Origin of the sequence: Nocardia cerradoensis NBRC 101014, from assembly GCF_000308535.1 — a bacterium.
Classification (GTDB): Bacteria; Actinomycetota; Actinomycetes; order Mycobacteriales; family Mycobacteriaceae; genus Nocardia; species Nocardia cerradoensis.
Window position 1 is genome coordinate 1 of the sequence record NZ_BAFW01000068.1, and the last position, 54,505, is coordinate 54,505.

The window sequence follows — 54,505 nt, forward strand, 5'->3', positions numbered from 1 at the left end:
GTGCATCGCGAGGTCGCGGACGCGTTCGTGTCCGCGCTGTGTGAACAGGCGCAGCGATGGAATCTCGATCCGCAACCGCTGGTGGACGAGCGGCTGCGCACACAGGTGCACGCCCAGGTGCGCGACGCGATCTCGGCCGGTGCGAAAGCGCTGGTGGGCGGGCGGATTCCGGAGGGCCCCGGCACGACGTATCCGGCCACGGTGCTCACCGACTGCCGGCCCGGGATGCGCGTCATCCGCGAGGAGACCTTCGGGCCGATCGCCCCGGTCCAGGTGGTCTCGGATTTCGCGACCGGACTCGATGCCGCGTGCCGCGACGACTACGGGCTGGCGGCGACGGTACTCACCGGCTCGATGGACCATATGCAGCAGGCGTGGCGCACACTCCCGGTGGGCACGGTCAAGATCAACTCCGTCTTCGGCGGCGCGCCCGGCGGGGCGGCCCAGCCGCGCGGCACATCGGGTACCGGATTCGGTTACGGCCCCGAACTTCTCGACGAGATGACCACCACCAAGGTGGTGCACATGGAACCCGCGCCACCGCGGCGCTGATCGTTTCCCCGCACCCGCGGGGTCAGGATCCGACCTCGTCGAGCACCTCGCGCAAGCGGTTCAAGGTGCCCCGCCATCCCCGCTCCATCGCATTGCGGGCCATCTTCTGCCGCCGATCGCCGATATCGAAACCGGTCTGGGTCAACAACACTCGTGTCCCACGCCCCTGCGCCTCGAGCATCCAGTCGACCACCCACCGGGCCGGGAACTTCGCCCGCAGGTCGATCCACGTATACGTCAGTTGTTCACCCGTGCGGGCCGCCACCACCTCACATGCGATCTCCGCGCTCGGTTCGGTCGGAACGGCGAAGATGAAATGCGTGCCCACCACGGGTTCGAGCCCGATCGACCGCATCAGCCAGCGTTCGACCAGATCCGGTTCGGTCAACGCCCGCCACAGCAGCGCCGGCGGATGCGGGAAGAATCCGCCGATCTCCACCGCGGCAGGATCCAATTCCGATTCGTAGGTCACCGGCACACCCCCGGCCCGCTTACATCCATGCCGACGAGCATTCCACGTCGGTGGGCGGCGGAGGCGGAACCGGCCGGTCGGCGATGTCGGTCGCCGGTCGGATATCGCGGTGGCCGAGGCGAATCCGGCCTCCGCGGTCAGCTGGACGGCCGGACGGTGACCGTCAGATTCTTCATGATCGGCTGATCGCTCTGCGTGCTGTAGTCACCGATCGCGCACAGCACGTTCAGTTCGGGCATGTACCCCGCCGCGCAGCCGGGCGGGATGTCGTAGGGGACGACCTTGTAGTTGCGGACCATCCGGGTACTGCCGTCGCGCGCGATACTGGTGATGTCGACCTCGTCGAACAACGCGAGTCCGCGTTCGCGCATATCGTCGGCGTTCATGAAGATCAGGGTGCGGAGATTGCGCACCCCGCGGTAGCGGTCGTTGTCGGAGTAGATGGTGGTGTTCCACTGATCGTGCGACCGCATGGTCGCCAGGGTGAGGGTGCCGGGTGCGCGGTCGAGGTCGGGCAGCGCGGCGGCCGAGAATTCCGCGCGTCCGGTCGGAGTCCGGAACACCAATTCCCGTGCCGGCTGGCGGATCCGGAACCCGAGCGGCAACCGGACGCGTCGATTGAAATCCTCGAATCCGTCGAGCACCTCGGCCATGGTGTCCCGAATCCGGTCGTAGTCCTCGACATAGAACTCCCACGGTGTGGCGCTGTGGGGCAATGCGGCGCGGGCGATGCCGGCGATGATCGCGGGCTCCGACCGCAGATGCGGAGAGGCCGGCTTCTTCATCCCCTTCGACAGGTGCACCATGCTCATCGAATCCTCCACCGAGGTCTCCTGCAGCCCGCCGCGTTGTTCGTCGCGTTCGGTGCGGCCCAGGCACGGCAGGATCAGCGCGCGAGCTCCGTGCACCAGATGGCTGCGATTGAGCTTCGTGCTGACCTGCACCGTCAGGTCGCAGCGCCGCAAGCCGGCGAACGTGTAGGCGGTGTCGGGGGCCGCCAGCGCGAAATTTCCGCCCATTCCGACGAAGACGCGCACCCGGCCCGCATTCATCGCGTCGATGGTCGCGACCGTATCCAGACCGTGTCGGCGCGGGGGATCGATGCGGCACACCCGCGCGAGCCGGTCGAGGAACTCCGCGGTGGGCCGGTGGTCGATACCGCAGGTGCGGTTGCCCTGCACATTGCTGTGACCGCGCACCGGCGAGGGGCCGGCGCCCTCGCGGCCCAGATTGCCGCGCAGCAGAAGCAGATTCACGATTTCGCGGACAGTGTCGACGCCGTGTTCGTGCTGGGTGACTCCCAGGCACCAGCTGACGATGCTGCGATCGGCGTCGGTGTATATGCGCGCGGCGGCGCGAATATCGCCCACCGCCACACCGGATTGCCGTTCGATATCGCTCCACGAGGTGCTCTCGCACACGGCGCGATAGTCGTCGAATCCCGCGGTGTAGCGTTGAATGAATTCCGCGTCGACCGCCTTCGGATTCGAATGAGATTCCTCCAGAACGGCTTTCGCGATACCACGGATCAGCGCCATATCGCCACCGATACGCGGCTGCAGATTCAGTGAACTCGTCGGCGTGGCGCGGAAGGTCGCCATCTGCGCGAAATCGTGGGGAATGATCGCGCGCCGCGCGGCGGCTTCGACCAGAGGATTGACATGCACGATGCGCGCGCCTCGTTTATGTGCCTCGACCAGTGAGGTCAGCATGCGGGGGGCGTTGGACGCGGCATTGACCCCGAGGATGAACAACGCGTCGGTGGTTTCCCAATCCGCGAGATCCACGGTGCCCTTCCCGGTGCCCAATGCGGCCTGCAGGGCACGCCCGCTCGCCTCGTGACACATGTTCGAGCAGTCCGGCAGATTGTTGGTGCCCAGCTCTCGTGCCATCAGCTGATACAGAAAGGTCGCCTCGTTGCCGAGGCGCCCCGAGGTGTAGAAGGCGGCGGCATTCGGGTCGGTCTCGCGCAGTGTCCGGCCGACCAGCTCGAAGGCGTCGGGCCAGCTGATGGGCACGTACCGGTCGGTGTCCGGGTCGTAGGTCATCGGCTCGGTCAGCCGGCCCTGGTCCTCGAGCTCGAATTCGCTCCACTCCGACAATTCACTCACGGTGTGCGCGGCGAAGAATTCACGGCCGACCCGCTTGTGCGTCATTTCCCACGCGACGTGCTTGATCCCGTTCTCGCAGATGTCCAGATGCAGACCCTTCATATCGTCGGGCCAGGCGCAGCCGGGACAGTCGAATCCGCCGTTCTCGTGATTCATCTTCAGAATCGCGCGCGGGCCGTCGATGCCCTCCCGTTCCCGGGCGAGAAATCGCGTGACGCTCTTCGCGGCGCCCCACCCCGCCGCGGGATGGTCGTACGGATGGAATTCGGGTTCTGGAGACCGGCGCGCACTCGCATTGTCGACCACGATTCATCCCTTCGACGATTCCGCAATCCGGACGGTGAAAGAAATGTGAAGCTTCGGCACCTACGTCAGGAATTCTGCCGCCGCGAGTCCCCGGTGTCCAAGACGAACTTCCGACTCGGCGATAGGCCGCGGTTATCACCGCGGCCCTGGCCCCCGATGAGCCCGGAACCGCGCGAATGAGCAGGTTGACGGGGTGCGCGCGCGTCGGGCACGGTGGTCCACCGCCCGGTATGACGTGTCGCGACCGGGCAGCCGTCACACACCCGCGACCGAGACTCGGAGGTACCGGTGCGCACCTGCCGGTTGCGGATACGCCCGGCGCTTCGCCGGTTCGCCGCGGAAGTCGACCACGTGCCGGCGGCCCGCGTTTTCGCCGGGCTGGCGATTCCCGGCGCGTTGCTGGTCGCGGCCGGGCGCTGGGATCTGCTCGTCTACGCGGTATTCGGTTCCTTCACCGGCATGTACGGCTTCGCCGAATCGGCGCGGCAACGTGCGGCGCACCAGGTGCAGGCGGCGGCGCTGCTGATCACCGGCGTCGGCGCGGGGCTCGCGTGCGCCCACGCCCACGCACCGCAATGGGTTCTCGTACCCGCGGTGGCCACCTTCGCCGCGGTTGTCTCGCCGATCACCGACCGCGCCGGTCTGCGGCCGGAAGGGCCGTTCTTCGCACTGTTCGCCTTCGGCGCGGTCGCGACGGTTGCCGGGACCCACACCGATCCGCTTGTGGCACTGTCGATTTGCGTGGCCACTGCCGCGCTGTGCGTCGCGGTCGGATATCTCGACGCGGTCCGGCGACCGGGCGTCGCGGCCGTACCGGTGGTCCGCACGGGGATCGATGCGTTCCGGCACGCCGCTCGGTACGCCGTGGCGATTTCGGTTGCCGGTGGGATCGGTCTGCTCCTCGGCTTCGGTCACGCGAACTGGGCGATGGCGGGTGCCGCGGTGCCCTTGGCGGCCGACAGCGCCCGCGGCGGAGTCCGGCGTGGCGCGCACCGCGTGGTGGGTACCTTCGCCGGTCTCGCGATCACCGCGCCGTTGCTGCTGCCGCATCTGCCTCCGGCGCTGCCCGCGGTGGCGATCATCGCGCTGCTCTATCCGACCGAACTGTTCATGGCCCGCCACTATGCGCTGGCACTGGGGTTCTTCACACCGTTGATCATGTCGATGACCGAGTTGGCCGCCCCGGGCGATCCGGCCGCACTGCTGCGCGATCGCGCCGTCGACACGCTCGTCGGCGTGGGCGTCGGAGTGGCGGTGGTCGTGCTGCTCCGCAATCCGGCACCCCGGTCGGCAGCCGGCCTTGCCTCGCCGGCTCCCGCGGCCGTGGTCGAATGATTCATGCTGTTTCGCCAGCTCGAATACTTCGTCGCACTCGCTCGGGAGCGTCACTTCGCCCGTGCCGCGCGGGTCTGCTACGTCTCCCAGCCCGCGCTGTCGGAAGCGATCCGAAAGCTCGAACGCGAACTGGGCGTGCCGCTGGTCCGGCGGGGGCGTACGTTCGAGGGTCTGACGCCCGAAGGGGAGCGGCTGGTGCTCTGGGCACGCCGGATCCTCGCCGACCGCGACGCGCTCGAACAGGAGGTCTCGGCGCTGCAGACCGGTCTCACCGGGGAACTTCGCCTCGGCGTGATTCCGGCCGCGTCGAGCACCGTCTGCCTGCTGACCGACCCGTTCTGCACCGAACACCCGCTCGTGCGGGTCCGGCTGGAAACCAGCCTGCGCTCACAGGAAATCGTGGACCGCGTGCGCAGCTTCGAGCTCGACGCCGGCATCGGCTACCCCGACGGCGTCGATTGCGCCGGGCTCACCGTGACACCGCTCTACGAAGAGCGGCACGTCCTCGTCGCCGGTACCGAACTGCTGGCGGGACGTTCGGACGCCATCGGCTGGGCGGATGCGGTGGAGATGCCGATGTGCTTGTTGCACAAGGGAATGCGCGGACGCACCTTGATCGACGAGGCTCTGGTCGCGCGCGGGCTCACCGTCAACCCGCAACTGGAAAGCGACTCCGTGGCCGCCCTGCTGGCACACGCGAATACCGGCCGTTGGGCATGTGTCGTGCCCGAGCCGTGGTTGCGGACACTGCACCCGGCGCCCGGAGTGCGCGTCCTCGCGCTGCTCGATCCGTGCGTCACCGCCCGGATCGCCGTGATAACCCCCGCCGCCGAACCCGGCTCGGTACTGACCCGCGCGGTGCTCGACACCGTCCGTCGGACGCCCATCGACGACACGCTCCGTCGCGCATCGGCTTTCGCGGCGCGGTGATGGGCGCGGCGTTACCGTAGCGACCGTGAAGGTACAGCCGGGTCTGTCGGCGGAATTCAGGGTCGAGGTCGGTGCCGCCGATACCGCGGTCGCCGTCGGTAGCGGTGACGTGGCGGTCCTCGCCACGCCGCGGGTGGTGGCGCTGGCCGAGCACGCGACCGTGCTGGCGTTGCGGGGCAGGTTGTCATCGGCGCAGACATCGGTGGGGATCGAGGTTTCGGTGCGGCACAGGCGGCCGAGCCCGCCGGGAACGGTGCTGACCGTCGCGGCACGGCTGGCCGAGGTCGACGGTCCGCGGCTGGCGTTCCGTGTCGTCGTGCACGACGGCGATCTGCTCGTGGCCGACGGCACCATCCGGCGCACGATCGTCGACCGCGCCTCGTTCCTCGCCCGCGCCGGCGAGCGCTGACTCGCGGTATCTGCCACCGGATCGCCTATGCCAACTAGAACATGTTGCCCACACTGAATGGTGACAACGGGTCGATACCGCCGTCGGCGGGGGTGGCGTGTTACCCCCATCGACCGGCAATTTCGGCACTTCTCTCGCTTCCTGACCGATGAGTCACTAGTCTGAATATGAAACGTGTTCTAGTGTTGTGGCGAAGTTCCAGCGCCGGAAGACCAGAGGAGTCACCCCGCCATGCATACCGAGATCTGCGAACGACTGGGCATCGATGTCCCCATCTTCGCTTTCACCCATTGCCGCGACGTGGCCGCCGCGGTGAGCAACGCCGGCGGGCTCGGCGTCCTGGGTGCGGTCGGTTTCACCGCCGAGGAGCTGGAGGTCGAACTGGCCTGGCTCGATGAACATGTGCACGGCGTGTACGGCGTCGACCTCGTCATCCCGTCCAAGTACGAGGGCAAGGGCATCGACGGCCTGAGCCCCGCGCAGCTGGAAGCCGAACTGGCCAAACTGGTTCCGCAGGGCCACCGCGATTTCGCCGAGAAGATCCTCGCCGACCACGGCGTCCCGAAACTGCCCGAGGACGAACATCACGAGCAGCTGCTGGGCTGGACCGCCACCACGGCCGGTCCGCAGGTCGACGTCATCCTGAAGCACCCCAAGGCGAAGCTGGTCGCCAACGCGCTCGGCACCCCGCCCGACGACATCATCAAGAAGGTGCAGGATTCCGGTCGTCTGATCGGCGCGTTGTGCGGTTCGGTGAAGCATGCGCTCAATCACAAGCGCGCCGGCCTGGATTTCGTGGTCTGCCAGGGCACCGAGGGCGGCGGTCACTGCGGTGAGATCTCCTCGCTGGTGCTGTGGCCGCAGGTGATCGACGCGGTGGGCGACCTGCCGGTGCTCGCCGCCGGTGGTATCGGCAACGGCCGCCAGATCGCCGCCGCCATGTCGATGGGGGCTGCGGGCGCGTGGACCGGCTCGATCTGGCTGACCGTCGAGGAGGCCAATGTGCCGCCCGCGCAGATGCAGACCTACATCGACGCGACCAGCCACGACACCGTGCGGTCGCGGGCGTGGACGGGTAAGCCGGCCCGCATGCTGCGCAACGACTGGACCGAGGCGTGGGAGCGTCCGGACACCCCGGATCCGCTGGGGATGCCGCTGCAGATGATGGTCGCCCTCGACGGCGTCAAGCGCGGCCACCGCTATCCCGAGGCGGCCAAGGACGTCAACTTCAACCCGGTCGGCCAGGTCGTCGGCATGATGAACAAGGTCGAGCGGACCTCCGACGTCATGCAGCGTCTGATGGAGGAGTACCTCGAGGCCTGCGAGCGGCTGAACAAGCTCAACAGCTGACAACGCCTGTCCGGCAGGGCCGCCGCGCCCTGCCGGACAGTTCTGTCCAGGTATCGAAGCGGATACGGAAGCGGCTGGTGCACTTGCGGTTTGCCGGTGCCGGTTGACACTCTGTATTCGCGATGAGAAGTACATATGGTGAACGGCCCGAATGCGGCCGGCAAGTTGATCAGTACCCCACCGTCCGGATGTTTGCTCGGATTGCGCTCGAAGGCACCGGATTCCGGTCTCGGGCAGTCCGCGGTCCCCGGTGCGCGCCCGACGACACGATCGGGGCGCGGCGGTGAAGATATCCTCTCCCGGCATGCGCCGGTTGGTCGCGATCGTGGCGCCCGTCCTCCTCGCCGTCGTGCTCGCGGTGGTGTACAGCTTCATCGACGAAGGGGGCAAGAAGAACGATCCGAAACCCGATTCCGCTGCCGCCGCGACGTTTTCCGGTAAGGAAGTCGACGCGCTGCTGGGGAAACTGGTGGTCGCACCGGAAGCGCCGATGACCGGGTACAGCCGCGAACAATTCCCGCACTGGGATCAGAACACTCCCGAACACGGATTCGGCGACAAATACGCCCAGTACGCGAAATGCACCACCCGCGATGTGATGATGCTGCGCGACGCCACCGGATCGGTGACCCTCGATGCCGCGACCTGCAAACTGAGTCTCGGCAAGGACGGCGGCTGGCGCGACCGCTACGGGGTCCTCGACGCCAAGACCGGAAAACTCAAGCCCTACAAATGGATCACCGATCCCGCCGGAGTCGACGCCGAACATATCGTCCCGCTGGCCGAGGCCTGGCGTTCCGGCGCGCAATCCGTCGACACCGATACGCGCCGCAATATTGCCAACGACGCGATCAATCTGGTCGCCTCCGACCCGTCGGCCAACCGGTCCAAGGGTGATCAGGATGCGGCGAATTATCTGCCGCCCGGCGTGTTCCGCTGCGAGTACGTTCAGCGTTACATTCGCATCAAGGTAAAATACGGTTTGACCATCGACACGGCGGAACAGACCGCATTGCGCACCGCGGTCGACGACTGCCTCCACCGAGGAGAGTTCACATAGGCGACATCATCGAAATCACCGGTAAGGCCGCCGTCATGACCGACGAGGAAGGGACGGTGTCCGGCGAACTCGATGTCACCGTCGACGAGCAGGGCAGGGGACTGGTTCGCTATCGGGATACCGAAACCTGGTATCACATCGGCAATCTCGATGGCGAACCCGCCCGCACCTGGACCGACGTCGCCGAACTCGTCAGCGCGATCGACGCCGGTCGCGGCAACCGCGACGCCGCGGGCAATGTGATCCCGTTCGAGGCCTGAGCGCGCCCGGCGCGAGGTATTCGACCGCCCGCGATGCTCAGCGCAGCGATTCCGCGCGCTCCTTGACCGCCGCGGTCATGCCGCCGAAGCCGGACTGCAGTGCCTTGCCGAGCGCCAGCGTCACGACCGGCCGCAGCAGGCCACCCAGTTCGAAATGCGACCGGTACCGGGTGCGGCCGTTGTCGAGGGGCGTCACGGTGTGCGAGCGCAGGCTGTGCAGGATGCCCAGTGGCACCGGCTTCATGCTGTAGCTGAATTCGGTTCCGGGCGTGTGGGTCCGGATGTATTCGACCTGCTTGCGCGGCTTCGGTGAACCCAGCCGCACGTGCATCTCGATCGGGTCGCCGGGTTCGAGCGTGCTGCGGCATTCGGCGACGAACGGATTCCATTCACCGTAGCTGCCCAGGTCGGTCAGCACCTTCCACACCACCTCGGCGGGTGCGTCGATCTCTACGGTGTCATCGATCACGAAAGCCATGGCGGCAAGAATACTGAAACTTGTTCCATCAGCGATACCGCGGGCCCGCTCATCGGCCGGCGCCCGGTTCGGGCAGCGTGAGCGACTGGGTGATCAGCAACCGCGCGGCGCGCGAGACGCGGGCGGTGTCGCCGGTGACGAACCGATCCTGCAGTAAACCGCGCACACCCGAAACGAGCAGAGTGGCGGTCGATTCCGGATCGGCGACGGTGGGTTCGAAGCTCCTCAGCACATCGGTGAGGGCGGTGACCAGGACGTGCACGGCGTCCTCGCCGTAGGAACGGAACGGACTTCCGGGCACCGCCGCCACGCCCATCACCTGCAACAGCACACGCGTGCTCGACACCCACTCCGTCGTGATGTTGACGCTGAACGATTCGATGAGCCGCCGCCGCAGGGCCGGGAGGTCGGGAACGTCGGCGAACATGCCCGCGATGTCGGGGCGCTGGGTCTCGAGTGCCGCGATCAGCATCTGCTCCTTGGTGCCGAAATAGTGGATCAACATGCGCGAGCTGGTTCCGAGGTAGTCCGCCAGCGGGCGCAGCGACAGTTCGGTCAATCCGTATTCGCCGATGTAGGCGATCACCCCGGCGAGTAGTTCCGCGCGCCGGGCCTGGTCGAGTGGTCGAGGCACGTGTTGACTGTAGCGGTTGCTACAGGTATCCATATCCGCATGAGTGTAACGACTGCTACACAAACGTCGCGGAATGTCGTCGTCACCGCCATGGCGGCCACCACCTGCCTCGGTCCCGACCTCGACAGCACCTGGTCGGCGCTGCTGGCGGGCAGGAGCGGGATCGGGCCGCTCACCGACGAGTTCGTGACCCGTTACGACCTGCCCGTGCGGATCGGCGGCCGGCTGACCGAACATCCCGGCGCACATCTGACCCGTATCGAACAGCGCCGGCACTCCTATGTGCAGCAGCTTGCGCTGGTGCTGGGCCGCCACGTCTGGTCACAGGCGGGGACGCCGGAGATCGACGCCGAACGCCTCGCGGTCGCGATCGGCACCGGACTCGGCGGCGGTGACGCCTTCCTCACCGCGGTCGACGCGATGCGCGAGGGCGGGTATCGCAAGGTGCCGCCGCTGACGGTTCCGATGGTGATGCCGAACGGGCCTGCCGCCCGGGTCGGACTCGAATTCGGCGCGAAGGCAGGTGTTTACGCACCGACCTCGGCATGTTCCTCGGGCGCCGAGGCGATCGCGCACGCGTGGCGGATGATCCGCACGGGGGAGGCCGACGTGGTGATCGCCGGTGGCGTGGAGGGGTATATCGAAGCCATCCCGATCGCCAGCTTCGCCATGATGCGGGCGATGAGCACCCGCAACGACGAACCCGGCCTGGCCTCACGGCCTTTCGACCGCGATCGCGACGGGTTCGTCTTCGGCGAGGCGGGTGCGCTGCTGGTTCTGGAATCGGAGGAGTTCGCCCGGGCCCGGGGCGCCACCGTGCACGGCCGGATTCTCGGCGCGGGAATCACTTCCGACGGCTACCACATCACCGGCACGGACCCCGACGGCGCGGGCGCGGCCCGGGCGATGCGCAAGGCCATCGCCGCCGCGGATCTGACCGCCGCCGATATCGATCACATCGACGCGCACGCCACCTCGACCCCGATCGGTGACGCCTCGGAGGCCAATGCCATTGCGGCCGTGGCGAAGCACGCCTCGGTGTACGCGCCGAAATCCGCGCTCGGCCATTCCATCGGTGCGGTGGGCGCGCTCGAGGCCATCCTCACCCTGTGCACACTGCGCGACCAGACCGTGCCTCCCACACTGAATTTCGACAATCCGGACCCGGGTGTCGACCTCGACATCGTGCACGGGATCGCACGTCCACAGCGAATCTCACAGGCGCTGAGCAATTCCTTCGGCTTCGGAGGACACAACGTCACACTCGCATTCGGCCGGGCCTGAGGTCTTCTTCCCCCGCTGTCTCCGGAGATGTGGAACAGCCTCTGTTCACGCTTGTCCACCGGTTGCTGTGGATGACACGCCGCCTGTGGAAAAACATCCCGGAACTGCGGTAACGACAGGACATTTCACCCATACGGCGGCGGAAAACTCTGACCGGCAGTGTCTTCGAGCGCTTGCGTCCCTCGTCCGGCACCCGAGTGCGCGGCCGGCGAGCTCGCTGTACACGCCTGCCCGCTCGCAACGATGGGCGTCAGTGGAGCGCGAGCAGCCCGGTTCCCGGCCGGCGGTTCAGCGGCACCCCAGGCGTGGTGATCCGTTGGACCGCCGGCTGCCGTTGTGTGATCTACGTCCGCACCGCGCAGCGCCGGGCCACACGCGGTGCATCTGTGCACACACTGCCGTTTCAGGAGGTATCCACGAGTGTTGCCCGCAGGTGCGGGATCGGATCCGTGCGAGGGTAAACCTGGTGCGCGCCGGTGACCTCTGATTCGCTACCGTTTGAGATGAGGGGTCAGCCGGGTCGAGTGGTGAGGGTTGTGCGCGCAATGGGTGAAAGTTCGATCACGTGGGTCGACGGCGCCGTGGTGACGATCGATCAGCGCGCGCTGCCGCACGAGGTACGCACGCTGCGGCTGGCGACGGTCGATCAGGTGATCGACGCGATCGCCACCCTGGCGGTGCGCGGCGCCCCCGCGATCGGCGTGACCGGAGCCTTCGGCGTGGCGCTGGCCGCGCTCGCCCATCCCGGTGAACCCGCGCGAGTCGAGGCCGAGGCCGCCCGCATCGAAGCCGCCCGGCCCACCGCGGTGAATCTGTCCTGGGGTGTGCGGCGAGCCCTGGCGAGATTCGCCGACGGCGGTGCGGCGGGGGTGCTGGCCGAGGCGCAGGCACTGCTCGCCGAGGACGGCCGGGTCAACCGGGCCGCCGCCGAACACGCGGCCGACCTGGTTCAGCGGCTGTGTCCGGGGCGTCCGCTGCGGATGCTCACCCACTGCAATACCGGCCGCTTGGCCACCACCGCCTTCGGCACGGCGATCGGTGCACTGCGGGTCCTGCACGCGCGCGGTGTCATCGACAGCGTTCTGGTCGACGAAACCCGCCCACTGCTGCAGGGTGCGCGCCTGACGACGTGGGAACTGGCCGAGGCCGGCATTCCGCATCGGCTCACCGTCGACTCCGCCGCCGCCTGGGCGATGGCGACCGGGCAGGTGGACTGCGTGATCGTCGGCGCGGACCGCATCACCGCCGACGGTTCGGTGGCCAACAAGATCGGCACGTACGGACTGGCACTGGCTGCTCGCCACCACGGCATCCCGTTCATCGTGGTGGCGCCCGAGTCCACACGCGATGCGGCGACCGCGACCGGCGCCGAGATCGTCGTCGAACAGCGCGGGTCGGCCGAGATCACTCATTTCGGCGACTATGCGTCCGCCCCCAAAGGCACCGCGGTCTTCAACCCGGCCTTCGATGTCACACCGCCGGAACTGGTGACGGCCGTGGTGACCGAGAACGGGTTGGTCGACGAGGCGAATTCGCTCGCAGCGCAGGCGATCGCCGTCGCCGATCCACGGGCCGCCGATCCCGCGGCACAGCACCCCACCGACTCTCCGAACGCCGCCGCGATCGCCGGCCTGGCCCGAGACCTCTACGGTCGCGGCTGGATGCCGGGGACCGCCGGCAACATCTCCGTGCGTGACGGCGCCTTCCGGGCGGCATCGGACAACGGCTCGGATACCGAGGGGCGCACCGCAGTGGTCACCGGCAGCGGTCTGTCCAAGGGGGAGCTGACCGCCGCCGATATGGTCCGGGTGCGGATCGAGAACTCCGAACCCGTTGCCGGAGACCGGCGGCCCTCCGCGGAGACCGCGATCCACACCGCGATCTACCGCACCACCGAGGCCGCGGCGGTGGTGCACGTGCATTCGCCGCGGGCCACCGCGGCCTCCGTCGGCGCCCCGAATCCGCTGCGGTTCACCGGTTTCGAATTGATCAAAGGTCTGCGCTCCGGCGACACCATCGACATTCCGGTCTTTGCCAATCACGCCGATGTGTCGCTGATCGGCGCGGAGATCGAACAGTATCTGCGCGCGCATCCGGCGGCCCCGCCGGTGCTGTTCATCGCCGGGCACGGCATCACCGCCTGGGGCGCCGACCTGGCGCAGGCCCGCGACCGCGCGGAATGCCTGGAGGCCCTGTGCGAACTGGTGTCGCTCACCGGACGCCGCGACATCTCCACCGCCCACATTCTCGAGGAGCAACCGCAGTGACCCTGTTGCATATCGCGGCCGATACCGATCCGGCCGACGTGCGTCTGCACACCACCGATCCGGAGCGCATCGCGGCCGAACTGGCCACGCGCGGCATCGTATTCGACCGCTGGCCCGCCGAGGCCGTAACCGCGGACATCGCGTCCGAGGAGATCCTCGCCCGATACCGGGACCGGATCGGCGACCTCAACGCCGACGGCCGCTACCGCCATATCGATCTGGCCCGGCTGCATCCCGACGACAGCGATCCGCAGTGGCCCGAGCAGGCGAGCGCGGCGCGGCAGAAGTTCCTGTCCGAACACCGCCACGCCGAGGACGAGGTGCGTTTCTTCGTCTCCGGCCGCGGCTGCTTCTACCTGCACCTGGAACCGGAGGTGGTCGCGGTGGTGTGTGAGGGCGGCGATCTGGTGTCGGTGCCGGCGGGGACGCGGCACTGGTTCGATATGGGAACGCGCCCGGACTTCGTGGCGATCCGGTTCTTCGAAGAGGCCGACGGCTGGATCGGCGATTTCACCGGCGACCCCATCGCGCAGGGCTTTCCGACGCTGGACGAGCTCGTCGCCGCATGAGCGAGCGGCAGTCGGAGAGCGAGGCCCTGCCGGTCCGCGCGGTCGTCGTGGATATCGAGGGCACCACCAGCCCCACCAGCTCGGTCCGCGAAGATCTCTACGGCTACACCCGCCGACGGCTGCCGCAGTGGCTGGCCGACGAGCCCGAAGGCGCGGCGAAGACCGTGATCGAGCAGACGCGCGAACTGGCCGGGCGGCCCGACGCCGATCTCGCCGAGATCGCCGAGATCTTGCGTGGCTGGCTGGATTCCGACGTCAAGGCGGCACCGCTGAAGACCGCACAGGGAGTCATCTGCGCTCAGGGCTTCCGTGAGGGCGCCCTGTTCGGCGAATTCTTCCCCGACGCGCCCCCGGCGCTGCGTGCCTGGCATGCCGCCGGACTCACCCTGTGGGTGTATTCGTCGGGTTCGGTTCGCAATCAACAGGATTGGTTCGCCCACGCGCGCGGAGGCGAGCTGGCGTCGCTGATCGGGGGGTGGTTCGACCTGGTCAACGCCGGGCCCAAGCGCGAGGAGCAGTCGTATCGCCGCATCGCGGCGGAGATCGGCGTGCCGGCGGGAGAGATCCTCTTCCTGTCCGACCATCCCGATGAACTGGACGCCGCGGTGGCCGCGGGCTGGCAGGCCGTCGGCGTCACTCGCGCCGGTGAGCCGAATTCGCCCCGACCGCCACACCGCTGGATCGGCAGCTTCGCCGAACTGGATCCGGTCGCGGCCGCCCGCTGAGCGGCCGCGCCGGATCCTGCGCTCAGGACATCGACGGTCAGGCCACCGAGCTGGTGGCCCGGGCGATGAGATGTTCGACCAGCGTCATCAGCACCGTCTTGCAGGAGCTGCGGTCGCGCGCATCGCAGAGCACCACCGGGATGTGGGCGTCGAGATCGAGCGCGTCGCGCACCTCCTCGGTGGTGTAGACCGGAGCGTTGTCGAAGCAGTTCACCGCGACCGCGAACGAGAGTCCGCGCCGTTCGAAGAAGTCGATGGCGGCGAAGGAGTTCTCCAGCCGGCGGGTGTCGGCGATGACCACCGCGCCGAGGGCGCCGCGCGCCAATTCGTCCCACAGGAACCAGAATCTGTCCTGGCCGGGCGTGCCGAACAGGTACAGCACCAGGTTCTGGTCGATGGTGATGCGACCGAAGTCCAGCGCCACGGTGGTGGTGGTCTTGCCCTCCACGCCCGACAGATCGTCGATGCCGGTGGACAATTCGGTGATCAGTTCCTCGGTGCGCAGCGGCGTGATCTCGCTGATCGAGGACACCATCGTGGTCTTCCCGACGCCGAAACCGCCGGCTACGAGGATTTTGACCGAGGCAGCCAGGTCGGCCGAGGACGAAATATCAGGCACGGTGTTCTACAGCTTTCGGATTCCATCGAGTACTGCTCGCAAAATGTTCAGTTCGCCGGTCCCGCCGGTATCGGTGTCGGTCCGGGCGGGGGCCCGGAAGTTCAGCAGACCCTCGCCGATCAGGTCACCGACGAGGATCTTGGTCACCGCCAACGGTAGCTTGAGTCTCGCCGAGACCTCGGCTACCGATTGCGGGGTCCGGCACAGCCGAACGATTTCCGCGTATTCGGGTTCGACACGCCGCAGCGGCGGACCCGGTGACACGGTCACCACCAGGGTGAGCATGTCCAGATCGTGTCCCGCCCCCATCGTGCGGCCCCGAGTTACGGCGTACGGACGGACCAGGGGACCGGCCGCATCGTCGAACCACGGTTGACCGAAGCGCGTCATGACAATCTGTGCTCCACGTGCTCGGCCAGACCGTTACGCGGATCGGTGGACAGGTAACCGCCGACTCGCTGCACGGTCAGGTTCATTTCGTAGGCCACCATACCCAGATTCGCGTTCTCGTTGGCCTGCAATGCGATACATGCGTTGTCACCGGCCGCGGTGACGAACAATACCGCACGGTCGAGTTCGATGACCGCCTGGCGCACGCCACCACCGTCGAATCGGTTCCCGGCGCTGCGCGCCAGGCCGTAGAGGGTGGCCGACATGGCGCCGAAGTGTTCGGCGTCCTCGCGGCTCATCGACGTGGAGCGGCCCAGCAGCAGCCCGTCGGTGGAATGCACCACCGCGTAGCGCACCCCGGCCAGGCGATCGACCAGATCGTCGAGCAGCCAGTTCAGATCACCTGCGTTGGAAGAAGTCACCTTCGCGTTCCTGTTCGTCCGGGGTGTGGCCGGGCTGCGATCGCCGCCCCTGCCTGGTTCCGTTCTCGATGGCGGACATCAGGTCTCGTGCCTGTTCCGCCGAGCGCGGCCGCTGCGGGGACGCAGCGTCGGGTTGGGGGTCGTGCGCCAATTCCGGTGCCAGACTGGCCTGTCGGCGACGGCGGGGCAACGGTGGGCGAGCATCGCTGCCAGTGTAGGACGGACGCTGCGGGCTGCGACGCGCCGGTTGGTCGGTGGGTGTCGCGGGCAGCTCGGGGCGCGGCGGCGCCTCCCGCCGGGCCGGGGTGTCGGCCCAGCTCCGCTCGTCGGTGCTCGGCGCGCTGCCGGTGCGCGGGTAATCGGACCACGCCTGCGGTTGCGGCGAGGTCAGGGTCGCCAGCGACGTTGCCGCCGAAGTCGTCTCGGCCAACGGGATCGCCGGCATCTCACCGGTCATCGCGGGCTCGGGGCGGCGGCCGCCGAACCGTTCGGGCAGATGGTCGGCCAGCGGCGCATCGGCGGCGACGACGGCGGTAGGCACCAGCACGATGGCGCGGATACCGCCGTAGTCGGATTCCGAGAGCCGCACCGAGATGCCGTGGCGGGCGCCCAGCTGGGCGACCACGAACAGGCCCAGACGCGAATTGGCCGACAGCGTGGCGACACCGAAATCCGGTGGGTTGCGCAGCATCTCGTTGGCGCGTTCGAGTTCGTCGGCGGGCATGCCCATGCCCTGATCGCTGATCTCGATCGCCACACCCTTGCCGACCACGTTGCTGCTCACCTCGACCCGCGACTGCGGCGGGGAGAAGGAGGTGGCGTTGTCGACCAGTTCGGCGAGCAGATGGATGAGGTCGGCGACGACGTTGCCGACGATGAACACCTGCGGCATCCGATGCGCGCGCACCCGCGCGTAGTCGAGGGTCTCACCGATCGCGCTGCGCACCAGTTCGACCAGCGGCACCGGGCGCCGCCACTGCCGGCCGGGTTCGCCGCCACCGAGGATGATCAGGTTCTCGGCGTTGCGGCGTTCGCGGGTGGCCAGGTGGTCGAGCCGGAAGAAGGTCTCGAGCAGGGCCGGATCCTCTTGGCGCTGTTCGGCTTCGTCGAGAATCTCGAGCTGGCGGTGCACCACGATCTGGCTGCGGTGCGCGATGTTGAGGAATACCGCGCGCACACCCTCGCGGGTGCGTGCCTCGGTGACCGCGGCGGAGACGGCCGCGGTATGGGCACGGTTGAACGCGTTGGCCACCGAACCGATCTCGTCGTGACCGAAGTCCAGCCGGGCCGCTTCGGTCTCGGCGTCGATGTTCTCGCCCTCGCTCAGGCGGCGCATCGTCTCGGGCAGGCGAACCTCGGCCAGTGCGAGGGTTTCGGTGCGCAGCCGCTTGAGCCGCCCGATCAACCGGTTGGCCAGCCACAGCGACAGCAGGAAGGCGATGATCGCGATCGCCAGCACGCCGGCACCGGCCCACAGCGAATTGGTCGCGGTGCGGTCGCCGTCGTCGACGGCGGTCTGGTTCGCGTGGTCGTTCTGGTACTGCCAGGCGGCGAGCAACTGATCGCCGAGCTGCTCGGCCGAGGTGCGCCAGTCGGCGAAACTCATCGGGGGCGGCGGCAATTCGCCGTTCTTGCCCGGCGCGGGCGGATGGATGAGGTAGTCCTCCATCGCTGCCAGTTGCTGCCAGGCCGGAGAGGCGAGCACGGTCTTGATCTTGTCCGCCGGGGGACCGGTGAGATCGGCGGCTAGCTGGGGGAGTTCGGTGCGGTAGTAGCCGACCAGATTGCGGTAGTCGTCACGCATCTGCCCGGCGAGGATCTGGCCGTTGAGTTCGGCGGCGGTCAGGGCGGCGCTGCGCGACATGCCCTCCATCGCGTGCAGTGTGCGCAGACCGCCGGCCAGCTGCTGGGCGACCGCGGCGTCGGGCGCGGTCGGAATGGTGAGATTGGTGCCGACGACGACGGCATCCAGAATGCGGTTGTAGATGGCGTAGGTCTCGGGAATCGGCAGCGCGCCCGCATCGATTCCGCCGCGGATAGCCGGAAGTTGCTTCTTGAGGGTTTCGAATCCGCCGGTGTCGTCACCCATCGGATTCGAACCGCTGGTCATCAGTTTGTTCTCGGTGGCGGCCAGGGCCTGCAGGGCATTGTCCACTCGCGTACGCGCCGCGCCGAGAGCGGCCGGGTCGCCGTGCTCACCGGCCAGATGCCACAGCGACAGCATCCGCTCCTGTTCCACCGCGGCGATCATCTCGCGAGTGTGCACATTGGCGTTGCCCAGGATCGATGCCCAGTCCTTGGCGTGTTGCCCCTCCCGTACCAGATAACCCGCTGTGCCCACACCGATTCCGAGCAACGTCAAGCTCGGAATCACTGCGATGGCCAGGATGCGGGTCCGGATACCGAGCCTCGCTCTCAACATCGGCACAACATAACGGTCGATGTTTCAAACTTCAGGTCTGATACCACTGAGCGAGACCCGTGTTGACTTTCGTTGTCCGATATGAGTGTGCAGGTCACAGGTCTGTAGCTGGATGTGGTGAAGGTGACGTCCGCCGAACGATTGTGGCAAGTCACACGTTTGAACAGTGTTAGGTATAGCCGGGCTCGAATCCCGCTGTGAGGCAGCGAGTTCGGTCACCGGCCGGCCGGTGGGCGCCGGCGCGCGGCAAGCGCGAACAAAACGACCACGGCCGCGCATTCGACCGCGACCACCGTGGCGACCAGCGCCGAATGCGATGTGTCGGACAGGAATCCGGTGATCGCGCCGCCGGCGGCGGTCGCGGCGCCGAGAACGGCGGCGTAGATGCCGTAGGCGGTGGCGCGGCGATCGCCCGGCACCAGGTCGGCCACCACGGCACGCAGCGTGGATTCCTGCACACCGACTGTCGCACCCCACAGCAGCGCTCCCGCCAGCACCACGCCCGTGCCGCCGGCGAAACCGAAGACCGGCACCAGCGCCGTCGAAACCGGCAGAAGGAGCAGTGTTTTCGCGCCCACGCGGTCGTACAGCCAACCCGAGGCCAGGGCGGCCAGGGCGTCGGCGGCCATGGCCGCGGCGTAGACCACCGGTACCGCCGCCGTCGTGAACACCCCGGCCGCCACCATATGCAGCGACAGCACACCGTAGGTGGTCGCACCGAGCATCGAGACGGCGGTGAACAGGCAATACAGCCAGAACTGCCGGGGCAGTGGAACTCTCGCGATGCCGGGCCGAGGCGCCGCGGCCGGTTCGTATCGCGCCGGATCGGGGACGCGAATGCGGATGCGCACCAACAACAGCAGCGTCGCCGCACCCGGTATCGCGAGCATCGTGAGGGCGGGAGTGAAATCATCGCCGGTCGCGGCGAGAACCGCCGCGACGGTCAGCGGCCCGGCGACCGCGCCGACCTGATCGAGCGCCTCGTGGACGGCGAAGCCACGACCACGCCCGGTGACCGCGGTGGCATGCGAGAGCAACGTGTCCTTGGCCGGGCTGCGCACCGCCTTGCCGACCCGTTCGGCGATCACCAAGGCGGCCGCCACCCACAACACCCCCGCCACACCCAGCAGCGGGACGCTGACCACGGTGAGCACATACCCCGAGATGGTCCACGCCCAGAACCGCCTGGTCCGATCGGTGAGCGGGCCGGACACCAGACGCAGCACCAGCGCGGCCGCCTCACCCACCCCGGTCACCACGCCCACGACGAATCCGGACGCACCCAGCGACCCCAGAAGCGGCCCGGTGATCGACCGCGCCCCTTCGTACACGAAATCCGCCAGCAAGCTGACGATGCCGAACCGGACGACGAAACCCCAGGCGCTCAGCGGCGGCGCCGCGTCCGGTGCCGCCCGTGCCTCCGCCCGCCGAGCCGCCATGAACCGCCTCCGGTCGTCGCCGATCTGCCGCCGCCCCGAACGGCTCCATGATCGCATCGGATCGCCGCCGGAGCAGGCGAACGCCCGCTGAAACGCGCCGATCCAGCGCCTGCGCCGCAGCGTGGCGCATCCTGGCGAACTCGGTGGCAATATCCGTCCCAGGGCGGAGATATGCCCGCGCGGTGCGCGGTAGATTATGTGTATCGGAGGGTTACATTACTCACAAGTAGGAGGCGACGATGCCCGTACCGGAAGCTGCGGTGTTCGAGCGTCTGCGGGCGTTCGCGTCCGTCGACGATGCCCGTGACCACGCGAACAAGACCATCGCCGAGACGTTCACCGGGCGGCCGCTGGGCGAGGTGCCGGTGGGGACCGCCGACGATGTGAGCGCCGCGTTCACCCGCGCCCGCGCCGCCCAGGCGGACTGGGCGAAACGCACGCCGAAGGAGCGGGCGGCGGTGCTGGAACGTTTCCGCGACCTGATCATCAGCGAACGCGACTCTCTGATGGACGTCATCCAGGCCGAAACCGGCAAAGCCCGGTGGGCGGCGCAGGAAGAGATCCTGGGCATGATGTTCGCGGCCCGCTACTTCTCGCGCGTGGCGCCGAAGCTGCTGGCGCCGCATTCGGTGCCGGGCGCGTTCCCGGTGCTGAACCGCGCGCAGGTGCGCACCCAGCCCAAGGGCGTGGTCGGCGTCATCGCGCCGTGGAACTATCCGATGGTGCTGTCGATCGGCGATGCGATCCCGGCGCTGCTGGCCGGCAACGCGGTCGTGGTCAAACCCGACAGCCAGACCCCGTTCTCGTCGCTGGCGAGCGTGGAACTGCTGCTGCGTGCGGGACTGCCCCGCGATGTGCTGCAGGTGATTCCGGGACCGGGCGGCGTGGTCGGCACCGCGATCGTCGACCAGTGCGACTACCTGATGTTCACCGGCTCCTCGGCCACCGGGCGCGAGCTGGCCCAGCAGTGCGGTAAGCGGCTGATCGGATTCTCGGCCGAACTCGGCGGCAAGAATCCGATGATCGTGACTCGCGGCGCGAATCTGGACAAGGTCGCCAAGGCGGCGGTGCGCGCCTGCTTCTCCAACGCCGGCCAGCTGTGTATCTCGATCGAGCGGATCTACGTCGAGCAGTCGATCGCGGCGGAGTTCAGCGAGAAGTTCGTGAAGGCGGTCGGGGCCGCGAAACTCGGTGCGGCCTACGACTTCTCGACCGATATCGGCAGCCTGATCTCACCGGCGCAGCTCGAGACGGTCACCAAGCACGTCGCCGACGCCACGTCCAAGGGCGCCGAAATTCTCGCCGGCGGCAACGCCCGGCCCGATCTGGGCCCGCTGTTCTTCGAGCCCACGGTCCTGAGCAATGTCACCGACGAGATGGAATGCGGCCGCAACGAAACCTTCGGCCCGCTGGTCTCGATCTATCCGGTCGCCGACGTGGAGGAGGCGATCGCCCGCGCCAACGACACCGAATACGGGCTCAACGCCAGCGTGTGGGCGAGCAGTGCGTCCGAGGGTCAGGCCATTGCGGCCCGGCTGCGCACCGGGACCGTCTGTGTCGACGAGGGTTACGCACCGGCGTGGGGGAGCACCGGCGCCCCGATGGGCGGTATGGGGATCTCCGGGGTCGGTCGCCGCCACGGTCCCGACGGACTGCTGAAGTTCACCGAACCACAAACGGTGGTCGTCACTCGCGGAATGAATCTGGATGCGCCGCTGGGCATTCCGCAGTCGAAGTGGCAGGCGTTGCTGATGATGCTGGCGCGCAGCTTCCGCTTCCTGCCCGGGCGCTGAGCCGGACGGGTCGGTCACCGGGCAGCGGTGACCGACCCGCGCGCTCACTGGTTGAAGAAGATTCCGGTCAGATTCGCGTTCTTGATCGGCGTATCGGCGTTGCGCTGGTTGGCGCACAGGAAATCGACCGCCGTCATGGTGGCGTCGACCTGGGTGCCGGCGGGCTCGTGATCGTTGTTCGTCTGCTGCTTCACGAATTTGGTGATCGTGACCCGCTTGGTGTCGGCGTCCTGTTTGACATAGTCGCTGCACGGGGTGTCGCCACCCTTGTTGATCGCGCGCTGCACGTCCGAGCATCCACTCAGCAGGCCCGCGGTCACCGTGGCCGCTGCGATGGTGCCGAACAGCGCGGCGATGCTGCGATGGGCCCTGGATGTCATCTGTTCTCCTCGTCGAGGCCGCGTGCCGGGCCGATCCCGGCAATTCGACCGCAAGCCTAAGCGTTCACCGGCCGAATACCCCGTCGTATCCGGCCGAATCGGACGGACCGCTACCCTACGGCGGTGCAGCTGTCTCGAACGGCCGATGCGGTGTCGTCGGTAACCGATAGATTGACGACGATCTCCCCACAGCCGCCGGTATGGGTGGTGCTGGCGACGGCTGCCGTGGCGGCGGCGGTGGTGCTCTATCGGCCGGTATGGCGAGTGCTGCGGACATGTGTGACGATCGCCCACGAGATCGGCCACGCGGTGGTCGCGATCTGCACGGGCCGCACCCTGAGCGGTATCCGGCTGCATTCGGACACCTCGGGTGTGACCGTATCCCGCGGCAAGCCACGCGGTTTCGGGATGGTGCTGACCACCCTGGCGGGCTATCCGGCTCCCTCGGCGGTCGGGCTCGGATTCGCGATACTGCTCGGCACCGGACGCCAGACGCTGATGCTGTGGATTCTCATCGCGGCGCTGGTGGTGTTGATCGTGGTGATCCGCAACCTGTTCGGCTTCCTCGCCGTGATCTGCGCCGGCGGCGCCGCCTTCGCGGTGTCCTGGTACGGAACGGCGGTGTGGCAGGGCGTGTTCGGCTATGTGGTGACCTGGTTCCTGCTGTTCGGCGGGGTGCGCGCGGTGATCGAACTGTGGCAGGTGTCGGTGCGCGGCGACGGATCCGATGCCGACCAGCTGGCGTGGCTCACCCACATTCCGGCGCGGCTGTGGGTCCTCGTGTTCGGCCTGCTCACCCTCGCGGCACTGGTCGTGGGGGCAGGTGAGCTGCTCGGAATTCAGCTCGGCGGCACGGCCGCCTGAAAGGTTCGGGGTAGCGCCGCACGTGCGGCGGCGGTTTCCGCGGTGGTGATGGTCTGCCGCAGCACGTCTCTGGCCGTGTCGATCTCGGCCGATCGCTGGTCGAGGACGCGCAGCTGGGCGCGGAGCGCGTCCAAGACGCCGGGACAGGGCAGTACCGCGGCCGCAGCGTCGGTGCAGGGAAGTATCTGGCGGATGATACGGGTCGGGAGACCGGCCGCGAGCAGAGCCCGAATTCGCAGGACCGTCGTGGTGGCGGTCTCGTCATAGGTCCGGTACCCGTTGGACCGGCGCTCGGAATGGAGCAGCCCCGCCCGTTCGTAATAGCGCAGGAGGCGTTCGCTGGTTCCGGTCCGCTTGGCCAGTTCTCCGATGAGCACCGTCTTTCCTCTCGGGCTTGACCTTCCAACAGTGTCAAGGAGCAACAGTGGGCCTGCCCTGCCGCATTCCAGCGGCCCGCTCTCTCCTGGAGGAACCTTTGATCATCGATGCCCACAGTCATGTCCACGACCCGGTCGAAAGCCACCTCGCCGCTCTGGACGATGCGGGAGTGGATCGCGCTGTGCTCTTCGGGACCAGACCGCATCCGGAGCGGGCCGTCGATCTTGTATCACTACGCCGTGAGATGGGCGTTCTCGACAGCGCTCTGGCGGGCGGTGAGAACAGCCTCGACAGATATCGCACCGCCTGGGCAGAGCTTCACGAGGCCCTGGCCGCGCACCCGAGCCGGTTCATCGGGTTCGGCTCCATACCGGTGGACCTGCCCGCGGAGGACATCGCCGTTCTGATCGACCGCGAGGTGGTGGGACGCGGACTGCGCGGCATCGGGGAACTTACCCCTGCCGCGGGTGAGGCAGCCCGGATCGAGCCCGTGCTCGCCGCGGCGCACGACCACGGCGGGCTGCCGGTCGTGGTCCATGGATCTGCCCCCACCACTGGCGAAGACCTGCGCACGCTGTCCCGTCTCGCGGCGCGATACCCGGCGGTTCCGCTGGTGGTCAGCCAACTCGGCGGCACGAACTGGATGGCGGCGATCGAAATGGTGAAGGACACACCGAGTATGTATCTGGAATTGTCCACAGCCAACATCATTTTCGCGGTGCGGCTCGCCATCCGCGAAATTCCGGAGCGAACGTTGTTCGGCTCGGATGCTCCCTACGGCGATCCGGTGCTCGCCCGCACGACCGTAGAACGGGTCACCCCTCCCGGTGAGGTGCGTGACTTGGTGCTCGGAGGAAACCTGGGACAGCTCTTGGGCATTCTCTGAACCGCCCAGCCGCCCGGCGACCGTGCGGGGCACCGACCAGGCGTCGGGCGGCGGCGCGGCATTCGACGGCTCAATGATCCTGAGCCTGCGCACGCCACCGCCGGGCCGCATCCGGATCACCCCGGCGCTCCAGCACTTCCGCGAGACCGGCCATCGCGCGCGAATCGCCCTGTTCGGCCGCCAGGCGCCACCAGCGTTGCGCCTCGTCGAATTCGCGTGTCCGATAACCGAGTACACCCAGATCATAGGCCGCTGCGGTATGTCCGAGATCGGCCGCCTGGCGCCACATCCGCCGGGCCCGGTCGACGTCGCCGCGAGTGTGCGCCTCCACTCCGAGGTGATAGAGCGTGGCGCGGAAGCGGTCCTGCTCACCACCGGCGTCGACGGAGACGGTCATCGCGACCACCAATTCCTCGAAATCGGGATCCCCGACCCCGGTACTGCAGCGCAGCAGCATCGAATCGGCCGCGCCGCGTTCGATGACGAGTCCGTAGTTGCCCGTCCAGGATTCGACCGCGCCCGTGGCCGTCATCCAGACCGGGGTGAGGGTGTAGGCGGCCGCCGGGCCGGTTCCCGACAGGTGTAGATCGGTCCCTTCGGCGAGGGCATCGCTCCACACGTCGACGCCCGGCAGCCGGTGCCCGCGCAACGTCGCATATCCGTCGATCACCGAAACCCCGATGCCCAGTCCGAGCAATCCCGGCGGCGGTGCCGCGGCGTGCAGCACCAACCGCACCACCGTCGTTTCGGCGCCCAGGCGCTGCGAGTACATCGGGTGGACAGTGACACCATGCCAGCCGACCGGCTCGGTGCCCGGATATCGCTCGGCCAGGGGACGATTCGCCTCACCGGTATCGGCCATCGCGCCGCCTTTCGCCGTAGCCGTAGGGGGAATCGATGCGTTGCCGCGCACACCGTAGTCCCTGCGACCGGAAAATGGTGCCGAACTGTCGGTTTCAGTCCTCGCTGTCGGCGCGCTGCCCCACGAACGCCCGCAAGGCCGGGTCCGTGGAGACGATGCGGTCGACCTCGTCGCCGCCGGTGCATTCGAACAGCCCGATCGTCACGTGCGCGCCGCGCCGGCCCAGCACTCGCCAGACGCCGCCGCTGTCCTGCCAGCGGATCAGCGCGGCGACGGCGGGGGAGGTCGGCGCGTCGGGCACCTCACCATTGTGACGGCGGGAACCGGTCAGGCGAATTCGTGGTACAGCTCGGGCAGGAAGCGAGCCAGATGATTCATCTCCTGCCCGCAGTGCAACAGCAGATCGCGCGCGAGGTCGAGTCCGGGGAGCAGGTCGCCGGCGTCGGCGGCGGCACCGCGCTGCACCGCACGCGCGGCGTGCACCGGATCGAGGGTGTGAACGCCGTAGATGCGCAGGTAGAAGCGACTGCGCATCTCGCATCCACCGGGAATCGGGCGGACCTGGTGGGCCAGCCAGCCCAGATCGACCGGCGCGATGCTGCTGCCGACCCGGCCGAACACCACGGTGTGCTCGTCGGGCACGGTGAAGCCGTAGGCGACCGGATCGTGGAAGGCGATGGCGAGTTGCTGCAACTTCGGCCCGATGTATTCGTCGACGTAGGAGATGTTGCCGATGTACCGCTGCCGGTCCGTAATCGCCGCACCGGTCCGGTCGGCCGCCACCTCCGCGTACCGGTGTGCGTCCGGATGCCACAGCTTGTATCGGGCCGATTCGACCAGATGCCACCCGAACCACCAGTCCCACATGGCGGCCGTCACCCGCGGCATCTCGGTCCGCACCGCCACCCAGACGATTCCGGAATCGGTCTGTCCGTAGCCGGTTTCGATCGGCGCGTAGCCGGAGGGACCCAGCTCGGTGGTCAGTGCGGAAAAGGGAGGAATGCGATCCGGCGGGGTGGGCGGACCCGCGTACGCCGACGTGACCGCCGACTGCGGCGCGACGGTGTGTTCGGTCATGAAACGCGCATACGGCTGGGCGCGATCCTGCGCGGAATATCCGCTGTAGCGTGCGTTGTCGGGTCCGTCGGCGCGTGCCAGTGGCGATCGGGCCGCGGCGAGCGCGCCCGCGCCGGCGGCCGCGAGCGTCAGCGCCCGGCGCCGCGACAGGGCCGAAGGTGTCACCATGCGACGAGGCTACTGCTGGATGCGGCGCGCGCATGTGCCGATCGTGGCGGCTCCCAACAGCATTCGTGAACGGCGGCGCGTTCACGGATGGGACGGCGGTCCGATGATGACTTTTCCCAGTACGGCCGCACATCGAGATCATGCGGCCCCCGCGGGCCGTGCGGGTTCGCCGGGCGAGGGGCCGCACGGCCGCGAGGTTGCCGGCTACGGGGTGGAGTAGCCGATCAGGGCGCCGATCCCGGCGCCGATCGGAATGGTGATCAGGGCGCCGACGCCACCGAGGAAGAAGCCCAGGACCGCACCGATTCCGGCGCCGACCAGGGCGCCGACCCCCGCGTTGTACTGCTTGCGGGCCAGGGTGTCGGAGGCTTCGTCGATGGCCTGTGCGGTGCGCTCGGTCGCCGACTGCGGCGTCAGCGTCAGCGTGCGGCCGGCATTCTCGACGCGCGGGGTGAGGCCGACGGTTCCCGAGGCCGTACGCAGGCCGAGCGGAACCGAGGCCACGGCACGGCCGGCGGCATCGATGAGCGTGACCGAATCACCGGTGACGGTGAAGGATCCGGCGTCCACGGTGGTCGTCAGACCGGTGTGGTCTGCGGTCGGCGCGGTCACGAAGCCGACGCCCTGTTCGACACCGCGCACCGCGATCTCGGAGGCCGTGGCCGGTGCGGCCTGCACGACGCCGGCGGCCGCGGTGGTGGCGCCGACGGCCAGCAGCGCGGTGGCGGCGAATTTCTTGGCTCTCATGATCTTTCCCCACAATCCGTCGGCCCGGCCGGGCCGACATGTCCCCTGTGGCCGGATCTCGGCCGCTCCCATTCTTACCCAGATACCGCGCCGGTGTTCGGTTTCCGATTCGTGCCGACCGAAACATGCTCCCGCACAATAGGTTTGCTTGCCATTCGCCGAAAAAGCGCACTGTCGGTGCTCGTTACGGACAGCGGCATGCGATCGGCACGATTGCCGGCCGGATACTGCGATATTCCCGGCCGCCGATGTCAACCGCCTTCGCCCTCGACTCGACCGACGTCGCCGTTCGCCTTCAACCGCACCGCCGAGGTGACTCGCCACCACCCGGGTCGGCGTCGAGAACGCTCGGAACTGCGCCGATGGTGGCACTGCGACTCGGCCGCCGGACCGCAACCACCACCGTTTCCACCTCCGCTCCCCGTATCGTCGACCGATGTGAGCGACGACGACAGTGCGACGCGCCCGCGATTGCGGCCCTCCGCGATCGGCGATCCCGGCGCGTTCGCCGAACACGTCTGCCACCGGCTCCAGCGCGAGATTCCGGCGTACCGGGGGATTGCCGCATCAGCCCTGGTGCCCTCGATCGCCGACGCGGTGGATCGTCTGATCAGCGCCACTTCGGCCGACCGGCCACTGGACGAACAAGAACTCGCGGACTTCCGTGCGTACGGCGCACTGCGTGCGGAACTGGGTGTCCCGCTCGACGCGATGCTGCGCGGCTGGCAGATCGTGGTGGGGGAGGTGATCGAACGCATCGGCACCTCCGAACACTGGGCGACCCGGCCGGGCGCGGCGCTGATGTCGGTGCTGGCAGCCCTGTTGCGCGCCTCGGACGCGGCTACGGTCGCCTACAGCTCCGGCCATCGCGAGGCCGAGGCACAGATCACCCGCCGTCTCGACACCCGGCGCGACGATATGGTGCGCGCACTGGCCGAAGGCGCGCTACCCGCCGGGGAACTGCGCCGCCGCGCGCAATACATCGGGCTGCGCCTCGACGGTGCGTACGCGGCCTTCCGCGCGATCACCGATGAACCCGAGCACACCGAATGGGAGTTGCGGCAGCGGCCGGGGTTCCGCCCGCCGCGCGGCGTGGTGGCGATCCTGGACCGCGATGTGGTCGGCATCTGCGATCCGCACGACGATTCGGCGCCCTCGGCCGGAGTATTCCTCGGCGTCGGTCCGGCCTGTCCGCTCGAAGGGGTTCCGCGTTCCCTGCGTGTCGCGGGCCGGGTCGCCGAGACCGCCCGGCTGTTCGGCCGAGCGGGCCGCCACACCCTCACCGATCTCGGCGTCCTACCGGCCGTGGTCGGAGACAGCGATGTGGGCAGCGCCCTGCTGCTGCGCTACATCACTCCGCTCGACGACGCCGAGGCCGGCTCGATACTCGACACCGTCGACGCATATATCGCCGCCGGCCTCAACGCCAGCGAAACCGGGCATCGGCTGTACCTGCACCACAACACGGTCCGCTATCGGTTGTCCCGATTCGAGGAGCTGACCGGGGCGTCGCTGAAGGATCCGCACGTGGCGCAGCAGGTGTGGTGGGCGCTGCGCTATCGAGAGCTGAATTCCGGCGCCGCCGAATCCTGAGCACAAGGGTCACAAGTTCATGCCCCTCGATTTTGTGAACTATTACGAAACCAATCGGCCGTGCCGGCGGTTGATCGATAGAGGGACCGGATGCGGCGGCCGATAACCGCCGGTCATCGTCCCGGTATGTCCGTGCGACGCTCGAAAGGCAGAACCGGCATCATGACATTCGCCGATCCGTTCACCGCGGTCTTCGCCGATGCGGTCGAGATGGCCGTACGCGCACCCTCGGTGCACAACACTCAGCCGTGGCGGTGGTCGCTGCGCGAGGAGACCATCCACCTGCACGCCGACGAGTCCCGCCAGCTGACCGTGACCGATCCGGCCCAGCGCGCACTGCTGCTGAGTTGCGGCGCGGCGCTGCACCACATGCGGGTGGCGCTGGCGATGCTCGGCTGGTCCGCACAGGTCGGCTACCTTCCCGACGACAGCGATCCCGACCACCTCGCGGCGATCACGATGCGCCCGCGCACACCGTCGGGGCGCGATATCGACCTGGCCGCGGCGATCGCCCACCGGCAGTCCGATCGCCGCCGCTACAGCACCCGTCCGGTGCCGCAGGCGTTCGTGCGTGAGGTGTCCGCCGATGCCCGCGCCTACGGCGCCGCGGCGCGGCAAATTCCGCCGGAGTTGCGCCCGGAACTGGCCGACGCCGCCCGGACCGCGACGCTACGGCACGCCGCCGACCCCGCCTATCTGCACGAGCTGGCGGTCTGGAGTGGGCGGCACGGGACCTCCGACGGCGTTCCGGCCGCGAACACCCCCGCGCCGCGGCCCGACGACGAGATCGCCAAGCGGCGGTTCGAGTCGCCGGAGCTGGCCGACCCCGCCACCGAGCCCGAGGCCGCCGAATGGCTGGTGGTGTGCACGACCGGCGACGACCGCCTCGCGCGGCTGCGCGCGGGGGAGGCCGTGAGCGCGTTGCTGTTGTCGGCGACCACGCTGGGCCTGTCGTCGAGTCTGCAGTCCGAACCGCTGGCCATGCCGGATCTGCGCGCCGAAATGCGCCGCCACGTGCTCGCCGAATGCGCGTACCCGCAGACGATGGTGCGGCTGGGCTGGCTGCCCTCCGGCGCCGCACCACTGCCGCATACGCCACGGCGGCCGGTCACCGAGGTGACCGCGGCCGCCGTGGCGTACTGATCGCGGCCCGTCAGAGCCCGGCGTCGGCGGCGATCTCGCGGGCGTGGGCGATGATCGCGTCGATGCGTTCGACGGTCGGCGTGCCCGCGGCGGCCTTGTTGCCCGGCGTATCGGCCGCGCGCCGCATCACCCCCTCGGCGATGATCGCGAGTTTCCACAATCCGAGCACATGCCAGAAGGTGAGGGCGTCGCGATCGCGTCCGGTCTCGTCGAGGTAGGCGCGCGCCATCTCGGCTCGATTCGGGAAGCCCGGCAGTGCCGAGGCCGGGAAGTCGCCGCCGATGTCCTCGCCGGGCTGGACCCAGTAGGCGAGCAGACTCCCCATATCCGCGAGCGGATCGCCGAGGGTGGACAGTTCCCAGTCCAGTGCGGCCACCACCGCGCCGCTGTCCCGGGAGGTGATCACGTTGCGCAGATGGAAGTCACCGTGCACCAGCGTCGTTTCCCGTTGCGGCGGAATCGATTCGGCGAGCCGGCGGGTGAGGTCGTCGAGTTCGGGCACCTCGCGGGTGCGCGACTGCTCCCACTGCCGCGACCACCGATTCAGCTGCCGCTGCGCATACGGTTTGTGACTGGCCAGATCCGCCAGCCCCACCGCCTCGAGATCGACCGCGTGGATGCGCGCCAGCGTGTGGGTCAGGGATTCGGCGATGGCCAGGCGTCGCTGCGGGGTCAGCGACTCCGCGACCTCCATGGTGTCCACGACCTGTCCGTCGACGTATTCCATCAGCACCACCGGCGCGTCACAGACCTCGGAGTCGGTGGTGACGGCGATGATTCCGGGCACCGGGACATCGGTGCCGGCCAGCGCCGACATGATCCGCGACTCGCGCACCACATCGTGCGCGGAGGCCAGCAGCCGGCCCAGCGGCGGGCGCCGCAGCACCCACCGGTGCCCGGCGTCGTCGCCGACCAGATAGGTGAGATTGGACTGGCCGAGACCGATGCGGGTGAACGTCGGGACGCCGGTCGGCCCGACGCCCAGCCCATCGATCCACCGGGTGATCGCCGCGGTGTCGATTCCGCGGAGCTGCTGCAGGGTCACGGCGCCGTCCGGAATGCCGCGGGGTGGCCGAGTCGCTGCCCGCCGTCGATGACCATCACCTCACCGGTGATCCATTGCGCCGCGTCGGACACCAGGAACGCGATGGCCGAGCCGATATCGTCGGGTTCACCGATCCGGTCCAGGGCGGTCGCGTCGGCCACCAGATTCTCGTGCTCACGCCACAGCGCTTCGGCGAGTTTGGTCCGCACCACACCGGGCGCGACGGCGTTGACCCGGACCCGCGGGGACAGCTCCAGCGCCATCTGCTTGGTGAGGTGGATGAGCGCCGCCTTGGAGCCGTTGTAGAGGCCGAGGTTCGCCTCGAAACCCATCCCGCCGATCGAGGCGGTGTTCACGACGGCGCCGCCGTGTTCACCCATCCACGCCTTGGTCGCGAGCGAGGTCCACAGGATCGGCGCCCACAGGTTGACGTCGAAGATCTTGGCGAACCGGCCGTGGTCCTGATCGATCACCGGGCCGAACGCCGGATTGGTGCCGGCGTTGTTGACCAGGATGTCGACGCTGCCGAACCGCTCGAGGGTGCGGTCGATGCAGGCGCGCGCGGCATCCTCGTCGACGGCGTGCGCGGCGATACCGAGCGCGCTGCCCTGTACCTGCGCGGCCGCGGCGTCGGCCGATTCCTGATCCCGCGAGGTCAGCACCACATCGGCCCCGGCCGCGGCGAGGGCCTGCGCGGTCGCGAGGCCGATGCCGCGCGAGGCGCCGGTGACGATCGCGGTGCGGCCGGTCAGATCCGCATTCGGCATATCAGTTGTCCGCCTTCACATCTCGATACTTGCGCAGTTCCTGCCGGGCCAGCGTGCGCTTGTGCACCTCGTCGGGCCCGTCGGCCAGCCGCAGCGTGCGCAGATGCGCCCACGCCATGGCGAGCGGGAAGTCGTCGGTGACACCGGCGCCGCCGTGGACCTGGATGGCCCGGTCGACGATCTTCAGGGCGATATTGGGCGCGGCCACCTTGATCGCGGCGATCTCGGTGCGGGCTTCCTTGTTGCCGACGGTGTCCATCAGATAGGCCGCTTTCAGGGTCAGCAGCCGGATCATCTCGATATCGATGCGCGCCTCGGCGATCCAGTCCTGGATATTGGCGTTGGCGGCGATCGGCTTGCCGAAGGTGATGCGCGTGCTCGCGCGCCGGCACATCAATTCCAGTGCGCGCTCGGCCATTCCGATGGCCCGCATGCAGTGGTGGATGCGGCCGGGGCCGAGCCGGGCCTGGCTGATCGCGAAGCCCTCACCCTCGCCCTTCAGCACGTCCTTCAGCGGTACCCGGACATTCTGGAAATCGATCTCGGCATGTCCTTCGCGGTCCTGGTAGCCGAAGACCGGCAAGCCGCGCATGACGGTCACGCCCGGGGCGTCGATGGGGACGACCATCATCGACTGCTGGCGGTGCGGCGCGGCGTCGGGATCGGTCTTGCCCATCACGATCAGCACGGTGCAGTTCGGATGCAGCGCGTTGGAGGCGAACCACTTGCGGCCGTTGAGGACGTACTCGTCGCCGTCGCGCACCATCGACAGTTCGACATTGGTGGCGTCGGAGCTGGCGACCGCGGGTTCGGTCATCGCGAACGCCGAGCGGATCGTGCCGGCCAGCAGCGGCTTCAGGTACTTGTCCTTGTGCTCGTGGGTGCCGAAGAGCGTGAAGACCTCCATATTTCCGGTGTCGGGGGCATTGCAGTTGCAGGCCTCCGGCGCCAGGTGGCTGCGGCCCATGATCTCGGCCAGCGGTGCGTACTCGAGGTTGGTCAGGCCCGGACCCCATTCCGGATAGGGGTGGAACAGATTCCACAGTCCGCGCCGCTGCGCCTCGGCCTTGAGCTCCTCGAGGATCGGCGGCTGGAAGTGCGGATCACCGGCGGCGCGCATCTGCTCGTCGTAGACGGCCTCTGCGGGGTAGACGTGCGAATCCATGAACTCCAGCAGCTGGGCGCGATATTTCTCGGCCCGCTCGGAGATGTCGAACATCGACATGTGATCTCCTGATCGTTGTGAAATCTGGTGTGCGGCTTCAGTTCTCGTCGAGCAGGCTGTGCTGGTAGCGGCGCATGCCGGCCAGCCAGCGGTCGTAGTCGGATCCCTTGCGCCGGTACATCTCGAGCACGCTCGGATGCGGAAGGATCAGGAACTGCTCGGTGTCGATCGCGGCCAGTACCGCGTCGGCGACCTGCGCGGGTTCGAGTACCTCGCCCGCGGCGGTCACCGCCCGGGTCGAGGCCTCGCCGAGCCGATCGCCGGAGTCGCGCCCGGCGTACAGCAGGGGCGTGTCGACCCCCATGGGGCACAGGCAGCTGACTCGAATTCCCTTGTCGCCGTATGTGACCGACAACCATTCGGCGAAGCCGACGGCGGCGTGTTTGGTCACCGAGTAGGTGGCCGACCCGATCTGGGTGAGCAGTCCGGCCGCCGAGGCGGTGCTGACGAAGTACCCCTCACCGCGCTCGAGCCACTGCGGCACGAGCTGGGTGGCGGCGCGGATGTGCGCGCGCACGTTGACATCGAAGGAGCGGTCCCAGTCGGCCTCGGCGACTTCGAGCCCGACCGCACCGGCGATGCCGGCGTTCGCGAAATACAGGTCGACCGGGCCGAACGTCTTCTCCGCCAGCGTGATCAGGTTTGCGATCGCCTCCGGATCGCTGACGTCGGCGCCCGCGCTCACGCAGGCGCCGGGATGCTCGGCCGCCACCGCGTCGGCGACGCTCTTCGCGGCGGCCTCGTCGAGATCGGCGACGACGACCCGCGCGCCCGCGGCGGCGAGGCGGGCGGCGAGCGCACCACCGATACCGCCTCCGCCGCCGGTCACGATGGCCACTTTCTGCGCAACCTGCACTGCCGTACCCCTGTCCCTGTCCGTGATGTCACCTCACCGTAGTTGAGGTCGACGTCAAGTTCAATTTCGGGTCTGCGCGGACGCCGCACTCAGCTGTTGTAGCAGGTCTGCGCCGTGCCGAAGGGTGAAACGGCGAGTCAGGACTTGGCCGGGATACGCAGCGCGTTGACCCACAACCGGGTCGCGGTGTAGGTCAGCTCGTCCAGGTCGACCGGACGGTCGGTGTCGTCACCGCCCACGAAATGCCCGAAGGCCAGGCGGCTCACCATTCCGGAGAGGGCGCGCGAGGCGAGGAGCGGATCCAGCTCCGGATCGGCCAGTCCCCGCCGTTGCAGCGATTCGATACTGCGCGCGTTGCGGTCGATGAACGCCTCGGCGCGGCGCTGGCGCAGCACCCGGAATTCGGGATCGATATTGGCGACCTGTTCCAGCAGACCCATGAGTTTGGCGTTGCGCTGATAGGCCTCGAAATAGGCGCGGTTGCTCGCGGCGACGACCGCGGCCGGATCGTCGGCCTCGGGCACATGCGGCATCCCCGGATGCAACATGTCCTCCTGGGCGATCTCCAGGACCGCCGCGAAGATCTCCTCCTTGCTGGAGAAATACGTATAGAACGTGCCGGAGGAGCAATGGGCCGCGGTCGTGATGTCGACCAGCCGGGTGTCGAGATAGCCACTGGTCTCGAAGACCCGGCGGGCGGCGGCGATCAGCGCCGAGCGGGTGCGCAGCCCGCGTTCGGTGGTCGGCAATTCCCGCAGCAGGGAAGTTCGGGCCATCGACGGCGCCGTGTCCGTACTGCGACCATCCTCGCCGAACTTTCCCATGCAGCAGTTATAGCCGACGCGGCCGATTCGACGGCAGGCAGCCGGATTTGTCGTATTAGGGTCTGTTGATCTTGGAAGTCATCGGAGTGGAGAGTATGTCGAGATTGAGGAAGCTGCTGACGCTCGGGGCGGCAGCGGCGGCGGTTGTGCTCACCGCGGTGCCGGCGCACGCGCAGCAGCAACCCGAGTACGCGCCCACCATGCTGGTGCTGGACGCTTCGGGATCCATGCGGGCCCCGGATCCCGGCGGCGGCACGAAACTGGATGCGGCCAAGGCCGCTGTGCACAGTTTCGTCGCCGCGGCCCCACCGCGGTCGCGAGTGGGACTGACGGTGTACGGGACCGGAACCGGATCGTCGGACGCGGAGAAGACCGCCGGATGTGCGGATGTGCGCACGCTGCGCGGCGCCGACATCCTCGACAGAGCCGCCGTGAACACCGCCGTCGACGGTATCGAGGCCAGTGGATACACGCCGATCGGCGCCGCGCTGCGGGCGGCGGGCGAGGCGCTTCCGAAGGAGGGCCCGCGCTCGATCGTCCTCGTCTCCGACGGCGAAGACACCTGCGCGCCACCGGATCCCTGTGAGGTCGCCCGGGAACTCGAGCGCCAGGGCGCGAGGATCGTGGTGCACGCCATCGGATTCGGTGTCGACGGGCCCGCGCGCAAACAGCTCACGTGCATCGCGCAGCAGACCGGCGGTACGTACACCGACGCCGCCGACGGCACCTCGCTCGAACGCGTTCTGCCCAGGGTGAGCCAGGCGGCGTTGCGCACCTATACGCCGATCGGGGCACCGATTTCCGGCGCCGCGGCCTATCGAGACGCGCCGATCGCGGCGCCGGGTCAATATCTGGACACGATCGCGCAGCACGAAACGAAGTACTATGCCCTGGACGTGCCGCAGGGTGCGATGGCGTACTTCAGTGCGACGGTTGCCTTCCCTCATGTGCGGCAGAAACAGTCCGGCAACGACAACAGCGTGTTGTACCTGCGGGTCTACGGCGAGGACGGCAAGGACTGCAACGTCTTCGGGTTCGAGCAGGTCGTGAACACCAGTGACGGTGTGGCCTTGACTGTCACCAAGGCGTGGGACGGCGCGACGAAGACCGACTCGGGATCCGACAGCGCCGCGAACGCGTGCCGCGGCGGCGGTCGCTACTACTTCGCACCAGAGTGGCACGGCGTCGCCGACAACATGCCGCAGCAGATGCCGATGGAGTTGCTGTTCGGAATCGAGCCTGCGGCCGACGACCCCGGCCCGCCCGCGTCGACCACACCGACGGCATTCACGCCACCGGCCGGCAGTACCGTCGCGGTGACGGGAGGTGGATCGTTCAATGCCGCAACCACATTGGAAGGTTCCGGCAGCTATTCCGACACCCTGCAGCGTGGCGAGTCGGTGTTCTATCGGGTACCGCTCGGATGGGGGCAGGGTCTCGCCTACCGGGTGAATTTTTCGGATTCCGACAAGCACGGACTCGACGGGCTGTCACGGGCCACGACCACGCTGTACTCGCCGATTCGCACCGAGATCGATCACGACTTCGCCGGTTACAACGGAGAATCCGCGGCGATGCCGGCCGGCGATCCGCTGGCCACGCTGCCGATACGCTACAGCAATCGCACGGCCGGGGCCGGTAAGGGCACCGAACAGAGCCTGGCGGGTTGGTACTACATCGCCGTCTCCGTCAGCGCCTCGAATGTCGAAGGACTCGGTGCGCCGGTCCCGATTCGCCTGGATGTGACCGTCGGCGGGGCCCCCGAACCCGGACCGCATTACGAATCCGCCACGGCGAAAGGCATATTCGGTGAGCACGAGACGCAGTCACCGGACGCGTCGTCCTCGGCGAACAGCGGCGGCCGATCGCCGGCATCGGCCGCCTCGGAATCCGGCGACGGGGTTTCGTCGACGGTCCTCGTCGCCGTCATCGCCGGTGTCGTCCTCCTCGGACTGCTTCTCGGCGCGCTGGTGGTGATACGGAGCCGCCGCAAGAAGTCGCGCCCCTAGGGCGCCGCTACCGAGGAACCGCGGGAATCGAGGGCCGGTCCGTGATCGCTTGCCGGTGATCACGGACCGGCTCACCTGTTTCGCCGCACCACCACGTGTGCCAGGGTTTCGAGATCGCCCCGGGCGATACCGGACGGCAGCCCGGCCAGTGCGGAACGCAACGCCCGGTCGGCGTAGTCGCGGGTGAGTTCACGGCCACCGGCGGCAGCGACCAGTTCGGCCGCACGCGCTACGTCGACCGTGGTCATCGGCCGCGGCTCGTTGTACAGCCGGGCCAATTCGCGGCCCGCGTCGGTATCGGAGGCCAGTGCGCACACCACCGGGAACGACCGCTTCCGTGCGGCGAGGTCGCTGAGCGCGGGTTTTCCGGTCACCGCCGGATCGCCCCAGATGTCGATGGCGTCGTCGACCAGCTGGAACGCGAGCCCCAGATTGCGGCCGAAGGTGTTGAACGCGGCCACCGTCCGCGAATCCGCACCCGCGCACAACGCGCCCAAGGCGCACGAACAGCCCAGCAGCACCGCGGTTTTGCCCGCCGCCATGGACAGATAGTCCTCGACGCTCACATCCGGCCGGGTCTCGAAATCGCAGTCCTGATATTGGCCGTGGCACAGCGTCGCGGCGGTGCGGGCCAGCCGGATCACCGCCGCGGCGCCGGTCTCCTCCGGCACCCCGCCGTCGGAGAGCACGGCGAACGCCAACGCCTGCAACGCGTCTCCGAGCAGCGTGGCATTGGTGGTGCCCCACACCCGCCAGACCGTGGGCCGGCCGTGACGCAACGGATCGGCGTCCATCACATCGTCGTGCACGAGGGAGAAGTTGTGCAGCAGTTCGACCGCCGCACCGGCGTGGACGGCATCGGCGGCCGGGGCGCCGCAAGCGGCCGCGGCGGCCAGGGTCAACGCCGGGCGCAAGCCCTTGCCGTGCGCACCGGCGCGCAGATTGCCCTCGGCGTCGCACCAGCCGAAGTGGTATCCGGCCATCCGGTCCAGGGGGTGACCGAGCGTCGCGACCGCGGCCCGCAGGACCGGAGCGATCGCCGTGCGGGCATCGGCGAGCAAGGCGCCCGCAGAGCGCACACCCGGTGTGGCATCGGTGGTGGCGCGTGGGCGGCGCCCGGGTTCGCGGGGGAGCGCGCAATCCTTGCGGTCCGGTGCTGGAAGACGTTGTTCCGGAGGGTAGGTGGTGGGTTTGGATGATCGCATTTCCGGCCCCGCTCGCTAGGGCACAGCCGCCGCGCCCGCTCCGCGTCGCGGTCGGCGGTGCGTGAAGTATTCATCGTCGCACCGGAACCCGCGGGCCGGGCGGTGGCCCGGGTTGCGTTTGCGCAACGCCCCGCGGATTCGCCGTCAGGTCAGGGGTGCGCCGTGTTCGAGTGCCTCGCGCGGTGCACTGGTGTAGCGCGCGGCCTGATAGTGGTAGTCGAAGTTGGCTCGGACATACCGGGTGTAACAGGTTGCGGTGCTGAGGATATCGGCGCGCTCGCGGCCGGACAGGCCCGCTGCGTCGAGCTCGGCGGGCAGCGCATCGATGCCCGTCAGCATCCGGCGCACACATTCGGTGAGCATCCGGTCGACCACCTCGACCGCCTGTTTCCGGTCGAGGCCCTGCTGCCGTTCGGCCAGCAGCACCGAGTTGTACAGGTACTCCGAGGCCTCGTCGGAGTCGATGGACAGGATGTCGTTGAACAGTCCCATATGTTCGACCGACGCCTCCCGTATCGCACGCAACGCCGGCAGGCCGCGCGCCGCCGCGCACAGGTCGACGCCCTCCGCGATCTCGCTGATATCGAGAAATACGTACAGCGCCACGGAATCACGCCGGTGGGCCCGATAGTCGTCCAGATCGGGATAGCGATCGGTGAGCCGCCCGATGCTCTCGGTGTAGTAGGTCCACAACCACGCCGAGAGCTCGGTGCGCACGGCATGGCGCCACTGGCTGGAGCGTCCGGCGCACAGTTCGCGCCAGAGTTCGGCGAAGGCCACCGCGAGCACCCCGCGCGGTTGCGCACCGTATTCGAACACCTCCTCCAGTTCGGTGATGGTCGCCAAGGTCCGTGCCGGGTCGGGAATTTCGATGTCGAACTGATCGTCGACGATGAAAGCCCACGCGGTGAATCGGCTCAGCAATCCCAGCGCGTCCACCCCGGCGTACGGGCACCACAGCGCGTACATGCGAGCCGGCCGGGTCCGGCGCATGCGCCGGCGAGTCGGCTCCGAGGGAACCAGATCACAACGTTCGAGCCAGGCCCACATGACCTGCTCGGCCTCCGATTCGGCGGGATTGGCCCCCTCCGAATCGAACGGCATGAAGAACTCAGTTACATGCATCGAAACCGCCTATCTCGCAAGCAGTTTAACGTGAAGGCGGCAATCCGGGCATTCGGTTTGCGATATCGGGTCCACCCGGTGTGACGACAAGGCGAAGTGCCACAACGGATTCGGATCGATCTCGCGCCTGACGATGATCGAGCTATCGATTCGACCGCGCAGGCGCCGCACCGCGGGATATCCATGGCGGGGAGTCATCCGTTACGGGAGCATTCGTCGGGCGATCGCCGACGAGCGGTGCGGAATACCATTCGTGCCCGCGGCCGAGATCGGCGCGCCGATGTATCCGCCCGGCGGCAACAGCCGCTCGATCGCCACGCACGAGCCTCGGCGCATACCGTTGACAGCCGTCCCTGGGCTACGGACAACTCATGACCCCCTCGTTCCGCCGCCCACCGCCGAGTTTACGGCAGGCTAGCCCAATGGGTTTCGACGCCGTCGACGGGATCACGAGCTCATTTCTACGCGTCCTCGAGTGCCAGCATGCCCGCCAGCAGCGGGTCCCAGGTCGAGGCCGGAAGTTCGTGCCCGATGCCCGGCAGCGGAAGCAGTTCGGCGCCCGGGATCTCGCGGGCCATGGCCTGCCCGTTGCCGTACGGGAAGAACGGGTCGTCGGTGCCGTGAACGACGAGAGTCGGCACGGTGAGCTCGCCCAGACGCTCCCGCCAGCGCTCACCGGCCTCGACGAACGCCAGATTGAGAACGCTGGAGCCCATGTCGGTGGTGCGGTCGACCGTGCGCCTCGCCTGGTGCCGTGCCTGCTGTTCGTCGAATCCGCGTGCGCCGGACAGTGTCCGGGCTTGCTCGACGCGATAGTCGATCACGGCGGCCCGGTCGGACCAGTCCGGGGCGGGTGTCGCGGCGAAGAAGCCCATGATCCGGTCGGAGTGTTCCGGCAGATCCGGATCCGCCGGGCCGGGCGCGGTCGGACGGGTGTTGATCAGGGTCAGGGCCGATACACGGTCGCCGTGGTCGAGTGCGGCGAGCTGACAGATCCATCCGGCCACCGAGAAGCCCACCAGGTGGGCGCGCGGCAGTCCGAAGACGTCCATCAGCCCGACGATGTCGCAAACCAGGTCACGCAGGGTGTAGCCGGGGGAGCCGGTCGGATAGGCGCTCGACCGGCCGGTGTCGCGAATGTCGTAGCGAAGGACGAACCGGCCGGCCCGGGCCAACCGGTCGCAGAATTCGTCTTCCCAGAACAGTCCCGACGTGGACGGCAGCACCACCGGAGGCTGTCGCCGGTCTCCGAAGGTGGTGACACACAGGTCGGCGTCACCGACGGTGACGAGGTGTTCGGGCGAGCGTTGACCATGAAGCGGCACGGCGACTCCTCTGCGTTTGCGTCTGCTGAGGAGACTCCTTCCGCACCCGAAACTCATCGGCCGCCCGGTAGGGCTCGCCGCGAGTAGATCCTAGGCGGCGCGGATCTGCGGTAATCCCCATTCGGCGGCGAGCAGTTCGTGTGAGCGCAACCGGTCCTCGTGCCGGTAGGTGACGCTGGTGACGACGAGTTCGTCGGCGCCGGTCAACTGCTGTAGCGCGGACAGCCGTTCGGCCACCGAACCCGGTGCTCCGACGAACTGGGTGGTGACGCGATCGTGCACCAGGCGCTGCTGCTGTTCGGTCAACGCGGGCGCGGTGTCGGGATCGAGGTATTCGGCGGCGCCGGCGCCACTGCGGATGCTGTAGACCCAATGGCCGTAGGTCGAGGCCAGGTGGGCGGCGGTCGCGTCGTCGTCGGCGACGACCACATCGGCCGACACGATCAGATAGGGCCGGTCGAGAACCGCCGACGGCCGGAAGGCGGCGCGATACGCCTCCACCGTCTCCACGATCGTGCCCGGGGAGACGTGGTAGTTGGCCGCGAACGGCAGTCCGAGCCGGCCCGCGAGCTGAGCGCTCTCACCGCCGGAGCTCCCGAACAGCCACAGCTGAACCTCGGCGCCCTCACCCGGAACAGCATGCAGCGCAATACCTTCCGAGCTGCGGTAGTTCCCGGTCAGCAGATCGCGGATCTCGCGGACCTGACGGCCGTAGTCCAGCGGCTGGGTACCGGGCAGTTGCAGCGCCTCGAAACTCGCCGCCAGCCGGGCGGTATCGAGCAGCCGCCCGGAACTGAACGGCGGCGGGATCACGACACCGTCGCGCACCCGGGTCGGACGGTCGGGCGCGGGCACCGGTTTCACCCCCGCCGAGCGCACCTCGGCGATCCGATGCGCCGAGCGCCCCAGGCCCAGATCCAGCCGTCCCGGATACAGCGCGTCGATGGTGCCGAACGCCTCCACCACCGCCGCGGAGGTGTGGTGGCCGACCTGCACTGCGGCCGAGCCGACCCGGATGGTGTCGGTGGCGGCCGCGATCAAGGCGATGAGCGTGGTCGGCGCGGAGGAAGCCACCGCGACGAAATGGTGTTCGGCGACCCAGAATCGGCGATAACCCCACGACTCGGCGTGGCGGGCCAGATCGACAGTGTTGCGCAGCGCCTGCCGCGGTGTGGACCCGGCACTGATAGGGGAGAGATCCAGAATCGACAACGGCACGGTCATGACGCTCGCACTCCTTCGCTGCCGCGATGCGGATGGCGCAGCCCCAGATGTTCGCGCAGGGTTACACCGGTGTATTCGGTTCGGAAACTGCCCAGGTCCTGAAGTTCGGGAACGACCTTGTCGACGAATTCGTCGAGTCCGGCCGGCGTGAGATGGGGGACGAGCACGAAGCCGTCGGCGGCGTCGGACTGCACGTATCGATCGATCTCCGCGGCGACCTGAGCGGGCGTGCCGACGAACTGCTGGCGCGCGGTCACCTCGATGATCAGTTCCCGGATGCTCAGCTTCTCGGCTTCCGCCTTGGCACGCCAGGCCTCGGCGATCGCGCGCGGGTCCTTGGCGTGCCGGACACGTCCACGGGTGATGTTCGCGTTGTCGACCGGATCGATCTCGGGCAGCGGGCCGTCGGGGTCGTAGCCGGAAAGGTCACGGCCCCAGACCTGTTCGAGGAAGGCGATCGCCGTCTGCGGTCCGACCTGCTGCAGCCGGATCTCCCGCGCCCGCTCCTGCGCGTCGGCGTCGCTGTCACCGAGCACGAACGTCGCGGCGGGCAGGATCTTCAGATCGTCGCGCCGGCGGCCGTACTTCGCGAGCCGGGTCTTGATGTCGGTGTAGAACTGGCGCCCGTCCTCGAGTTCGCCGTGGCGGCTGAAGATCGCATCGGCCTTCGCGGCGGCGAATTCCCGGCCCTCCTCGGAATCACCGGCCTGGATCTGCACCGGATACCCCTGCGGGCTCGCCGGCAATCCGTAGACGCCCTCGATATCGAATTGCGTGCCGCGATAACTGAATCGGGGCGCCGGGCCGCCGAACACACCGCGTTCGCGGTCGACGACCGGCGCCCCGCCGGCGCGACTGTCCCAGATCGCGCGGGTCGCGTCGACCACTTCCGCCGCGCGCACGTAGCGCTGCGAGTGGTCCAGATAGCCACCACGCCGGAAATTCTCACCGGTGAACGCGTCGGACGAGGTCACGGCGTTCCACGCGGCCCGCCCGCCCGACAGGTGATCCAGACTGGCGAATTGCCGTGCGAGTTCGAAGGGTTCGTTGAACGTGGTGTTGATCGTGCCGGCCAGGCCGAGATGGGTCGTGACCCCGGCGAGCGCGTCGAGCACGGTGAAGGTGTCGGGACGGCCGACCACGTCCAGGTCGAAGATCCGGCCGCGGTGTTCGCGCAGGCGCAGCCCCTCGGCGAGGAAGAAGAAGTCGAACAATCCGCGCTCGGCGGTGCGCGCCAGGTGAACGAAGGAGTCGAACTCGATCTGGCTGCCCGATTCCGGCACGCTCCACACCGTGGTGTTGTTCACCCCCGGGAAGTGGGCGGCCAGGTGAATCTGCTTGCGTACCTGTTGTTTCGGCATCCTCATCCTCGGGCGACTGCGTAGCGGTTGGCGGGGCGCGTCAATCCGATGCGGGCGCGCAGGCTGCGTGCCGGCCGGTCGAGCGCCGCGGTGAACGCGGGCACCGCCAGGGGCCGCAACACCAGACCGTCGGCTGCGCACTCGCGCTGGGCCCGGTCCAGCAGTGCGCGCAGACCGTCGGCGGTGCCGAGATGGCGCACGGTCGCGGGCGGGGCCGCCGGGCCCCAGGCGTCCAACTGGTCGAGTTCGGCATGCGCCCGGTCCTCGGTCGCGGCCAGATGCACCTCGACGTCGAGCAGGATCCGCACCTCGTCGGGGGACCGCCCGGCCGCGGCGACCGCGGAGCGCAGCCGGGTGCGCAGGGCGGCCGCTTCGTCGAGGTCGGCGGCTCCGACCCGGATCAAATCGGCGCGGTGGACCGCGAGGCGGGTACTCGGGGGCGACTCGGCGCGCACCGCGATCGGCGGCTGCCCCTGCGGCGGGCGAGGCGTGATCGAGGGACCCTTGACCGAGAAGTTCTCGCCCTCGAAGTCGATGTAGTGCAGCCGGTCGCGGTCGATGAAGCGGCCGGTCGCGAGATCGCGGATCTCGGCGTCGTCCTCCCAGCTGTCCCACAGCCGGGTCACCACCTCGATCGCCTCGTCGGCCTCACGCCACAGCGAGGCGTCGTCCTGCGGCTGTTTGCGGCCGAACAGGGTCGTCTGCTCGGCGTCCGCGGAGACCGCGACCTCCCAACCGGCCCGGCCGTAGGTGGCGTAGTCGAGGGCGGCGATCGCCTTGGACACATGGAACGGTTCGGTGTGGGTGACCGTCGCCTGCGGGATCAGCCCGATGCTCCGGGTCGCGGCGGCGGCGCGGGCGGCGAGCGCGATCGCGTCGAGCGGGCCGTAACCGTGCGCGTCCACACCGAAGGTGTCCGGGAGGAAGACGAAGTCGAGTCCGGCCCGGTCGGCGGCGGTGATCGCGTCGAGCCAGTAGCCGGGCGTGAACAGCTCCTCGGCGCGGGAGTCGGCCCGCCGCCACGACGCCGGGTGGATACCCGTGCCGGACAATTCCACCCCGAGCAGAGGCGGGAACGACGACATGCGAAGGCGTCCTTTCGATCGACAGGAGAGACACCGCCGGATCGCGGTTCACGGGAAGCGGAGATGTCCCGCGATCGCCGGATGGGCAGAAGCTCAAACTATGAGAAATCGCCTGCGGCGTCAGCACTCTCGATCGCGGTGAATTCTATTCTTGCGGCGGGCGGCATCGGCGGGGAGCCGCGACGGCAAGAAGGGCTCGGATACTGCAGGCCGGCGTTCGTGACCGCTTCCGGAATTCCGGAGCCGCGGGCTCCTAAGGTGGCGGCATGTCCGACAACGAGCGGAATACCCCGGCCCCGGTGCCGGTGGCCCCGACTGGATGGCGCGGCCACTGGCACCGATTCCGGCACTCGCCGTATCTGCCGGCGACGGTGCTGGTGTTCATTCTGGCGATCGCGGCCGGACTGTTCGCCGGCTCCTACACCTATATCCTCGCCAATCCGACACCGCACCGGATCCCCGTCGCGGTCGTCGATGCGGGCAGCGCGGTGCCGGCGCCCGACCAGCGCTTCCTCGACACCATGGATCAGGCTCTGAACGGCTCCCTGCATCCGCTGCACTACGACACTCCGGCAGAGGCGCGCGAAGCCGTCGAATCGCAGCGGGTGTTCGCGATCCTCGATGTGCGCACCGCGGAGCGGATCCCGGTCGAAATCTCGGGTGCGTCCGGATCGTCGGTGGCCCAGGTGGTCGTCACCGCGGCCGCCGAGGCGAGCCGCCAGACCCGGATACCGATCGCGGTGACCGATATCAATCCGCTGCAGCCGGGCGATCCGCGCGGATTGGCGATCTTCTACATCACGCTGGCGGCGGTGATCATCGGCTTCGTCGGTGCCATCCAGCTCGGTGTGCACGCCGGTGCGTTGAGCGCGGTGCAGCGGATCGCGTTCACCGTCGCCTATGCCCTGCTGGGCGGGTTCGCCATCGCCGCCGTGGTGGATTGGTGGCTGGGCGCGCTGACGCTGCCGTTCCCGCAGTCGTGGGGAATTCTGACGTTCACGATGTTCACCTCGGGCATGATCTTCTCGATGTTCAGCGCCCTGTTCGGACGCTGGGCGATGATCCCGACGTGGGGCGTGATGGTGCTGCTGGGCAATCCGTCCTCCGGCGGCGCGGTGTCGTGGCCGCTGCTGCCGTCGGTACTCGGCGCGATCGGCCGCTGGCTACCGCCGGGCGCCTCGGTGAACGCCCAGCACACCGCGGTGTATTTCTCCGGCCACCAGCACATATTCCCGTATCTGGTGCTCGCCGGGTGGGCGCTGGTCGCCTCCGCGGTGTTCTGGGTGTGGCGGGACCGGCACGCCGGCGCGCGCGACCCCGACCCGGCCGATTCCGACGAATAGTGCGCTACCTCAGGCGGACCGTTCGATCACCGGCCGCGCGAACCCGCCCGGCACCGCGGCGAGCAACTCGCGCGTGTATTCGTGCCCGGGGTTGTCGAACAGCGTTGCGGTGGTCGCTGTTTCGACGATCCGACCCTGCCGCATCACCGCGACGCGATCGCTGATGCGGCGCACCACGGCCAGATCGTGGGAGATGAACAGATAGCTCAGCTCCAGTTCGGACTGCAGCCGCTCCAGCAGCGCCAGGATCTGCGCCTGCACCCCGACATCGAGTGCCGACACCGGCTCGTCCAGCACCAGCACGTCCGGCCGCAGCGCCAACGCCCGCGCGATCGCGACACGCTGCCGCTGCCCACCCGACAGCCGCTCCGGGCGCCGGTCCGCGACCTCGCCGGGCAGAGCGACCTGTTCGAGCAGTTCGGCGACCCGGGCGCGGCGTTCGCCGCGATCACCGATCCCGAAGGCCTGCAACGGCTCCCCGACGATCTTCGCGACACTGAGCGTGGGATTCAGCGACGTGTACGGGTTCTGGTACACCACCTGGACGCGGCGGCGAAACTCCCGCAGTCCCGCGCCGCGCAACCCGGCGACATCACGCCCGTCGAAGCGGATGCTGCCCGCATCGGGTGCGGACAGCCTCGCGAGGATACGGGCGGTGGTGGTCTTGCCGGACCCGGATTCGCCGACCAGCGCGAGTGTTTCGCCGCGATCGAGATCCAGTGACACGTCGTCGACCGCATCCGTGCGCACGCCGCGCGCGATCCGGAAACTCTTGCGCAGACCGGTCGCCACCAGCAGCGGTTGTTCGGCACGCGGGCGCGCCCGGCGCACCGCGGTCTCGGCGCTCGGCGCGGCGGCCAGCAACTCGGCGGTGTATTCGTGCTGCGGATCGGTGAGAACGGCTGTGGTGGTGCCGGTTTCGACGATCCGGCCGTGGCGCATCACCACGATCCGATCCGCCCGGTCCGCGGCCACCGCGAGATCGTGGGTGATCAGCAGTACCGCGGTGCCCAGTTGTGCGGTGCGATCGGCGAGGTGGTCGAGGATGCGGCGCTGCACGGTGACGTCGAGGGCGCTGGTCGGCTCGTCGGCGATCACCAGGTCCGGTTCGCAGGCCAGCGCGATCGCGATCAGCACCCGCTGGCGCTGCCCGCCGGACAGATCCTGCGGATACTGCCGTGCTCGCACGTCCGGGCGGTCCAGGCCCGCGTCGGTGAGCAACCGCACCGCCTCCAGCCGCGCCGTGCGCCGGTCGGCCCGCCGATGGATGCGCAACACCTCCGCCACCTGATCGCCGATGCGCTGCACCGGGTTCAGCGACGTTCCGGGGTCCTGCGGGACGAGTCCGATGCGCGCCCCCCGCAGGCCGCGCAGGGTGCGTTCGGACGCGGTGTCGAGCCGGTGGCCGTCGAAGACGATTCCGCCGCCGGTTACTTCCGCCGACTGCGGCAGCAGGCCGATCACGGCATGGGCGAGGGTGGATTTGCCCGAACCCGATTCGCCGACCAGCGCGACGGTCTCCCCGCGCGCGATCTCCAACGTCGCATCGGACACCGCGTCCACCGAGATGCCGCCGTAGCGAACGTGCAGGTTGTCGACGCGCAACAAGGTCTCGTCGCTCATGGTCGAACCTCCTGTGTGGCTCATCGGTCCTCGTGTCTGGCGGGACACCCGCACCCGGTCGGACCGACGAGAGGCTGCGCCAGTGTGTCTCATCGGTCCTCCGTAGTCCCGATCGCGCGGCCGATGCGCTGCGCGGCGAGCACCACCGCGACGATCACCAGGCCGGGCAGGGTGGTCATCCACCAGGCGAGCACGAGGTAGTTGCGTCCCTCGGAGATCAGCGAACCCCATTCCGGGGTGGGTGGCGCGGCACCGTAGCCGAGGAAGCTGAGCGACGAGATCGCCAGCACCGCAACGCCGAATTCGACCGCGGCCAGCGCGGCGACCGGCGCGTACGCGGTGCGCAGGATGTGGCGCAACAGCACGGTGTGCCAGCGCACCCCGGACGCGAACGCCGCCTCCACGTAGGGCGCGCGACGCACCCGCAGCACTTCCGCACGCATCACCCGCGCGAACCGGGCGATCAGCGCCACCCCCACCGCGATGGCCACATTCCGGGTACCGAGCCCGAGCACGGTGATGAGTACCAGTGCCGACAACAGCTCCGGAATCGCCAGCAGCACATCGACTCCGCGCATGACGACGGCATCGACCGTCCCGCCGAGGGTGCCGGAAATCAGACCGATCGCCGAACCGATCACCAGCCCCAGCAGCACGGCACAGACGGTCGCCGACAGTGTCAGCGCCGCTCCGTGCGCCACCCTGGTGTACAGGTCGCGGCCGAGGTTGTCGGTGCCGAACAAGTGCTGCAAGCTGGGGCCGCGGAATTTCTCCTCCGGCACTCCCGCGCGCGGATCGTTGCCGGCGAGAAGCGAGGGCGCGACCGCCCAGCCGAGGACCACGATCAGCACGAGTACCGACACCGCCAGTCCGGCGGAAGCACGCAGACGTTTCGGCGCCAGTACCCGCCGCACTTGCGTGATCCGTGCGGCCGTCGGTTCGGCGATGAGCAGTGTGTCAGACATGAGCGCCCACCTTTTCTCGGGCGACGGCGACGCGAGGATCCAGCAGCGGATAGATCAGATCCACCGCCAGATTCACCACCACGAAGGCCAGCGCGGCGATCAACACGATGCCCTGCACCACCGGAATGTCCTGATGCAGCACCGCGTTCTGGGTGAGCCGGCCCAGGCCGCCGCGCGAGAACACGGTTTCGACCACCACGGAACCCGCCAGCACCGTGCCGACCCACAGTCCCGCGACGGTGAGCGCCGGCCCGGCCGCCGCGCGCAGCACATGCCGCCACTGCACCCACAGCCGCGAGGCGCCCTTGGCGAAGGCCACATCGACGAACGGCTGCCGCCACGTGGTGGCCAGACCGCTGTAGAACACCTGCGCGATCACCGCGCCGACCGGCACCGCCAGGGTGACCGCGGGCAGGATCGTGCCGCTGAAGCCCGTCCCGCCGAAGGCGGGCACGAGGCGCAGCCGGAACGAGAACAGTTGCAGCAGAAGCAGACCCACCCAGAATGTGGGCATCGCCGCACCGATCGGCGGCAGCGCCGTCAGCAGATTCCGCAACCACGGCCGCCGGGTGTAGGACGCGGCCACGGCCAGCGCGGTGCCGAAGACGATCGCCAGCAGCAGCGCGAGGCCGGCCAGCGCCAGCGTCGAGGGAATCGACTGCGCCAGCGCGCCGGTGACGGACTGCCCGGTGTTCAGGGAGCGTCCGAGATCACCGCGGACGGCGTGGGTGAGCGCGGTCCAATACTGTTCCGGCACCGTGCGGTCCAGCCCGTATCTGGCCCTCAGTTCCGCGATGGCGGCCGGATCCGGGGGCACACCCGGATCCGCGTCGACGGCCATCTGCACCGGATCCGACGGCAGCAGGAACAACACGGCGAAGGAGATGGTGAACGCCGCCCACAGCACCCCGATCGCCTGCAGCACCCGCACGATCACATACCGGGTCATCGGAGTCATCGCTTGCTCAGCCAGGTGTCGTAGAACTGCAGGCGCGCCGAGGCCTCGAACTTCAGATCGTGCACCGCGCCGGACACCCCGATCGCCTGCGACAGTTCGATCGTCGGCAGCCACAGTCCGTTCTCGATCACCGATCGCTGCGCCTGCCCGATGATCCCCGCCCGTGCCGCCGGATCGGTGGTCGACAACTGGTCGGCGAGCGCCTGGTCCAGCGCCGGAATCGGTCCGCGCTGGTTGAGGTTTCGCTGACCGCGGCCGAAGGTGGTGCGCAGGATGTCGCCGTCGGCGCGGGTGGTGTTGAAGTAGGTGGCGTCGAAATCTCCGGAGTTCTGCCGCGCGGTGTAGTCGGCGACGGGCGTCAGCTCCAGCCGGATATCCACCCCGATCTTGCGCAATTGCTGCTGCACCAGTTCCAAGGTCGCCTGATTCGCGGCGAACTGCGCACCGAACAGGACACCGAACGACAACCGCCGCCCGTCCTTCACGCGGATCCCGTCGCCGCCGGGCACCCATCCGGCCTGATCCAGAATGCGGCGCGCCTGGTCGGGGTCGTAGGCGATCGACTTCGAAAGATCCACGTAGCCGGGCGTTTTCGAGGCCAACGGCCCGGTGGCGGGCAGGAACTGCGGCCCCAGCACCGTATCCACCAGCTGCTTACGGTCGATTCCGTGCAACAGGGCCTGGCGCACGGCGGAATCCGACAGCGGCGCCCGGCTCACATTCGGTTGCAGCCCGAAGGGAACGCCGGGGTTCGAGTCGAACTGCACCTTGGCGCCGGCGGCCTCGAGTTGCGGAACATCCTGGGGCAGTGCGTCACTGACGGCGTCGAGCTGATTCGACGACAGGCTGCCGGTGCGCACCCCGGCCTCGGGGACGACGGTGAATTCGATGCGATCCAGATACGCCTCGCCGGAATGCGCGAACACCGCCGAACCCCACCGATATCCGGGGCGCTTCACCAGCGTGGCCGACGCGTCCTGGCGATAGCCGGCGTAGACGAACGGACCGCTGCCGATATTGTCGCCGAGGCAGCGCTGTTCGGCCGGTTTCGCGATGGTCGCGTCCGCGAGAATGCCCAGCTGAGGTGTCGACGAGGCCTGCAGGAACTGGGCGTTCGGCGCGTCGAATCGAACCTCGGCGGTGAGCGGATCGACCGCCGTGGTGCCCGCGTACCCGGCCAGATAGCTCGCTCCCAGCGGGGCTTTCGCCGCGGTGAGGGTGTGCACGATGGCGTCGAAGTTCTTCTGCACCGACGTGGCGTTCAGCGGCGTGCCGTCGCTGAACGTGACGTCGGGCCGCAGATGGAAGGTGAAGGTCTTCGCGTCCGGGCTCACCTGCCAGGAGGTGGCCAGCCACGGCTTGATCTCCCCGCTGGCGGGATCCTGGTCGGTGAGCGAATCCACGATCTGGCGTGCCACGTACAAGGTCTGGTTGGTGCCGGCCTGAGCCGGATCCGAGCAGGTCGGCGCCTGCGACAGGCCGTAACGCAGGGTGCCGCCCGGCTGCGGGGGACCGGCGTCGCCGCCACCACCGGTGGTGTTCGCGCAGGCGGCGATCGCCAGCGTCGCGGTGAGCGCGAGCGCCGGCGAGAGGATTCGTTTCATTCGGTGACTCCGGGTGGATCGATGCGGTAGCGGTCGGCGCCGAGCGGACGGCTGGGAATGGTCCGGCGCAACTGGGGCGCCACCTCGGCCTGGAAGAGTTCGAGACTTTCGCGGTGCTGCTTGTCGGTGAGCCCGTCGCCGTCGGCGCCGAGGTGGATCACCTCGTGACCCAGCCGCGCGTGATAACGCCCCAGCTTGTCGAGTACCTGCTGCGGGCTGCCGACGACGGCCGAACTGCGCTCGACGAAGTCCTCCACCGACGTGAAGACCTCCGGCGCACCGTATGTGCGGGCGACCGCACGGCGCGCTTCGAAGATCGGGCGGTAGGTGTCGAGCGCGGTGCGGGAATCGCGGGCGACGTAGAACCCGGCCGTCCCGGCGCCGACCAGCGCGTCGGCGGGGTCGTGGCCGTGAGCCGCCCAGCGTTCCCGGTAATGGTCGACCAGTTCGGCATACGGTTCGATCGGGTACGTCACATTCGCGGAGAACAGTGGATCGCCATGGCGCGCGGCCACTTCCACCGATTCGCGGCTGGTGGCGCTGCCGTGCCAGATCCGCAGCTCCGGCTGCAACGGCCGGGGGAGGGTCTTGGCACCGGACAGCGACGGCCGGAACCGGCCCGTCCAGGTGACGTCGTCGCTGCGCCACAGCTGCCGGAACAGCTCGTAGCCCTCGCGGTTGCGGTCCCATTGGTCGGCGGTGGTGACGTGGAACAGTTTCGCCTGCGCCGCGCCGTTGCCCTTGCCGACGATGAGCTCCAGGCGGCCGCCGGACAGATTGTCCAGCGTCGCATAGTCTTCGGCGGCGCGCACCGGATCGAGCAGGCTCAGCGTGGTCACGCCGGTGAACAACGCGATCCGGGAGGTCAGCGCCGCGATATGGCTGAGCACCACCGGCGGCGCGGACGACAGGAACGGGTCCTCGTGGCGTTCTCCGACCGCGAATCCGTCGTAGCCGAGCGTCTCGGCGAGCCGGGCGCTGTCCACCACCCGGCCCAGACGGCGCGCGGGTGATTCGAGTATGCCGGTCACCGGGTCGGGCTGGTGGGTGATCAGCGTCAACAACAGGAATTTCATACGTGGACGGCACCGGCCTCGCCGCGCACCGGCGGATAGCGGAATCCGGACCGCACCGGGGTGTACACACCGTCGCGTTCGCGGCCGAAACGATTGCGCCGCTGCACTTTTGCCACCCGTGTCGGATATTTCTCGAACGGATGCGCGAGCAGACCGGGCTGAACGGACGGCGTGCGTTCGAGCGGGGTGTACCCCGCCGACAGGTACAGGGCGACCGCCTCGGGTTGCCGCGGACCGGTGGTCAGGAAGATCCGCCGATATCCGCGGCGCAGCGCTTCGGCCTCGAGTTCGGCGAGTACGAAGGTCGCCAGGCCGCGACGGCGGTGCTCGCGTGCGGTCCAGATGCGTTTCAATTCGGCGGTCTGCTCGTCGTAGCGGCGGAACGCCCCGCCGGCGACCGGTTCGCCGTCCTCGACGACCACCAGCAGATCGCCGTGCGGGGCCGCGAAATCGGCGGCCGGATAGTTCACCAGATCGGCGTGCACCTCACCGACGCTCCCGCCGTAGCGGCTGCTGTATTCGATGGCCAGCTCCGCCAGCAGCGGCGCGGCCATCGGATCGTCCTGGCCGACGTGAAAAACGCTGCGTACCATTAGTTCCTCCATCGGTCCCGGCGGTAGCACCCATACCCAGTCGGGGGGTTGCTGCGACGTCGTGGAGCCGGGTCTCTCGATCGCTCTGGATGGGCGAAACGTCACGCTAGGGGAATTCCGGTGCGGGGTCAGTACTCTGGATCGCGCTGAATCCAATCCTTGCCGGGGGGCCCGTCCGGCGGTGTGATTACCGGTGTCGCACCGACCCGGCGAGCCCGCGCACCGCTACCTCCGGATCCCACACACCCCGCCGCCCGAGAGTCAGCGGATAGCAGGCCAGACCGAGCACCATCGCACTGAAATGTCCTATGTCGGTGAAGGTTCGGTTCGAGAAGACCGGTATCGCGTAGAAGACGACCACGCCGAGCAGATACACATACCGCCACGGCTTCGCGATCCGATACACCAGCACGGCGATGACACCGGCCAACGCATAGCTCACACCGTAGTCGAGGGTGTTCACCGCCGATTCCGGGGCGTAACCGTGCTGGATGGCCCAATACAGGACGCCCTCGCTGAGGTAGGTCGCGCCGACGTGCGCGATCACCACCACCGCCAGCCAGCGCAGCGTTCCCAGCCAGCGTTCGGCCTGGGCGTGGAAGATGGTGTAGCTGACCGCGTAACCGAACCAGCCGCCGCCCGCGAGCCAGAAGGCGCTCGAGATCAGCACGTGCACCGGATCCTCGCGCAGATGATGCAGATTGGTCGAGCGGTTGCCCAGCAGAGTCTCGGCCTGATCGGGGGACAGGTGCCGGACCACGAGGGTGGACACGAGCAGGATGGCCAGCCAGATGTAGGTGCCCGGCGCGTGCCGGATGTAGTCGCCGATCGCGGCCGTGGCGGTCCGCCACCGGGAGCGCTCTCGCCTGGGCATCGGTCACCTTCCTCGACAGATCGCGAAGATCGCTTCACTATGAGCCCGCACGCCGCCGTTGCACTCACCCGCGGCGGGTGAGCCGGCGCCACACCCCGCCGAATACCCCGAATACGGCAAAACGCCTGGTCCGGCCATGCCGGGCGCGCGCCGAGCGACGACGACACGTACTCTCTGCTGCGATGCGACACCGGATTCATGGTGTGGACTGGAGGGTGCTGTGTCCCGGGTGGGCGCCGTGCATGCGAGGGTGCGAGACAGAGGCGGTGAGGACGTGCGCAGGCGTCGATCTCTACTGGTGGTGTCGGCGGTGCTGACGGCGATCGTCGTGCTCGTCGGCGGATGTGGCGGCTCGGGTGGCGGCACTTCCTCGGCGCCGGTGTCCAAGGCGCCCGAGATCACCGCGCCCGCGGCGATCGAGGTGCCCGCCGCCGATCACGGGCCACTCAATCCGGCCACGCCCATCGTGGTGAACTCCGCCGACGGCATGCTCACCAAGGTGACCGTCACCGACGGGGACGGCAAAGCGGTCGCCGGCGATTTCGGTTCCGACCATCGCAGCTGGACCTCGAAGGACCCGCTGAACTACGGGACCACCTACCGCGTCGACGCCCAAGCGGTGAACCTCGCTCAGGTCGCGACCGACAAGACGGTCACCGTCGCCACGATCGACGCCGGTCACAAGGCCTACGCGAATGTCGTGCCCGCCCCCGACCTGGTCGCTCAGACCGGCATCGGGGTCGGGCAGCCGATGGTTTTCCAGTTCACTCAGCCGGTGGCGAACAAGGCCGAGGTGCAGAAGCATCTGAAGGTCACCGTCACGCCGCCGCAGCCGGGCGCCTGGTACTGGGTCGACGACAAGGATGTGCACTACCGCGCCGCGCAGTACTGGCAGCCGGGCACCAAGATTCATATCGAAGCCGACGTCTTCGGTCTCGACCTCGGCGACGGCGTGTTCGGCGCGGAGAACAACAGCGCCGACTACACGGTCCACGACTCCTGGATCGCCCAGGCCGACGGCAACACCGAACAGCTGACGATCCTGCACAACGGCGCGCAGGTGAATCAGATGCCGATGAGTCTCGGCTCACCCGGATTCCCGTCTCACGAAGGGCCGCACGTCATTTCGGAGAAATCGCCGTCGATCATCATGGACTCCTGCAGTTACGGGGTCTGCGCCGGCCAGGCCGGGTACTACCGCGAGAAGGTGGACCTGGACGAACGCATCTCCAACGACGGTGAATTCGTCCACTCGGCGCCCTGGTCGGTGGGTCAGCAGGGGGCCAGCAACGTGTCGCACGGCTGCGTGAACCTCTCACCCGACAACGCCCAGTGGTTCTTCGACCACTTCGGTGTCGGCGATGTCGTGGAGATCACCAACTCCGGTGGCCAGCCGCTGCCGGTGTGGGACACCTACGGCGACTGGGAGGTCCCGTGGAACGTCTGGCAGGCCGGTAACGCGAACAGCTGATCCGGCCCACCCGGCGGCTACC

Annotated in this window: 51 protein-coding genes, 1 pseudogene and 1 riboswitch; of the genes and pseudogenes, 19 read left to right on the forward strand and 33 right to left on the reverse strand. The window is 68.5% G+C overall.

The genetic code is table 11. The features are described 5' to 3' along the window. A partial coding sequence (locus ON23_RS08445; RefSeq protein WP_039777324.1) for an aldehyde dehydrogenase family protein occupies nucleotides 1-552 on the forward strand: 552 nt, incomplete at its 5' end. 22 nt (nucleotides 553-574) lie between these two features. Here ON23_RS08445 and ON23_RS08450 read toward each other — a convergent pair. Together ON23_RS08450 and ON23_RS08455 are read right to left on the reverse strand one after the other, a co-directional pair. Beyond that, nucleotides 575-1,024, reverse strand: coding sequence for an SRPBCC family protein (locus ON23_RS08450; RefSeq protein ID WP_039777372.1), 450 nt, complete (start codon nucleotides 1,022-1,024; stop codon nucleotides 575-577). A 137-nt stretch (nucleotides 1,025-1,161) separates the two neighbouring features. Continuing rightward, on the reverse strand, nucleotides 1,162-3,441 hold the full coding sequence (locus tag ON23_RS08455; protein WP_039777325.1) for an FdhF/YdeP family oxidoreductase: 2,280 nt from the start codon (nucleotides 3,439-3,441) through the stop codon (nucleotides 1,162-1,164). A 288-nt stretch (nucleotides 3,442-3,729) separates the two neighbouring features. On the opposite strand from ON23_RS08455, the gene ON23_RS08460 reads away from it, so the two are divergent. The 6 genes from ON23_RS08460 to ON23_RS08485 all read left to right on the forward strand — a co-directional run bounded on the left by ON23_RS08460 (nucleotide 3,730) and on the right by ON23_RS08485 (nucleotide 8,785). Next, nucleotides 3,730-4,776: an FUSC family protein gene (locus ON23_RS08460; protein WP_083903776.1), complete on the forward strand. Its 1,047-nt coding sequence runs from the start codon at nucleotides 3,730-3,732 to the stop codon at nucleotides 4,774-4,776. A 3-nt stretch (nucleotides 4,777-4,779) separates the two neighbouring features. Beyond that, nucleotides 4,780-5,706, forward strand: coding sequence for a LysR family transcriptional regulator (locus ON23_RS08465; protein ID WP_039777326.1), 927 nt, complete (start codon nucleotides 4,780-4,782; stop codon nucleotides 5,704-5,706). Nucleotides 5,707-5,731: 25 nt separating this feature from the next. Continuing rightward, entirely contained in the window at nucleotides 5,732-6,115 is a 384-nt protein-coding gene (locus ON23_RS08470; RefSeq protein ID WP_039777327.1) for a thioesterase family protein, read from the forward strand. Nucleotides 6,116-6,346: 231 nt separating this feature from the next. After that, entirely contained in the window at nucleotides 6,347-7,465 is a 1,119-nt protein-coding gene (locus tag ON23_RS08475) for an NAD(P)H-dependent flavin oxidoreductase (protein ID WP_039777328.1), read from the forward strand. A gap of 304 nt (nucleotides 7,466-7,769) precedes the next feature. Beyond that, on the forward strand, nucleotides 7,770-8,525 hold the full coding sequence (locus ON23_RS08480; protein WP_039777329.1) for an HNH endonuclease family protein: 756 nt from the start codon (nucleotides 7,770-7,772) through the stop codon (nucleotides 8,523-8,525). 35 nt (nucleotides 8,526-8,560) lie between these two features. Then, nucleotides 8,561-8,785 (forward strand): hypothetical protein, encoded by a 225-nt coding sequence (locus tag ON23_RS08485; RefSeq protein ID WP_083903777.1) that lies wholly within the window; start codon nucleotides 8,561-8,563, stop codon nucleotides 8,783-8,785. A gap of 37 nt (nucleotides 8,786-8,822) precedes the next feature. Here the strand turns inward: ON23_RS08485 and ON23_RS08490 are convergent, their stop codons facing one another. Then, entirely contained in the window at nucleotides 8,823-9,263 is a 441-nt protein-coding gene (locus tag ON23_RS08490) for an SRPBCC domain-containing protein (RefSeq protein WP_039777331.1), read from the reverse strand. A 49-nt stretch (nucleotides 9,264-9,312) separates the two neighbouring features. After that, nucleotides 9,313-9,897 (reverse strand): TetR/AcrR family transcriptional regulator, encoded by a 585-nt coding sequence (locus ON23_RS08495; protein ID WP_039777374.1) that lies wholly within the window; start codon nucleotides 9,895-9,897, stop codon nucleotides 9,313-9,315. A gap of 39 nt (nucleotides 9,898-9,936) precedes the next feature. On the opposite strand from ON23_RS08495, the gene ON23_RS08500 reads away from it, so the two are divergent. The 4 genes from ON23_RS08500 (at nucleotide 9,937) to mtnC (ending at nucleotide 14,742) form a co-directional block, all read left to right on the forward strand. Continuing rightward, on the forward strand, nucleotides 9,937-11,181 hold the full coding sequence (locus ON23_RS08500) for a KasA/KasB family beta-ketoacyl-ACP synthase (protein ID WP_039777332.1): 1,245 nt from the start codon (nucleotides 9,937-9,939) through the stop codon (nucleotides 11,179-11,181). A 545-nt stretch (nucleotides 11,182-11,726) separates the two neighbouring features. Further along, complete coding sequence (locus ON23_RS08505; protein ID WP_039777333.1) at nucleotides 11,727-13,448, forward strand: bifunctional S-methyl-5-thioribose-1-phosphate isomerase/methylthioribulose 1-phosphate dehydratase; 1,722 nt, start codon at nucleotides 11,727-11,729, stop codon at nucleotides 13,446-13,448. Beyond that, a complete protein-coding gene (locus ON23_RS08510; protein ID WP_039777334.1) occupies nucleotides 13,445-14,017 on the forward strand; it encodes a 1,2-dihydroxy-3-keto-5-methylthiopentene dioxygenase in 573 nt (190 codons plus the stop codon). The genes ON23_RS08505 and ON23_RS08510 overlap by 4 nt, the downstream gene beginning before the upstream one ends. Then, complete coding sequence (gene mtnC, locus ON23_RS08515) at nucleotides 14,014-14,742, forward strand: acireductone synthase (protein WP_051042256.1); 729 nt, start codon at nucleotides 14,014-14,016, stop codon at nucleotides 14,740-14,742. Before ON23_RS08510 ends, mtnC begins: the two co-directional genes overlap by 4 nt. A 37-nt stretch (nucleotides 14,743-14,779) precedes the next feature. On the opposite strand, the gene ON23_RS08520 is transcribed toward mtnC, so the two are convergent. The 5 genes from ON23_RS08520 to ON23_RS08540 all read right to left on the reverse strand — a co-directional run bounded on the left by ON23_RS08520 (nucleotide 14,780) and on the right by ON23_RS08540 (nucleotide 20,034). Then, nucleotides 14,780-15,361, reverse strand: coding sequence for a GTP-binding protein (locus ON23_RS08520; protein WP_030514367.1), 582 nt, complete (start codon nucleotides 15,359-15,361; stop codon nucleotides 14,780-14,782). A gap of 6 nt (nucleotides 15,362-15,367) precedes the next feature. Continuing rightward, nucleotides 15,368-15,751 carry a DUF742 domain-containing protein gene (locus ON23_RS08525; RefSeq protein WP_030514366.1) on the reverse strand — a complete coding sequence of 128 codons (384 nt, stop codon included), beginning with the start codon at nucleotides 15,749-15,751 and terminating at the stop codon, nucleotides 15,368-15,370. After that, nucleotides 15,748-16,173: a roadblock/LC7 domain-containing protein gene (locus ON23_RS08530; RefSeq protein ID WP_030514365.1), complete on the reverse strand. Its 426-nt coding sequence runs from the start codon at nucleotides 16,171-16,173 to the stop codon at nucleotides 15,748-15,750. Before ON23_RS08530 ends, ON23_RS08525 begins: the two co-directional genes overlap by 4 nt. Beyond that, a complete protein-coding gene (locus tag ON23_RS08535; RefSeq protein WP_039777336.1) occupies nucleotides 16,151-18,595 on the reverse strand; it encodes a sensor histidine kinase in 2,445 nt (814 codons plus the stop codon). The genes ON23_RS08530 and ON23_RS08535 overlap by 23 nt, the downstream gene beginning before the upstream one ends. 215 nt (nucleotides 18,596-18,810) lie before the next feature. Next, nucleotides 18,811-20,034: an MFS transporter gene (locus ON23_RS08540; RefSeq protein WP_039777337.1), complete on the reverse strand. Its 1,224-nt coding sequence runs from the start codon at nucleotides 20,032-20,034 to the stop codon at nucleotides 18,811-18,813. A gap of 239 nt (nucleotides 20,035-20,273) precedes the next feature. On the opposite strand from ON23_RS08540, the gene ON23_RS08545 reads away from it, so the two are divergent. Further along, nucleotides 20,274-21,827, forward strand: coding sequence for a succinic semialdehyde dehydrogenase (locus ON23_RS08545; RefSeq protein WP_039777338.1), 1,554 nt, complete (start codon nucleotides 20,274-20,276; stop codon nucleotides 21,825-21,827). Nucleotides 21,828-21,871: 44 nt separating this feature from the next. On the opposite strand, the gene ON23_RS08550 is transcribed toward ON23_RS08545, so the two are convergent. Then, nucleotides 21,872-22,207, reverse strand: coding sequence for a hypothetical protein (locus ON23_RS08550; protein ID WP_051042257.1), 336 nt, complete (start codon nucleotides 22,205-22,207; stop codon nucleotides 21,872-21,874). Nucleotides 22,208-22,330: 123 nt separating this feature from the next. On the opposite strand from ON23_RS08550, the gene ON23_RS08555 reads away from it, so the two are divergent. After that, entirely contained in the window at nucleotides 22,331-23,071 is a 741-nt protein-coding gene (locus tag ON23_RS08555) for a M50 family metallopeptidase (protein ID WP_086006867.1), read from the forward strand. On the opposite strand, the gene ON23_RS08560 is transcribed toward ON23_RS08555, so the two are convergent. After that, a complete protein-coding gene (locus ON23_RS08560; RefSeq protein WP_051042260.1) occupies nucleotides 23,047-23,448 on the reverse strand; it encodes a MerR family transcriptional regulator in 402 nt (133 codons plus the stop codon). The genes ON23_RS08555 and ON23_RS08560 overlap by 25 nt on opposite strands. A gap of 98 nt (nucleotides 23,449-23,546) precedes the next feature. Between ON23_RS08560 and ON23_RS08565 the strand changes: the two genes are divergently transcribed. Next, nucleotides 23,547-24,335 carry an amidohydrolase family protein gene (locus tag ON23_RS08565; RefSeq protein WP_039777339.1) on the forward strand — a complete coding sequence of 263 codons (789 nt, stop codon included), beginning with the start codon at nucleotides 23,547-23,549 and terminating at the stop codon, nucleotides 24,333-24,335. 70 nt (nucleotides 24,336-24,405) lie between these two features. Here ON23_RS08565 and ON23_RS08570 read toward each other — a convergent pair whose 3' ends face one another. From ON23_RS08570 to ON23_RS08585, 4 genes are all read right to left on the reverse strand, one after another. Next, the gene (locus ON23_RS08570; protein WP_039777340.1) at nucleotides 24,406-25,197 is read right to left on the reverse strand and encodes a tetratricopeptide repeat protein; all 792 of its coding nucleotides are present in this window, start codon (nucleotides 25,195-25,197) and stop codon (nucleotides 24,406-24,408) included. Between the two features lie 94 nt (nucleotides 25,198-25,291). Next, nucleotides 25,292-25,498: a hypothetical protein gene (locus ON23_RS08575; protein ID WP_039777341.1), complete on the reverse strand. Its 207-nt coding sequence runs from the start codon at nucleotides 25,496-25,498 to the stop codon at nucleotides 25,292-25,294. Between the two features lie 26 nt (nucleotides 25,499-25,524). Next, nucleotides 25,525-26,442, reverse strand: coding sequence for a DAPG hydrolase family protein (locus ON23_RS08580; protein ID WP_039777343.1), 918 nt, complete (start codon nucleotides 26,440-26,442; stop codon nucleotides 25,525-25,527). Nucleotides 26,443-26,646: 204 nt separating this feature from the next. Beyond that, nucleotides 26,647-27,189, reverse strand: coding sequence for a DUF8020 domain-containing protein (locus ON23_RS08585; RefSeq protein WP_039777345.1), 543 nt, complete (start codon nucleotides 27,187-27,189; stop codon nucleotides 26,647-26,649). Nucleotides 27,190-27,627: 438 nt separating this feature from the next. Here ON23_RS08585 and ON23_RS39565 point away from each other — a divergent pair, with 438 nt between their 5' ends. Together ON23_RS39565 and ON23_RS08595 are read left to right on the forward strand one after the other, a co-directional pair. After that, nucleotides 27,628-28,782, forward strand: coding sequence for a PucR family transcriptional regulator (locus ON23_RS39565; protein ID WP_039777347.1), 1,155 nt, complete (start codon nucleotides 27,628-27,630; stop codon nucleotides 28,780-28,782). 162 nt (nucleotides 28,783-28,944) lie between these two features. After that, nucleotides 28,945-29,925 carry an Acg family FMN-binding oxidoreductase gene (locus ON23_RS08595; protein ID WP_039777379.1) on the forward strand — a complete coding sequence of 327 codons (981 nt, stop codon included), beginning with the start codon at nucleotides 28,945-28,947 and terminating at the stop codon, nucleotides 29,923-29,925. Between the two features lie 10 nt (nucleotides 29,926-29,935). Here the strand turns inward: ON23_RS08595 and ON23_RS08600 are convergent, their stop codons facing one another. From ON23_RS08600 to ON23_RS08620, 5 genes are all read right to left on the reverse strand, one after another. Beyond that, a complete protein-coding gene (locus tag ON23_RS08600) occupies nucleotides 29,936-30,931 on the reverse strand; it encodes a phosphotransferase family protein (protein ID WP_373282178.1) in 996 nt (331 codons plus the stop codon). A gap of 35 nt (nucleotides 30,932-30,966) precedes the next feature. Beyond that, a complete protein-coding gene (locus ON23_RS08605; protein WP_039777350.1) occupies nucleotides 30,967-31,737 on the reverse strand; it encodes an SDR family oxidoreductase in 771 nt (256 codons plus the stop codon). Between the two features lies 1 nt (nucleotide 31,738). Next, complete coding sequence (locus ON23_RS08610; protein ID WP_039777353.1) at nucleotides 31,739-32,962, reverse strand: acyl-CoA dehydrogenase family protein; 1,224 nt, start codon at nucleotides 32,960-32,962, stop codon at nucleotides 31,739-31,741. 37 nt (nucleotides 32,963-32,999) lie between these two features. Then, nucleotides 33,000-33,818: an SDR family oxidoreductase gene (locus ON23_RS08615; RefSeq protein ID WP_039777355.1), complete on the reverse strand. Its 819-nt coding sequence runs from the start codon at nucleotides 33,816-33,818 to the stop codon at nucleotides 33,000-33,002. A gap of 137 nt (nucleotides 33,819-33,955) precedes the next feature. Further along, on the reverse strand, nucleotides 33,956-34,594 hold the full coding sequence (locus ON23_RS08620) for a TetR/AcrR family transcriptional regulator (RefSeq protein ID WP_036501446.1): 639 nt from the start codon (nucleotides 34,592-34,594) through the stop codon (nucleotides 33,956-33,958). Nucleotides 34,595-34,737: 143 nt separating this feature from the next. Between ON23_RS08620 and ON23_RS08625 the strand changes: the two genes are divergently transcribed. After that, entirely contained in the window at nucleotides 34,738-36,651 is a 1,914-nt protein-coding gene (locus ON23_RS08625; protein WP_039777380.1) for a vWA domain-containing protein, read from the forward strand. 71 nt (nucleotides 36,652-36,722) lie between these two features. Here the strand turns inward: ON23_RS08625 and ON23_RS08630 are convergent, their stop codons facing one another. From ON23_RS08630 to ON23_RS08655, 6 genes are all read right to left on the reverse strand, one after another. Then, on the reverse strand, nucleotides 36,723-37,856 hold the full coding sequence (locus ON23_RS08630; protein ID WP_083903778.1) for a polyprenyl synthetase family protein: 1,134 nt from the start codon (nucleotides 37,854-37,856) through the stop codon (nucleotides 36,723-36,725). A gap of 144 nt (nucleotides 37,857-38,000) precedes the next feature. Then, nucleotides 38,001-38,981 (reverse strand): terpene synthase family protein, encoded by a 981-nt coding sequence (locus ON23_RS08635; protein WP_063821235.1) that lies wholly within the window; start codon nucleotides 38,979-38,981, stop codon nucleotides 38,001-38,003. 461 nt (nucleotides 38,982-39,442) lie between these two features. Continuing rightward, nucleotides 39,443-40,306, reverse strand: coding sequence for an alpha/beta fold hydrolase (locus ON23_RS08640; RefSeq protein ID WP_039777359.1), 864 nt, complete (start codon nucleotides 40,304-40,306; stop codon nucleotides 39,443-39,445). Nucleotides 40,307-40,396: 90 nt separating this feature from the next. After that, nucleotides 40,397-41,530, reverse strand: coding sequence for an LLM class flavin-dependent oxidoreductase (locus ON23_RS08645; protein ID WP_039777361.1), 1,134 nt, complete (start codon nucleotides 41,528-41,530; stop codon nucleotides 40,397-40,399). Continuing rightward, complete coding sequence (locus ON23_RS08650) at nucleotides 41,527-42,891, reverse strand: NtaA/DmoA family FMN-dependent monooxygenase (protein ID WP_039777362.1); 1,365 nt, start codon at nucleotides 42,889-42,891, stop codon at nucleotides 41,527-41,529. The genes ON23_RS08645 and ON23_RS08650 overlap by 4 nt, the downstream gene beginning before the upstream one ends. Nucleotides 42,892-42,893: 2 nt before the next feature. Further along, nucleotides 42,894-43,976 carry an LLM class flavin-dependent oxidoreductase gene (locus ON23_RS08655; protein ID WP_039777364.1) on the reverse strand — a complete coding sequence of 361 codons (1,083 nt, stop codon included), beginning with the start codon at nucleotides 43,974-43,976 and terminating at the stop codon, nucleotides 42,894-42,896. A 266-nt stretch (nucleotides 43,977-44,242) separates the two neighbouring features. On the opposite strand from ON23_RS08655, the gene ON23_RS08660 reads away from it, so the two are divergent. Beyond that, nucleotides 44,243-45,319 (forward strand): ABC transporter permease, encoded by a 1,077-nt coding sequence (locus tag ON23_RS08660; RefSeq protein ID WP_051042263.1) that lies wholly within the window; start codon nucleotides 44,243-44,245, stop codon nucleotides 45,317-45,319. 9 nt (nucleotides 45,320-45,328) lie between these two features. On the opposite strand, the gene ON23_RS08665 is transcribed toward ON23_RS08660, so the two are convergent. The 7 genes and pseudogenes from ON23_RS08665 to ON23_RS08695 all read right to left on the reverse strand — a co-directional run bounded on the left by ON23_RS08665 (nucleotide 45,329) and on the right by ON23_RS08695 (nucleotide 53,012). Further along, nucleotides 45,329-46,966, reverse strand: coding sequence for a dipeptide ABC transporter ATP-binding protein (locus tag ON23_RS08665; RefSeq protein WP_051042265.1), 1,638 nt, complete (start codon nucleotides 46,964-46,966; stop codon nucleotides 45,329-45,331). A 65-nt stretch (nucleotides 46,967-47,031) separates the two neighbouring features. After that, complete coding sequence (locus ON23_RS08670) at nucleotides 47,032-47,907, reverse strand: ABC transporter permease (protein WP_039777367.1); 876 nt, start codon at nucleotides 47,905-47,907, stop codon at nucleotides 47,032-47,034. Then, nucleotides 47,900-48,856: an ABC transporter permease gene (locus tag ON23_RS08675; protein WP_039777384.1), complete on the reverse strand. Its 957-nt coding sequence runs from the start codon at nucleotides 48,854-48,856 to the stop codon at nucleotides 47,900-47,902. Before ON23_RS08675 ends, ON23_RS08670 begins: the two co-directional genes overlap by 8 nt. 5 nt (nucleotides 48,857-48,861) lie before the next feature. Then, nucleotides 48,862-50,469: an ABC transporter substrate-binding protein gene (locus ON23_RS08680; RefSeq protein WP_039777368.1), complete on the reverse strand. Its 1,608-nt coding sequence runs from the start codon at nucleotides 50,467-50,469 to the stop codon at nucleotides 48,862-48,864. Further along, a complete protein-coding gene (locus tag ON23_RS08685; RefSeq protein WP_039777369.1) occupies nucleotides 50,466-51,545 on the reverse strand; it encodes an LLM class flavin-dependent oxidoreductase in 1,080 nt (359 codons plus the stop codon). Before ON23_RS08685 ends, ON23_RS08680 begins: the two co-directional genes overlap by 4 nt. Nucleotides 51,546-51,673: 128 nt before the next feature. Next, nucleotides 51,674-52,150, reverse strand: a pseudogene (locus tag ON23_RS08690) (GNAT family N-acetyltransferase); the annotation flags it as partial. Beyond that, nucleotides 52,144-52,234, reverse strand: a riboswitch (SAM riboswitch). Its footprint overlaps the pseudogene before it by 7 nt. Before the next feature lie 91 nt (nucleotides 52,235-52,325). Further along, nucleotides 52,326-53,012, reverse strand: a complete 687-nt coding sequence (locus ON23_RS08695; protein WP_039777370.1) for a rhomboid-like protein — start codon at nucleotides 53,010-53,012, stop codon at nucleotides 52,326-52,328. Between the two features lie 274 nt (nucleotides 53,013-53,286). On the opposite strand from ON23_RS08695, the gene ON23_RS08700 reads away from it, so the two are divergent. Next, on the forward strand, nucleotides 53,287-54,483 hold the full coding sequence (locus ON23_RS08700; RefSeq protein ID WP_039777371.1) for a L,D-transpeptidase: 1,197 nt from the start codon (nucleotides 53,287-53,289) through the stop codon (nucleotides 54,481-54,483). Nucleotides 54,484-54,505: the final 22 nt, after the last annotated feature.

Excerpts from the sequence above, each read along its gene's own strand:
- ON23_RS08595 (WP_039777379.1), top strand. The coding sequence starts at position 28,945 with ATGACATTCGCCGATCCGTTCACCGCGGTCTTCGCCGATGCGGTCGAG.
- ON23_RS08685 (WP_039777369.1), bottom strand. The coding sequence starts at position 51,545 with ATGAAATTCCTGTTGTTGACGCTGATCACCCACCAGCCCGACCCGGTG.
- ON23_RS08535 (WP_039777336.1), bottom strand. The coding sequence starts at position 18,595 with ATGTTGAGAGCGAGGCTCGGTATCCGGACCCGCATCCTGGCCATCGCA.
- ON23_RS08570 (WP_039777340.1), bottom strand. The coding sequence starts at position 25,197 with ATGGCCGATACCGGTGAGGCGAATCGTCCCCTGGCCGAGCGATATCCG.
- ON23_RS08620 (WP_036501446.1), bottom strand. The coding sequence starts at position 34,594 with ATGGCCCGAACTTCCCTGCTGCGGGAATTGCCGACCACCGAACGCGGG.
- ON23_RS08670 (WP_039777367.1), bottom strand. The coding sequence starts at position 47,907 with ATGTCTGACACACTGCTCATCGCCGAACCGACGGCCGCACGGATCACG.
- ON23_RS08480 (WP_039777329.1), top strand. The coding sequence starts at position 7,770 with ATGCGCCGGTTGGTCGCGATCGTGGCGCCCGTCCTCCTCGCCGTCGTG.
- ON23_RS08490 (WP_039777331.1), bottom strand. The coding sequence starts at position 9,263 with ATGGCTTTCGTGATCGATGACACCGTAGAGATCGACGCACCCGCCGAG.
- ON23_RS08580 (WP_039777343.1), bottom strand. The coding sequence starts at position 26,442 with ATGGTGACACCTTCGGCCCTGTCGCGGCGCCGGGCGCTGACGCTCGCG.
- ON23_RS08500 (WP_039777332.1), top strand. The coding sequence starts at position 9,937 with ATGAGTGTAACGACTGCTACACAAACGTCGCGGAATGTCGTCGTCACC.
- ON23_RS08610 (WP_039777353.1), bottom strand. The coding sequence starts at position 32,962 with ATGTCGATGTTCGACATCTCCGAGCGGGCCGAGAAATATCGCGCCCAG.
- ON23_RS08540 (WP_039777337.1), bottom strand. The coding sequence starts at position 20,034 with ATGGCGGCTCGGCGGGCGGAGGCACGGGCGGCACCGGACGCGGCGCCG.
- ON23_RS08695 (WP_039777370.1), bottom strand. The coding sequence starts at position 53,012 with ATGCCCAGGCGAGAGCGCTCCCGGTGGCGGACCGCCACGGCCGCGATC.
- ON23_RS08645 (WP_039777361.1), bottom strand. The coding sequence starts at position 41,530 with ATGACCGTGCCGTTGTCGATTCTGGATCTCTCCCCTATCAGTGCCGGG.
- ON23_RS08635 (WP_063821235.1), bottom strand. The coding sequence starts at position 38,981 with ATGCATGTAACTGAGTTCTTCATGCCGTTCGATTCGGAGGGGGCCAAT.
- ON23_RS08680 (WP_039777368.1), bottom strand. The coding sequence starts at position 50,469 with ATGAAACGAATCCTCTCGCCGGCGCTCGCGCTCACCGCGACGCTGGCG.
- ON23_RS08675 (WP_039777384.1), bottom strand. The coding sequence starts at position 48,856 with ATGACCCGGTATGTGATCGTGCGGGTGCTGCAGGCGATCGGGGTGCTG.
- ON23_RS08525 (WP_030514366.1), bottom strand. The coding sequence starts at position 15,751 with ATGACGCGCTTCGGTCAACCGTGGTTCGACGATGCGGCCGGTCCCCTG.
- ON23_RS08655 (WP_039777364.1), bottom strand. The coding sequence starts at position 43,976 with ATGTCGTCGTTCCCGCCTCTGCTCGGGGTGGAATTGTCCGGCACGGGT.
- ON23_RS08630 (WP_083903778.1), bottom strand. The coding sequence starts at position 37,856 with ATGCGATCATCCAAACCCACCACCTACCCTCCGGAACAACGTCTTCCA.
- ON23_RS08585 (WP_039777345.1), bottom strand. The coding sequence starts at position 27,189 with ATGAGAGCCAAGAAATTCGCCGCCACCGCGCTGCTGGCCGTCGGCGCC.
- ON23_RS08550 (WP_051042257.1), bottom strand. The coding sequence starts at position 22,207 with ATGACATCCAGGGCCCATCGCAGCATCGCCGCGCTGTTCGGCACCATC.
- ON23_RS08650 (WP_039777362.1), bottom strand. The coding sequence starts at position 42,891 with ATGCCGAAACAACAGGTACGCAAGCAGATTCACCTGGCCGCCCACTTC.
- ON23_RS08660 (WP_051042263.1), top strand. The coding sequence starts at position 44,243 with ATGTCCGACAACGAGCGGAATACCCCGGCCCCGGTGCCGGTGGCCCCG.
- ON23_RS08505 (WP_039777333.1), top strand. The coding sequence starts at position 11,727 with ATGGGTGAAAGTTCGATCACGTGGGTCGACGGCGCCGTGGTGACGATC.
- ON23_RS08545 (WP_039777338.1), top strand. The coding sequence starts at position 20,274 with ATGCCCGTACCGGAAGCTGCGGTGTTCGAGCGTCTGCGGGCGTTCGCG.
- ON23_RS08625 (WP_039777380.1), top strand. The coding sequence starts at position 34,738 with ATGTCGAGATTGAGGAAGCTGCTGACGCTCGGGGCGGCAGCGGCGGCG.
- ON23_RS08665 (WP_051042265.1), bottom strand. The coding sequence starts at position 46,966 with ATGAGCCACACAGGAGGTTCGACCATGAGCGACGAGACCTTGTTGCGC.
- ON23_RS08475 (WP_039777328.1), top strand. The coding sequence starts at position 6,347 with ATGCATACCGAGATCTGCGAACGACTGGGCATCGATGTCCCCATCTTC.
- ON23_RS08465 (WP_039777326.1), top strand. The coding sequence starts at position 4,780 with ATGCTGTTTCGCCAGCTCGAATACTTCGTCGCACTCGCTCGGGAGCGT.
- ON23_RS08605 (WP_039777350.1), bottom strand. The coding sequence starts at position 31,737 with ATGCCGAATGCGGATCTGACCGGCCGCACCGCGATCGTCACCGGCGCC.
- ON23_RS08485 (WP_083903777.1), top strand. The coding sequence starts at position 8,561 with ATGACCGACGAGGAAGGGACGGTGTCCGGCGAACTCGATGTCACCGTC.
- mtnC (WP_051042256.1), top strand. The coding sequence starts at position 14,014 with ATGAGCGAGCGGCAGTCGGAGAGCGAGGCCCTGCCGGTCCGCGCGGTC.